Here is a 57671-nt window from a genome sequence, read left to right on the forward strand (position 1 = left end):
AGCAGGCCAACCAGGCGTTCGACGAGATCACGTATTCGAAGGGCGAATCCGTGATCCGCATGCTGGAAGCGTATGTGGGCGAAAACGCGTGGAAAAACGGCGTGCGCGCGTACATGAAGGCCAATGCGTACGGCAACACGGTGTCGGACGACCTGTGGAAGCAGATCGAAAAGGCGGCCGGCAAGCCCGTGACCGCGATCGCCCACGATTTCACGCTGCAGCCCGGCGTCCCGCTGATCAAGGTCGGCGAACCGGTGTGCCGCAACGGAATGACGACCGTGCCGCTGACGCAGGCGGAATTCACGCGCGATCGCGCGGACAAGACGCCGCTCGCCTGGCGCGTGCCCGTCATCGCGCAAATCGCCGGCAACGGTAAGCAGGCGGCGACGCTCGTCAGCGGCGGCAAGGGCGCGATCACGGTGCCGGGGTGCGGCGCCGTCATCGTCAACGCGGGCCAGAGCGGCTACTACCGCACGCTGTACACGTCGGCCGATTTCGCGCAACTGGCCGAGCGCTTCGCCAGCCTGGCGCCGATCGACCAGACCGGCCTGCTGGCCGACAGCAGCGCGCTGGGCCAGGCCGGCCTGCAACCGGCGTCGGACGTGCTCGACCTCGTGAAAGCGACGCCGGCCGGCGCCGATCCGGCCGTGTGGTCGCGCATTGCCGGCATGCTCGACGGCTTGCACTCACGCTATCGCGAACAGGCGGCCGGCGGCGATACGACGCGCCAGCGCCGCTTCGACGCGTTCGCGATCGCGCGCCTGGCGCCGCTGATGGCGCAGGTCGGCTGGACGGCGCGGCCGGGTGAACCGTCGGCCGTGGCGAATCTGCGCGAACGCCTGGTCGTCACGCTGAGCGACCTGGGCGACCCGACCGTCATCGCCGAAGCGCGCCGCCGCTACGCCGCGTTGGCGACCGATGCTGCCGCCGTGCCGGGCCCGCTGCGCAAGACCGTCATGGGCGTCGTCGCCCAGCACGCGGACGCGGCCACCTGGGACCAGTTGCACGCGGCCGCGCGCAGCGAGACGACCCCGCTCGTGCGCGACCAGCGCTACACCTTGCTCGCGACGGCGGAAGACCGCGCCCTCGCCATGCGCGCCCTGCAGCTGGCCCTCACGGACGAGCCGGGCCTGACGGTCAGCGCGTCGATGATCTCGGAAGTGGCGACGCGCTATCCGGACCTGGCGTTCGACTTCGCCGTCGCCAACCTCGCGAAGATCAACGAACGCGTGGACGCCAGCTCGCGCAGCCGCTACGTGGCGCGCCTTGCGATGGGGTCGTCGGATCCGGCGATGGTCGGCAAACTGTCCGCCTACGCGCAGGCGAACCTGGCGCCGACCTCGCGCGGCGACGTCGAGGCGGCCATCGCGGCCATCAAGGACCGCATCCAGGTGAACACGGCGCGCTTGCCGGAGATCGATGCCTGGCTCGCCAGGAACGCGCAGTGATGCGTTCGATCACGACACCGTGACCGGGCCGCGGCGCCGCGCGGCCAGCCAGGCATCGAGGCGCTGGGCCGCGCCCGGCGCCACGTGCAGGCCCAGTTTCGTGCGGCGCCACAGGATGTCGTCGGCGCACGTGGCCCATTCCTGGCGCACGAGGAAGTCCGCCTCGACCTCGTAGAGGCCGGCCACGATTTCCACGCCCAGGTCCGCGCGCGAACGGCAATGCGCGAGCAGCGTGGACAGCCGCGTGCCGTAGCTGCGGGCGTAGCGGACCAGCAGCGCTTCCGGCAGCCAGGAAAATTGCTGGCGGCGCGTGCGCACCCACGCGTCGTATTCGAGCACCGCGCGCGCGATCGGCACCTTGCCGTAGACATCGCCGCCGGGCAGGCAGGCATGTGCGGTCCAGGCCGGCAACTGGCGGCCGAGCACGGGGCCGATCCAGTCGACGGCCTGCTCGGCCAGCTTGCGGAACGTGGTGACCTTGCCGCCGAACACGGACAGCAGCGGCGCGCCGCCTGCCGTGTCGTGCTCGAACCGATAATCGCGGCTGGCGGACGACGCGCTGCCACCGCCGTCGTCGATCAGCGGACGCACGCCCGCATAACTCCACACCACCTCCTCCGGCTCGATGCGGCGTTCGAAGCAGCGGTTCACGGCCTCGCACAGGTAGGCCGTCTCGGCCGGGCTGATGGCGACGCGGTCCAGGTCGTGCGCATCGTAGTCGACGTCCGTCGTGCCGACCAGCGTGAACACGCCTTCGTACGGCAGCGCGAACACGATACGGCCGTCGGGCTGCTGCAGCAGGTAGGCGTGGTCGCCGTCGAACAGGCGCGGCACGACGATGTGGCTGCCTTTTACCAGGCGCATCGTTCGCGCCGGACCGGCGCCCGTCGCCTGCAGGAAGCTGGCCGCCCACGGCCCCGCCGCGTTCACGAGACAGCGGGCGTGCACGTGGACATGGGCCTCCGGCCCGTGCAGCTCGACATCCCAGCGCTTCCCCTCGCGCCGCACCCGCGCGCAGCGCGTGCGCGTGAGGACGGTGGCGCCCCGCTCGCGCGCATCGAGCGCCGCCAGCACGACGAGGCGCGCGTCGTCGACCCACGCGTCGGAATAGGCGAACGCCCGCGTGAAATGAGGCTGCAGGGCGGCACCGGCCGGGCTCGTGCGCAACGACACGGTACTCGACGCCGGCAGGAAGTCGCGCGGCGCCAGGTGATCGTAGAGAAACAGGCCCGCGCGGATCATCCAGCCCGGACGCTGCCCAGGCGCACCGGCCGCGTGCGGCATCAGGAAGCGCAGCGGCCGGATGATGTGCGGCGCGCTCTTGAGCAACACTTCGCGCTCGGCCAGTGCCTTGCGCACGAGCCCGAAGTGAAATTGCTCGAGATAGCGCAGGCCGCCGTGGATCAGCTTGCTGGACGCGGACGAGGTGTGCTGGGCCAGGTCGTCCTTTTCGCACAGGACGACGCGCAGGCCGCGGCCCGCCGCGTCGCGCGCGATGCCGGCGCCGTTGATGCCGCCGCCCACGACGAGGACGTCGCAATCGATACGTTTGGCAATATCTCCCATCTTCGCTGCGCTCCGGTTCGCCCGGGCCCCCGCCCGGCCGCAGCCTACTATAAACCGCGAACGTGGGCATGTGTTCGTTCACGTCAATCCGGCCGGGGTCGGCCGGCGGCCCCGTGTAAAATCGGCCCATGGCCATCATCCAAAACATGCGCGCCTGGGTCCGCATGCCGTCCGGCAAACGGCTCGACCTGTTGAATCCGACCCCGTTCGACTGGGACGACAGCGACCTCGCGCTCGGCCTCGCGCGCACCTACCGCTGGGGCGGGCACTCGGCGTGGCCGTTGCCGCTGTCCGTGGCCCAGCACTCGATCGCCGTCATGCTGCTGCGCCGCGCCGCGTCGCCGACGCCGCTGGCCCCCGTCGTGGAATTGCGCGAACTGCTGCACGATGCGGAAGAAGGCCTGCTCGGCTTCGACGCCGTCGCGCCCATCAAACCGTTCCTCGGCGAAGGTTTCCGCGCGCTCACTCGGCGGCTGGAACAGGCCGTGTTCCTGCGCTACCGCCTGCCCGCGTGGACGCCCGTCGACCATCAACTGCACAAGCGCGCCGACCGCCTGGCCGCCGCCGGCGAAGCCGTGCACGTGGCCGGCTGGTCGGAACAGGAAGTGCGCACGACGCTCAAGATCCGCTCGCCGGTGCTCGACGAGGATCCATTGGTCGCCGTCTACGGCTGCGCGCCGTGGGAGCCCTGGGCCCCGGGCGTGGCTGCGGAACGCTTCCTGAGCGAACTGGAATACCTGCAACGCCGCATCGATGAAGGCGACGCCGCGTGAATCCGGACGCCGCCGCCGTGCTCGCGAAGGCCGCCGCGCTGGTGCGTGACGCGGACGGGCTGTTGATCGGCGCCGGCGCCGGCATGGGCGTCGATTCCGGCCTGCCCGACTTCCGCGGCGACCACGGCTTCTGGCGCGCCTATCCGCCGCTGGCGGCGCTCGGCATCCGCTTCGTCGAGATCGCGAATCCGCACAGCTTCGCGACGCACCCCGAACTGGCCTGGGGCTTTTATGGCCACCGCCTCGCGCTGTATCGCGCCACGGTTCCACATGCGGGCTTCGCGGTCCTGCGCGAGATCGGCGCCCGCCTGCCGCACGGCGCCTTCGTCTTCACGAGCAATGTCGATGGCCAGTTCCAGCGCGCCGGCTTCGACGATGACCGGCTCGTCGAATGCCACGGCTCCATCCACCATCTGCAATGCACGCGCCCATGCAGCGACGCGATCTGGCCGGCCGACGCCGTCGATCCCGTCATCGACCCGGCATCGTGCCTGATGGCGGCGCCGCTGCCCCGCTGTCCACGCTGTGGCGCGTTGGCGCGGCCGAATATCCTGATGTTCGGCGACGGCCGCTGGCTGGAGGCGCGCACGGAAGATCAGTACGCCCGTTTCGACCGCTGGCGCGCGCGCGTCGCGAACCTCGCCATCATCGAACTCGGTGCCGGCACGGACGTGCCTTCCGTCCGGCGCATGTGCGAGGTCCAGGGCGCGCCGCTCATCCGCATCAATCCGCGCGAGCCGCATGTCGCGCCCGGTCGCGGGGTCGGCATCGGCCTGGGTGCGCTCGATGCCCTGCTTGGCCTGGGAACATTGTTGAGTTGATCAGGAAATACTCGACGCCGTATCAAGTACACGGTCTAAAGTATTGATTTGGCGGGATTAATTTTAATATCCACAAGAAATGTGGATAACTGTGTGGACAAGCGCCTCTTGACAAGCCGGAAGCGCAGTATTGATGCGGGTTTCAACAAACTGCCCATTGAACAGGCAAAAATCAAACCTTTTAAAATCAAATACTTACCGGTGCTCGCGTTTTAGGCAAGATGTGGAAGCTAGGAAAAATCCTACAAATCGGCCACGCCGGGGATAACTTTTGGCGAGCTGTTCCGTATCTACCCACTTTTCCCGTCATCGTGCTGTCATTTTCGCGGTTTGGATTCGTAAAAGCTTTCCCAGGAGGGTCGTAAAGCCTGCCCTGGAAATTCGTCACTGCCTGCCCGGAGGCTGGTAAAAGCTGCCGCGGAAACTCGTAAAACCTGCCCCGGAGGCTCGTAAAAGCTTCCCGCAGGCTCGTAAAAGCCTCCCCCGGAGGTTCGTAAAAGCCTCCCCCGGAGGCTTTTACTTCCATGCGTTGCGGGCCCTTTCGCGCACCATCATCCGGACACTGTCCGGCATCGGCTTGCGGACCTGCAAAGTCTCCGCGTTCGTCCACGCGCACTCCTCGAAATGCTTGAGCATGGCGGGCGTCACGAAGCGCGTGCGTTGCGCGTACACGTGGCGGTCGCCCATCTGCGCCTGCTGCTTGATGAAGAAGCGGTTCGGGACGATGAGGTGCAAGTGCTCCTTGGCGCGCGTCATGGCGACATACAGCAGGCGGCGCTCTTCCTCGATGTCCTCGGCACTGCCCGTCGCCATGTCGGACGGGATGCAGCCGTCGACGACGTTCAGGACGTGCACGGCCTTCCATTCCTGTCCCTTGGCCGAGTGGATGGTGGACAGGATCAGATAATCCTCGTCCAGCAGCGGCGGGCCGGCGCGGTCGCTCGTCGCTTCCGGCGGATCGAGCGTCAATTCGGTCAGGAAGTTATCGCGCGAGCCATAGCCGGCGGCCAGCGCCACCAGCTGGTCGAGGTCGGCGGCACGCACCGGCGCGTCGTCGTGCAGGCGTTCCAGGTGCGGCAGATACCAGTCGCGGACGAGCTCCACTTCCAGCGGCCAGCGCAGGCCGGTCGTGCGCAGGGTGCGGAACAGGGCCTTGAATTGATCCCACTCCCCTTGCGCGCGCGGCGGCGCGGGAAACGCTTCGACGGCCGCGACGGGATCCGCCGCCTCCGCCACCGCGTCCAGCAAGCGGGCCGCCGTCGCCGGCCCGATGCCGGGAATCAGCTGGACGACGCGAAAAGCCGCGACGCGCCCCGCCGGATTCGAGGCGAAGCGCAGCATGGCGAGCACGTCCTTGATGTGCGCGGCCTCCAGGAATTTCAGGCCGCCGAATTTGACGAACGGGATATTGCGTCGCACCAGCTCCAGCTCCAGCGCCGCGCTGTGGCTGGCGGCGCGGAACAGCACGGCCTGCTGCGTCAGCTTGATGCCCGCCTCGCGCTGTTCCAGCACGCGGTTGCAGACCCAGCGCGCCTGCTCGGCCTCGTCCGGGATCAGCACGAGCTGCGGCTTGCCGCTGGCGGCTTTGTCCGTCCATAACGTCTTGGCGTGACGCTCCAGCGCGGCGGCGATGACGGCATTGGACGCGTCCAGGATGGGCTGCGTGGACCGGTAATTGCGGTCCAGCGTGATGATGCGGGCCGGCTCTCCGAACTGCTGCGGGAAATCGAGGATGTTGCGCACCGTCGCGCCGCGGAACGAATAAATCGATTGCGCATCGTCGCCGACGACCATCACGCCGCGCCCGTCCGGCTTCATGCCTTGCAGGATCGCGGCCTGCAGGCGGTTCGTGTCCTGGTATTCGTCGACGAGCACGTGATCGAACAGCGCGCCCAGTTCCGGCCCGAGTTCCGGATCAGACGCCATCTCGGCCCAGAACAGCAGCAGGTCGTCGTAGTCGAGCACGTTCTGTTCCTGCTTGGCGTCGACGTAAGCGCCGAACAGGCGCTTGAGCTGTTCTTCCCATTCGCTGCACCATGGGAAGGTCGATTGCAGCACGTCGGCGAGCGGCTCGCGGCTGTTGACGACGCGCGAATAGATCGCGAGACAGGTGCCCTTGAGCGGAAAACGCTTCTGGCCGACCGAGGCACCCAGGCCGACGTCCTGGCGCACCAAGCCCATCAGGTCTTCGGAATCCGCGCGGTCGTGGATCGTGAACGACGCTTCCAGGCCGATCCGCCCCGCGTACTCTCGCAGCAGGCGCGCGCCGATACTGTGGAACGTACCGGCCCACGGCAGGCTGCCGACGACCGACGACGTGCCCAGCACGCGCTGCAGCACCCCGGCGGCGCGCTGGCCCATCTCGCCCGCGGCGCGGCGCGAAAAGGTCAGCAGCAGGATGCGCTGCGGGTCGCCACCGGCCAGGATCAGCCTGGCGACGCGGTGCGCCAGCGTATTCGTCTTGCCCGAACCGGCGCCCGCCACGACGAGCAATGGCCTCACCATGGCGGCGCCCACGTCGTGCTCGACGGCGGCCAGTTGTTCTGGATTCAGGCCGGCGAACGGATCGGCGGGCGCGGACGGCTTGGAAACGGGGATGGCGGCGACGGACATGGCGGTTGAGCGTTGATGCTCAACTGTACATTTGTCCAGCATCTAAACGCAAGGGCAACGATGTCGATGTAGCCAAACCACGTCAATCCGGCGTCGGCGGGCGCGGCGGTTCGCCGACCGCGTCCGCCCCCATGCCTATTTGACAAGGGTTGCCCAGATATCCACAAAAACTGTGCATAAGGTTGTGGAAAAACACCCTATTGACATGTCAAAACCGAGCAGGAATGCGGGTTTCAACAAATTGCCCGTTGTTCGGGCAAAACTCAACCTTCACAAAATCAATGGTTTACGAGCATGAGCGCAACACAAGTCGATAAATTATGCAAGATGAAAACGAGCAATAATGTGCATAAGTGCCGCGCTCTTTAGCCCTTACCTGCACCACGAGCGCCTGCGGCCCGGCTCCGTCAACACGCGCTCGATGACGTCGTTGCCGACATTCTGCGAACGCAGGTATTCCACGGCCGACATCGTATTGCTGCGCTGCTGGAGCGCAATACCCAGGTCGACGATATCTTTCTGCTGAGAATCGCGCCGCTGGTACGGGACAGTCGTCTGACCGTCTTCGAGCTCGAGGGTGTCTTGGTTCATCGCAGTTCCTGACTTTGATGGATTGAAAGGGATTGCCGCCTAACGAGTATTTCCCAGGTTTAGCCAAAGTCAAGCTTATTTTCAATTTTGCTTGACTCCCGCGCCGTGCGCCACCCGCTTTAGGCTGCGCCTAGAATGACCCCATCATCCAACCAATACGAGGAATCCATGAGCGCCCTGCCCGATCCCGACCTGAAACCCGGCGACGAAGCCGAACCCGGCACACCCGGTGCCGGCGAAGACCTGTGCGAAACCTGCGGCGGCAGCGGCAAGCTGGCCGACGGCAAGATCTGTCCCGAGTGCGAAGGCACGGGACGCGTGATGCGGGGCATCGGCGGCGGCTGATGCACGCGCGATCGCGCCGGCCGGCGCCGGTTCCACATGGACAGGCCCCGGCGGCGGCGCGATAATCGGGGGATGAACGCCCCGCCCCGCACCGACAACACCCCCCGCACCGACAGCGCCGCCCCACCCGACCGTCCCCGCCCCCGCTCCCTCTCCGACCTGTTCGTTTCCTTTACCCTGCTGGCCCTGCAAGGCTTCGGCGGTGTGCTGGCCATCGTCCAGCGCGAAGTGGTCGACCGCAAGGGCTGGCTGACCCAGGACGAATTCATCGAAGACTGGGCCGTCGCCCAGATCATGCCCGGGCCGAACGTCGTCAACCTGTCCTTGATGATCGGCGGCCGCTACTTCGGCTTTGCCGGCGCGATGGCCGCGCTGGCCGGCCTGCTGACCGTGCCCCTCATGCTCGTCCTCGCACTCGTCGTGCTGCACGACCGCTTCGCCGACAGTGCCGCCGTCGCCGGTGCGCTGCACGGCATGGCCGCCGTCTGCGCCGGCCTGATCGGCGCGGCCGGCCTGCGCCTCGTCAACGCCTTCAAAAAGAGCCCGATGCCCTTGTCCTGGTGCGTGGCCATCAGCGCGGCCGGCTTCATCCTCGTGGCGTTCCTCAAGTGTCCGCTCGCCTGGGTGCTGTCCGGCCTCGGCGGCCTGGGCTGCATCCTCACCTACCGGCGCCTGAAAGCATGACCGCGCCCCTGCACCTCACCCTGGACTGGGCCGACTGGCTCAACCTGTTCGGCCACTTCCTCACCCTGTCGATGATGTCGGTGGGCGGGGCCATCTCGACGACGTCCGAGATGCACCGCTTCCTCGTCGATCAGCACCACTGGCTCACCCAGGACCAGTTCAACCAGTCGATCGCGCTGGCGCAAGCCGCCCCCGGGCCGAACGTCCTGTTCGTCGCCCTGATGGGCTGGCACGTCGGCATGAACGCCGGCAGCACGGCCGCCGCCTTGTTCGGCGTGCTCGTGACCATGGTCGGCATCATGACGCCCTCCACCATCATCACGTACACGGCGGCCCGCTGGGGCCATCGCAACCGCGAGCTGCGCGCCGTCCGCGCCTTCAAGCAGGGCATGGCGCCCATCGTCATCGCGCTGCTGCTGTCGACGGCCTGGATCATGGCCAGTTCGGCCGCCGCCGGTACCGGCACCGTGCGCGACGTGCTGGCGCATTGGCCCCTGTGGCTCACGGTCGTCGTCAGCGGGCTGGTCATCTGGCGCACGCGCATCCACCTGCTGTGGCTGCTCGCCGCGGGTGCCGTACTGGGGGCGCTGGGCCTGATCTGAAGCGTGGTGGCACCCGGCCCCGGGACCGGGCATACTTGCGTTTTTGACCACCCAACCTTCCAACGGAACACTCCATGCCCGAACTCCTCAGCGAACACGCTTGTTTCGACGGTGTCCAGCGCTTCTACCAATACGACTCCGCCGCCATCGGATTGACTATGCGTTTTTCCGTGTACCTCCCTCCCGGTGCGCAAAGCAAGCGCCTGCCCGTGCTGTTCTACCTCGCCGGCCTGACCTGCACCGAAGAGACCTTCATGATCAAGGCCGGCGCCCAGCGCGTGGCGGCACAGGAAGGCCTGATCCTGGTCGCTCCGGACACGAGCCCGCGCGGCGCCGGCGTGCCGGGCGAGACGGACAGCTGGGACTTCGGCGCGGGCGCCGGCTTCTACGTGGACGCCACGCGCGCGCCGTGGTCCACTCACTACCGCATGTACAGCCACATCCTCGAACTGCGCGAACTGGTGCTGGCCCATCTGCCGGCCGATCCGGCGCGCGTGGGCATCTTCGGCCACTCGATGGGCGGCCACGGCGCGCTGATGCTGGCGCTGCGCAACCCTGACCTGTTCCGCTCCGTGTCGGCCTTCGCGCCCATCGCCGCCCCGTCCCGCTGCCCGTGGGGCGAGAAGGCGTTCGGCGGCTACCTCGGTGCCGATCGCGACGCGTGGCGCGCCTACGATGCGACCGAGCTGATGGCGTGCGCCGACGCCCCGCCCTTCCCGAAAGGGATCCTGATCGACCAGGGCCTGGCGGACAAGTTCCTGGCCGAGCAGCTGTACCCCGATGCCTTCGAGGACGCCTGCCGCGCCGTCGGCCAGCCGCTCGAACTGCGCCGCCATCCGGGCTACGACCACGGCTATTACTTCATCTCGACGTTCGTCGAAGACCACCTGCGCTTCCACCGCCGCAACCTCGGCTGATGCCGCGCACGCCCACGCTTTTCGCGTCGTGCGAAACGTCGTGGGCACGCAGTCATAGACCCGGGCGGGTCCGTAAAATTCCGCGTTGTCGTGCGCGCACTGGCCGGGATCAAACGTCCCGGCCGGCTCCCCGCGCACGTTTCGTGCGCCCCTTGCAAACCGCGTTTGCAGGCCCTATAAATGGGATGCAGTTCCCTATAAATGGGATGCAGTTCTATTCAAGGGAGGTCTATCATGAACCTGATCAGAAGAGGCACGACACCACTTTCCACCTACCGTCCCGGCGCCATGGAAGACCAGTTCGGGCGCATCGTCGAGAACATGTTCCAGGACTTCTTCGCCCCGCTCGCCCAGGGCCGCTGGGCCGGCGACGACGTCGGCATGCCGCGCCTGGACGTCAGCGAGACGGACAAAACCTTCGAGGTGAAAGCCGAGCTGCCGGGCGTCAAGAAGGACGACGTGCACGTGTCGATCGACGGCCAGCGCGTCACGATCGAGGGTGAATGCCAGCAGGCAAACGAACAGCGCCAGGGCGAGCAGGTGGTGTATTCTGAACGCTCCGCGCGCAAGTACCAGCGCAGCTTCACGCTGCCCGCCGAGGTCGACGATGCCAATGCCCAGGCCCGGCTCGAGGATGGCGTCCTGATGCTGTCGCTGCCCAAGAAACAGGGCGGCACCGCGCGCCAGCTGACGATCCAGTAAGCCGCCCCGCGCGGCGTCGAGCGGTCGAGCGGCCAACCGGCCGCCCGGCCGCGCTCGTGCCGCGGAAACGGCAGACACTTCAGGAACCGTGCGCATCATGGCCGACAGTCTTCATTTCAAGAACCGCACCGAGGCGGGCCGGCTGCTGGCGAAGCGGCTCGGCGCCTATGCCGCGGAGCCCGATGCCATCGTGCTGGCGCTGCCGCGCGGCGGCGTTCCGGTGGGGTTCGCCATCGCACAACGGCTCGGGATCGCCCTCGACATCCTCATCGTGCGCAAGCTCGGCATGCCGGGCCACGAGGAGTTCGCGATGGGCGCCGTGGGCAGCGGCGGCGTGCGCGTGCTCCAGCCCGGCGTGCCCGGCCTGATGGGCGTCAGCATGCAGGACGTGGACGCCGTCACGGCGCGCGAGCTGGCCGAGCTGCAGCGGCGCGAACGCGCGTACCGCGGCGGCCGCCCGCCGCTCGACCTCGCGGGACGCAGCGCGATCCTCGTCGACGACGGTGTCGCCACGGGCTCCACGATGCTGGCCGCGATCGAGGTGGCGCGCAAGCTCGGGCCGCGCACGCTGGCGCTGGCCGTCCCCGTCGCGCCGCCGGACACGGCGGCGACGCTCGCGGCGCGCGTCGACGACCTCGTCTGCCTGTCCACCCCGCTGCAATTCCGCTCGGTAGGCCAGTGGTACGACGCATTCGAACAGACCAGCGACGAGGAAGTGCAGGATTTGCTGGCCACCGCCTGGCACGACGAGGCGGCGGCCGGGGCCAGACCAACCGGAGGAGCGAATCATGAGAGACACAACGGACACAGGCTATGAAATCGCGAAATGGCTGGGCGGTGCCGCCGCCGGCGCCCTGCTGATGTATATGCTCGACCCCGACCGCGGCGGCGCGCGGCGCGCGCAATCGGCCGCGGCCGTGCGCAATGCGGGCGCGCGCACGTCGAGTGCGCTGGGCAATGTCTGGCGCGGTACCGGCGCGCGCATCGGGGCCGCGGCCGACGGGTTGCGCGACAGCGCGGCCGGCATGGCGGACGACCTGCGCACGGATGGCGCGGCCGCGAAGGCCGGCTCGGCACTGGAGCGCGTGGGACGCGCCGCGAGCGAGGCGCTCGACGCCGGCCTCGACAAGGCGAGAAACACGCTGGACCGCGCCAGCGAGGCGGTCGGGTCCGGCGTGGACAAGGCCAAGAGCGCGCTGAGCCGGACTGGCGACGGCATGGACAAGGCCGCCGACGCGCTGACCGGTTCGTATGCCGCGGGCGGCCTGCGCACGCGCATGCGCGACGCCCTGCAGACGGGGCCGAACGGCGAATGGACGCCCACCGCGCGCAATTCGGCACTGGCCGGCGGCGGCCTGCTGGCGCTGTACGCGCTGACGCGGCGCTCGCCCCTGGCGCTCGTGCTCGGCCTGGCCGGGGCCGCGCTGCTGGCGCGGGGCGCCACCAACCAATCCCTGACGGGCATGCTGCGCGGCCGCGGCCTCGGCATGGACCAGACCATCGACTTCAGCAAATCCATCCACATCGACGCCGCGCCCGACGACGTATACGACGTGTGGACCAATTACGAGAACTTCCCGCACTTCATGTCCCACGTCGCCGAGGTGCGCGACCTCGGGCGCGGGCGCTCGCACTGGGTCGTGCGCGGCCCGGGCGGCAGCGAGTACGCATGGAATTCCGTGCTCACCGAGCAGTCGCGGCCGCACCGCCTGGCCTGGCGCAGCGAAGCCGGCGCCGAGATCCCGCAGAGCGGCTCGGTCCAGTTCGAACCGCACCGCGGCGGCACCCTCGTCACCGTGCGCATGTCGTACTCGCCGCCGGTGGGCGTTCTCGGTCACGGGCTCGCGACCTTGCTCGGGTCGGATCCGAAGGCCCAGATGGACGACGACCTGGCGCGCATGAAAGCGTTCATCGAACGGGGCGCCGTGCCGCGCGACGCCGCGCGGTCGCGTTCCGGCAGCCGCTGGCTGCATTGAGACGGTCATGGCGACCCCGCAAGCCGTCTCCGCGATCCGCTCCGCCGCCCGCCCGCTGACGGGCGGCAAGCGCGATTACGACGCCCTGCTCGACCTCGTCGGCGACGCGCGCTTCGTCCTGCTGGGCGAAGCGACGCATGGCACCCACGAATTCTACGAGGAACGCGCGCGCATCACGCAGCGCCTGATCGAGGACAAGGGGTTTCACGCCGTGGCCGTCGAGGCCGACTGGCCGGACGCCTACCGCGTCAACCGCTACGTACGCGGCCGCGGTGACGACCGCGACGCCAACGAGGCCCTGTCCGGCTTCAAGCGCTTCCCGAACTGGATGTGGCGGAACACCGACGTCGCCTCCTTCGTCGACTGGCTACGCCACCACAACGAGGGAACGTCCGGCCCGCAGGTCGGCTTCTATGGACTCGACCTGTACAGCATGTTCACGTCGATCGAGGAAGTGCTGCGCTACCTCGACCAGGTCGACCCGAACGCGGCGCGCCAGGCGCGCGAGCGCTATGCCTGCTTCGACCATTACCACGAGGACAGCCAGCACTACGGCTACACGGCGAGCCTCGACCTGTCCGCCTCGTGCGAGGAAGGCGTCCTGGAACAGTTGCGGCACCTGCAGCAACGCGCTTCCGACTATATGTACCGGAACGGCGACGAGGAAGCGTTTTTCTACGCGGAGCAGAACGCGCGCCTCGTCAAGAACGCCGAGGAATACTACCGGACGATGTTCCGGGGTCGCGTGTCATCCTGGAACCTGCGCGACAGTCACATGGCGGAGACGCTGGACGCGCTCGCCACGCACCTGTCGAAGGATGGTGAGCCGGCCAAGATCGTCGTCTGGGAACACAATTCCCACATCGGCGACGCGCGCGCGACGGAAATGGGCGAGATGGGCGAGTGGAATGTCGGCGAACTGGCGCGCAAGGAATACGACGGGCAGACGCGGCTGATCGGCTTTTCCACGTACGACGGCTACGTCACGGCCGCGTCGGAATGGGACGCGCCGGCCGAGCACAAGCGCGTCAGGCCGGGCATGCCGGGCAGCTACGAGGAATTGCTGCACGCGACAGGCATCCCCCGCTTCCTGCTGCCGCTGCGCGACGGCGACAAGCAGGCCCGCGACGCCATGCTGGAACGTAAGCTGGAACGGGCCATCGGTGTGATTTACCTGCCGTGCACGGAACGCCACAGCCATTATTTTGCGGCGGAAATGGCGCGCCAGTTCGATGCCGTCATCCACATCGACCATACGACGGCCGTACAACCGCTCGACCCGGGCGGCGGCTGGCATGCGGAGGAACCACCGGAGACTTATCCGACCGGCATCTGAAGCGCAGACCAGCCTGCTGATCGCGGACGTCCGCTCCGGTATCCAGGTCGCCGCGGAAGAAGCCGTCGCCACGAAAACCGACTTCGGCATCTCGGGCTGGAGCTGGGGCGGCGGCGATTATACGCGCCTGGGCGGTTACACGAATACGCCGGAAGGCAAGATGGTCGCGGCCAGCCTGCTCGACAACTACAACCGCATCGTGCTCAAGACCCGCAACGAGCCGAGCCTGGTGCGCACGAGCAGCGCGGCCGGCAAGGTGAATGCGCATGCGTCCACGCGCGAAGGCGTACCGGTGTCGGCCGGCGCCAGCGTGTACGCCCGCCTGGCGAGCGTCAAGCTGTACACCGAGCCGCGCGCCGGCAGCAAGGTGATGGGCGTGTTGAAACGCGCGGAAGAAGCGATCGCCACCGGCGAAGAGCGCGACGGCTTCGTCAAGATCGACGGCGAGAACGTCTCGGGCGGCTGGGTGCAGCGCACGCTGGTGGCCACGCAGTCGGCACCGCAGTAATCAGTGCGGCGACGCGGCCGCCGGCACATCCTCCCCGACCCGTACCACGCAGCGGTTGCGCCCGTCGTGCTTGGCCGCATACAGCGCCGTATCGGCCCAGCCCAGCACCTGGTCCTGCGAGGGCAGCGGGCCGTCGGTGCCATGGACGAGCGCGATGCCCACGCTGGCCGTCACGGCCAGTTCGCCCGCCCCCGTCGCGAACGGCCGCCGGATGGCGTCCACGATCTTCGCGCCGATCCGCTCCGCTTCCTCCACGCCCTTGACGTCTTCCAGCAGGACGACGAATTCGTCGCCGGCCAGGCGCGCCGGCGTGTCGGTCACGCGCACGCAACCGGTCAGGCGCTGGGCGAATTCCTTGAGGACCTCGTCGCCCACGCCATGGCCCCATGTGTCGTTGATGGCTTTGAAATGGTCGACGTCCAGATAGGCCAGGCCCAGCACCTGGCGCTGGCGGCGCACGCGCTCCAGGGCCTGGCCCAGCATCTCGCCGAACAGGCGGCGGTTGGCGATGCCGGTCAGGCTGTCGAAGCGCGCCATCTGCACGAGCCGGCTTTCCGCTTCCTTCACCCGCGTCATGTCGTGCGCGAGCGCATACACGCCCGCGACGGCGACCGCCACGCGGCCCTGCGCCTGCACGTCCGGGACGAACGTCCATTCCAGGATGCGGTGCCGGCCCAGCGCCTGCAGCGGCATCTCGAACGTGGCGCCGACGCCTTCGAACGCCTGCCTGAGGCGCGGGCGGGCCGCGTCGTAGGCGGGTTTGCCGAGGACCTCGGCCAGATGCATGCCCGGCAAACGGACGGGTTCCAGGCCCAGCCAGGCCTGGAACGTCGCGTTGCCGAAGCCCATGCGGTGATTGCGGTCGATGTAGCAGATCAACACGGGCAGGTTGTCGGCGATGAGGCGCAGGCGCTGCTCGCTCGCGGCCTGGGCCAGTTCCGCTTCCTTGCGCTCGCTGATGTCCATGGCCAGCACGTAAAAGCCGGCCACGCGGCCGTCCTGGTCGATGTCCGGGATGGTGTCGATCATCTGGTGACGCTTCGCGTCGTCGCTGCGCACATCTTCCACATGTCCGCGCTCGCCGCGCAGGGCGGCGCGGATCTGCGGCTCCAGCCGGGTGTAGCCGGCCTCGCCCAGCACCTCGCGCACGGTGCGCCCGAGCGCCCAGCCCGGCGGCGTGCCGATCATGCGGTCGAAACCGGCGTTCGTGAACTCGAAGCGCTCGTTGCGGTCGACGTGGGCGATCACGGCCGGGACATTGTCGGCGATCGCGCGCATCTGCGCGGCCGCGCGCTCGCGCGCGAGCACGAGGTCGTGGAAGGCGCGGCCGAGCTCGCCGACCTCGTCGTGCCGGGCGAGCGCCAGCACGTCGATGTCGGCGCCCTCGTGACGGACGGCTGCCACGTTGCGGCGCAACGCATCCAGCGGCTGCAGGCCGCGCCGCACGATCCACCACGACAGCAGGCCCGCCACCAGGGCGAGAATGCCGGCCACGACGAGCACCGTGCGGCGCACGCGCGCCAGCGGCGCGAACGCCTCGGCCTCGGGATAGCGCGCGCCGAGGATCCAGCCCGTCGTCGCCAGGCGCCGGTAGGTGACGATGGCGGGGCCCTCATGATCGCGGCCGTACAGCCAACCCTCGAAGCCGTGCAGCGCACGCTCCAGGCCGGGCTGGGCGCCGGGCCCCTCGTCGAAGCGCTCCATGGTGCGCGTCCTGGACGGGGAGTCGATCGGCACGCCGTCGGCCGACAGCAGGAACAGATAGCCCGTGCTGCCCGGCCGCAGGGCGTCGATCTGGCGCAGGAAACGGGCGTGCTGCAGGTCGATGCGGCCGGCCAGCACGTAGACGATCTCGCCGTGGTCGTCAAACACCGGCGCCGTCACCGCCACCATCTTCGCGCCGGACAGCCGGCTCTGGAACGGATCGGAGATAATGCCGCGCCCGCGCAGCAGGGTTTCTTCGAAATACGCGCGGCCGTGGGCCGTCAGCGGCTGCGCGCTGGGCGTCAATGCGCCCGCCGCCACCAACTCGCCGTTGCGCGCGAACGCGGCGATGTTGACGACGTCGTCGCCCGCGTCGGCCGTGCGTTCGGCCAGCCAGGCCTGCAGGCGGCGCGGGTCGGCCCTGGCGTCCGCCGGTATCGCCGCGGCCAGCGCGGCCATCCGGCGCAGGCGCGCTTCGAGCAGGTCGTCGAAGAAGGCGGCGGCGCCCGACAGCATCGCGTACTGCTGCCCGCCCAGGACGGCGCGCAGATCGTGTTCGGCCACGTCCACGGCCAGCGGGCCGGCCAGCAGCGTGGCGCCGAGCACCAGCACGCCGACGGCACCGGCCAGGCGGCTGCGCAGGGTGGTCGGAAATGAGATCGGTCGTCGCATCATGGGTGGGCGGTGCCGCTACGCATCGGGCCGCACCAGTATGTCATACCGCTCGAATTTCTACATATACAAAGCAAAACATCGCAAAACATCGATTCCCTTGGTTTTGATGGGGCGGTTTGGTTTACGATTGCACAGTTTAGGTCAGGCAACGCGAAAACCACTGCACGAGAAGATGAATAAATACACATTGCATGTCAACGGCAAGGCCCAGGCCGTCGACGTCGAGGCGGATACGCCGCTGCTGTGGGCACTGCGCGATACCCTCGGTCTCGTCGGTACGAAATACGGTTGCGGCGTGGGCGCCTGCGGGGCCTGCACCGTGCATGTGGACGGCCAGCCCGCGCGCGCCTGCCAGTTGCCGGTAAGTAGCATCGGCAAGCGCCGCATCACCACCATCGAGGGCCTGGACGAACACGCGATGCATCCGCTGCAGCAGGCATGGACCGAATTGGACGTGCCGCAGTGCGGCTATTGCCAGGCCGGCCAGATCATGACCGCGTGCGCCCTGCTGAAACAGCATCCGCGTCCGACCGACGCGCAGATCGACGACGCGATGGCCGGCAATCTGTGCCGCTGCGCGACCTATGTGCGCATCCGTGCCGGCATCCACCGCGCGGCGGAGATCGCGGGCACCGGAAAGGACAAGGCATGAGCCGCCCCGCCTCCCCCTCGCGCCGCCGCTTCCTCGGCCGGTCGGCCGGTGCCGGCGTGGCGCTGCTGCTCGGCGTGCAGGCCGGCGGCGCGATCGCCGCGCTGTCCGACAACGGCCAGCTTGACCCCGCCGGCGACTTCGTCCCGAACGCCTTCATCCGCATCGGCACGGACGGCCGCGTCACGCTCGTCTCCAAGCAGCCGGAAATCGGCCAGGGCATCAAGACGTCGCTGCCGATGGTGCTCGCGGAAGAACTCGAGGTCGACTGGAAGACGGTCCACGTGATACAGGGCGACCTGAACCCGATCTATGGTTCCCAGGGCGCGGGCGGATCGACGTCGACGCCGACCAACTACGACAACTTCCTGCGCCTGGGCGCCACCGCGCGCACGATGCTCGTGCGGGCCGCGGCCCGGACGTGGAACGTGCCGGCGGCCGAATGCCGCGCGGAGAACGGCGCCGTCGTGCACGGCGCCAGCGGCCGCAAACTGGGATACGGGGCGCTCGTGCGCGCGGCGTCCGCGCTGCCCGTGCCGCCTGCCGCGGACGTGGTGCTGAAGAAGCCGGCCGCGTACCGCCTGCTCGGCACGCGCGTGGGCGGCGTCGACAACGCGCTCGTCGTCAGCGGCCAGCCGCTGTTCGGCATCGACACGCGCCTGCCGGACATGCTGTACGCGACCTATGTGAAGTGTCCCGTGCTTGGCGGCCGCCCCGTCGACGCCAACCTGGCCGCCATCCGGGCCATGCCAGGCGTGAAGGCGGCGTTCATGGTCGAGGGCACGGAAAACCTGAACGGCCTGCGGCCCGGCGTCGCCATCGTCGCCGACTCGACGTGGAACGCGTTCCGCGCCCGTAAAAAACTGCAGGTGGCATGGGACGAAGGCGAAGGCGCGCGTCACAGCTGGTCGGGCTTCCTCGCCCAGGCGCAGGCCGCGAGCGGCCAGCCAGGGGCCGCCGTCATGCGCAAGGATGGCGACGTCGATGCCGCCCTCGCCGGCGCCGCGCGTACCGTCGAGGCGAACTACGTCTATCCGTTCATCTCGCACGCGAGCATGGAGCCGCAGAACTGCACGGCGTGGTTCAAGCCGGCGGACGGCTCGCTCGAACTGTGGGCGCCCACGCAGAATCCGGGCGCGGGCCAGGCGCTCGTGTCCACGACCTTCAACATCCCGAAAGATAAAATCACGCTGCATATCACGCGCAGCGGCGGCGGCTTCGGGCGGCGGCTGTCGTCCGACTTCATCGTCGAAGCGGCCGCCATCGCGCAAAAAGTGAGAGCGCCCGTCAAGCTGACGTGGATGCGCGAGGACGACCTGCAGCACGACCACTTCCGCGCCGGCGGCTTCCACTTCCTGCGCGGCGGCGTGGACGAACAGGGCAAGGTCGTCGCCTGGCACGACCACTTCGTCACGTTCGCCAACCGCGTCGAGAGGAAGGAAAACGACGGCGGCTCGGCGAGCGTGCTGCAGCCGGGCAGCGGCGCCAATCTGTCCGGCGACGAATTCCCCGGCCGCTGGCTCGCCAACTGCCTGATCGAACAGACGCCGCTCGAATGCCGCATCCCGATGGGCCCCTGGCGCGCACCGGGCAGCAATGTGTTCGCGTGGGTGTTCCACAGCTTCATAGACGAACTGGCCCAGGCGGCCGGGCGCGACCCGATCGCGTTCCGCCTCGACCTGCTGGGCGACAAGGACCTGGTGGCCGGCACGGGCGAGCGCGGCGTGCCGTACAACGTCGGCCGCATGCGCAACGTGTTGACAGCCGTGGCGGAGAAATCCGGCTGGGGCAAGCGCAAATTCGCGCGCGGGCAAGGGGCAGGCGTCGCGTTCCACTTCAGCCACCGCGGCTACGTGGCCGAAGTGGCCGAGGTCACCGTGTCGAAGGAAGGCCGGCTGCGCGTGGACCGCGTCGTCGTCGTCGCCGACATCGGCGCGCAGATCGTGAACCTCTCCGGCGCCGAGAATCAGGTGCAGGGCGCCGTGATCGACGGCCTGTCGACGTTGATGTACCCGGCGCTCGACATCGACAAAGGCCGTATCGTGCAGAGCAACTTCCACGACTACCCGCTGCTGCGCATGCCGGACACGCCGGCCAGGATCGAAGCCCACTTCCTCAAGACCGACTATCCCGTCACGGGCCTGGGCGAGCCCGTGTTCCCGCCGCTCGCGCCGGCCGTCTGCAACGCGATCTTCGCCGCCACGGGCAAGCGCGTGCGCGAACTGCCGCTCGCGAAGGCGGATTTGTCCTGGAGCTGAGCGCGCGATGAAGGACGACGTGTCCGACCTGCTGGGCCAGGCCGTCAGACTGCACCAGCAGGGCCGGCTCGAGGAGGCGCAGGCCTTGTACCGGTGCGTGCTGGAGGTCGACCCGCGCCGGTTCGACGCGCTGCACCTGCTGGGCGTGATCGAGCGCCAGCGCGGCCATCCCGCGCGCGCCGTCGATCTCATCGAAGAAGCGCTGCGCCTGGAACCGCAGCAGGCGCGCGCTCACTGCAATCTGGGCGCGGCGCTGCAGGACCTGGGCCGGGTCGACGCCGCGCTGGCCAGCTACGAGGCCGCGCTGCGCCTCGACTCGGGCTATGCGCTCGCTTGGGACAACCGCGGCAACACGCTGCGCCGCCTCGGCCGCCTGCACGAGGCCCTGGACAGCTACGAGCGCGCCCTCGGCATCAACCCCGGGATGGCGGAAGCGTGGTGCCACCGGGCCATCGTGCTGCACGACCTGGGCCGCCACGCCGATGCGGCCGCGAGCGCCGAACAGGCCCTGGCGACGCGGCCCGCGTATGCCGACGCCTTCGTCGCGCTGGGCCATGCGCTGCAGGCGCTGGACCACCACGCGGCCGGCATCGAGGCCTACGACCGCGCGCTCGCACTGGCGCCGCACCCGGAGACCTGGTGCGCGCGCGGCACGGCCCTGAAGAAATCGGGCGACCTCGCGGGCGCGCTTTACGACTACGATCAGGCGCTCGCCGTCCGTCCCGATTACGCCCTGGCCGCGCACTACCGCGCGAACACGCTGCGCGCGCTGGGCCAGCGCGATGCGGCGGTGGAGGCGTACCGGCGCGCCCTCGCGCTGGGCGCGAACGCGCACGAGATCCGCTTCGCGCTGGCCGCGCTGGGCGAAGGGGACCAGCCGGCCGCCGCGCCGGCGGATTACGTGAAAAGCCTGTTCGACCAGTATGCCGGCCGCTTCGACCGCCACCTCGTCGACGTCCTCGGCTACCGCACGCCCGCTTTGCTGGATGCCCTGCTGCGTCCGCACCTGGCGGCGGCGCCGGTGCAGGCGGCGCTCGACCTCGGCTGCGGCACGGGACTGTGCGCGCCGTTCCTGCGCCCGCTGGCGCGGCACGTCACCGGTGTCGACCTGTCGCAGCGCATGCTGGACAAGGCTTTGGCGCTGGGCCTGTACGACGACCTGGTGTGCGGCGACATCGTCGACTGGCTGGCGGAACGCGCGGCATGCTGCGACCTGGCCGTCGCGGCCGACGTGCTAGTGTACATCGGCGACCTGGCGCCGCTGTTCGCGCGCGTACGGCACGCGCTGCGCGCGGGCGGGCTGTTCGCGTTGTCGTGCGAGGCGCTGGACGACGCAGATGCCGGTCGTGGCTATGCGATCCTGCCGTCGAACCGGTTTGCGCATGCGCTGGATTATGTGACGCGGACGGCGCGCGCGGCCGGATTCGACGTCATCGGCACGGAGCGCGCCGTACTGCGCAAGGACCACGGCCGCGATGTTGCGGGCTTTCTGATATTGCTGTCGTAGGGCGGGCACCCTGTGCTCACGCGGACGTTCGCGGCGCGTTGGCGCCCGCGTGGGCTCGGGGAGCCCACCTACGCGTGGTCACGCCGCGCGCATGCGCGCCGCCTCTTCCTGCTTCTGCGTCGTCACGTCCTGCGACGCCCCGATCATCGTGGCCGCGTTGCCGTGTTCGTCGAGCGTCACCTCGCCCTCTTCGCGGATATGCCTGCGGCTGCCGTCCGGCAGCACGATGTCGTATTCGACGCGGTACGGCTGCCCGTCGACGATCGCGGCGTGCATGGCCGCCTGCACGCGTGGGCGGTCTTCCTCGACGATCGACGCGAGGAAGCGCTCGATCGTCACCTTGAACGCCTGCGGCGCCCAGCCGAAGATGCGGTAGGCCTCGTCCGTCCACGTGCAGTCGTCGGTCTGGATGTTCCAGAACCACGCGCCCAGGTGGGCGATTTCCTGCGCCTTGGCCAGCAGCGCCTCGTTCTGGCGCAGCGCCGCCTCGGCGCGGCGGCGCTCCGTGATGTCCAGGCACACGCCGATCATCTTGGCCGGCCGCCGCTCGAGATCGCGGACCAGGGTCGCGCGCGACGACACCCAGCGCACGGTGTCGCCGTCGAGGACGCGGAATTCCCACTCGTGCATCTCGTTCGCGTCGATCGTGCGCCGCATGACGTCGCGCAGGCGCGCCGCGTCGGCCGGGTGCACGCAGGCCCAGAAGTCGTCCATCGAGCGGATGTGGCGTCCGAACAAGGCCGCGTCGTTCGATGAATACTGCAGGTGGTCCGTCATCACGTTCCACTCCCACGTGACGATGCCGGACACTTCCTGCGCCAGCTTCATGCGCGCCTCGCTCTCCATGATCTCGGCCAGGTGCTTCTTGCGCAGCTCGCGGATGTGCGGGTCGGCGGCGGTACTCGCTTCCAGTTCCGCGATCGCCTGCTCGCCGTAGCGCAGCCACAGCCAGTTCACGCCGAGGAAGCGCGCCAGTTCCAGCAGGCGCGGATACTCGATTTCGCCGCCGCGCGTCCATTTGTGCACGGCCGACGGCGACACGTTCAGCGCCTCGGCCACCTGCTTGAGCATGATCTTTTTTTCTTCCAGCACGCCCTTGAAGCGGGCTCCGAACGTTTCTTCCATTTTCAAATTAACCGTTGGTGAATTCCGTACCTGCGAGGATACACCATTTCGAACCGCTTGACGCCGCTCGAGAAAGGAGCCTACACTCGACTCACATAAACGTCAGTGAATTAATTAACCAACGGTGAATTAAAAATAAAAGGAGACAAGATGCACCAAGAAAAGACCTTCGGGCGTCCGTATGCGCCACAATCGCCAACAGGAATACCAGCATGATCAAGACCCAGCTCTACATCGACGGCCAGTGGCAGTCCTCCATCGACAACGCGACCCGCGACATCGTCAACCCGGCCGACGAAGCCGTCATCGCCCAGGCGGCCGAAGGCACCCGGCTTGACGCCCGCCGCGCCATCGCCGCCGCCCGCGCCGCGTTCGACGGCCCGTGGCGCCAGACGACGATCCGCGACCGCGCCAAATTACTGAACAAGATCGCCGACCTCGTCGACCGCGATACCGCCGAACTGGCGCGCCTGGAATCGCTCAACACGGGCAAGACCGTCACCGAAAGCCGCACGGACATGGGCGACATCGCCGCCACGTTCCGCTATTTCGCGGCCCTGGTGGCGGCAGAATCTGGCGCCGTCAACGAGGCGCCGCACCACGTCATCAGCCGCACCTTGCGCGAACCCGTGGGCGTGTGCGGCCTGATCACCCCGTGGAACTACCCGCTGCTGCAGGCCGCGTGGAAGATCGCGCCCGCACTCGGCGCCGGCAACACGGTGATCGTCAAGCCCAGCAACCTGACGCCGCTGACGACGCACCATTTCACGCGCCTGATCGCGGAACTGGACCTGCCGCCGGGCGTGTTCAACCTCGTCACGGGCGGCGCGGAAGTGGGCGCGGAGCTGGCGGAAAGCCGCGACGTCGACCTCGTGTCGTTCACCGGCGGCGCCATCGCCGGCGAAAGCATCATGAAAGCGGCGACGGGCAACTTCAAGCGCATCGGCCTGGAACTGGGCGGCAAGAACCCGAACATCGTGTTTGCCGACGCCGACCTCGACGCCGCCGTCGACTACGCGCTGAACGCCGCGTTCTTCCACGCGGGCCAGGTGTGCTCGGCCGGCTCGCGCCTGATGATCGAGGACGGCATCTACGACGAGTTCGTGGCGCGTCTGGCCGCGCGCCTGCCCCGCATCGTCATCGGCAACGGTTTTCATGCCGAGACGCAGATGGGCCCCGTGCAATCGGCCCACCAGCACGAGAAGATCCTCGGCATGGTGCAGGCCGGGATCGCGGAAGGCGCGCGCCTCGTCCACGGCGGCAAGCGTCCCGCGGGCGACGTGTACGCGCGCGGCTTCTGGCTGGAGCCGACGCTGCTCGCCGACGTGCGCGCCGACATGCGCATCGCCAAAGAAGAGATCTTCGGCCCCGTCATCACGGCCGAGCGCTTCGACTCCGAAGCACAGGCGCTGCGCGCCGCGAACGACACGCCATACGGCCTGGCCGCCGCCGTCTGGACGCGCGACCTGGACAAGGCCAACCGCATGTCGCGCCTGCTGCGTTTCGGGACCGTGTGGGTCAACGACTTCCATCCGTACTTCCCGGAAGCGCCGTGGGGCGGCTACAAGGCCAGCGGCATCGGGCGCGAACTGGCGCGCGTCGGCCTGGACGAATACACGGAGCTCAAGCACAGCTACATCAACCTCGCACCGAAAGCGATGGGCTGGTTCGGCGCTTAAGCCAGACAACGGAGGAGACAATGGACGCAATCCAGGAATACGACTACATCATCGTCGGCGCCGGATCGGCCGGCTGCGTGCTGGCGTCCCGGCTCACGGAGGACGCTCATGTGACGGTGCTGCTGCTGGAAGCGGGCGGCCCGGACTGGCGGCTGGACTGGCGCACGCAGATGCCGGCCGCGCTGGCGTATCCGCTGCAGGGCACGACCTATAACTGGGCCTACGTGACGGAGCCGGAGCCGCACATGAACGGCCGCCGCATGTCGCAGGGCCGCGGCAAAGGGCTGGGCGGTTCGTCGCTGATCAACGGCATGTGCTACATCCGCGGCAATGCGATGGACTACGACGGCTGGGCGCAGGAGAAATCGCTCGAACACTGGAGCTACGCCGACTGCCTGCCCTACTTCCGCAAGGCGGAGACGTACGACAAGGGCCCCAACGACTACCACGGCGGCGACGGTCCGCTGCACGTGACGACGCCCACCGACGACTGCAACCCGCTGTTCAAGGCCTTCATCCGCGCGGGCGAGCAGGCCGGCTATGCGGCGACGGACGACTTGAACGGCTACCGCCAGGAAGGCTTCGGCCCGATGGACCGGACGACGACGGCGCGCGGCCGCCGCTGCAGCACGTCCCTCGCCTACCTGGACGAAGCGCGCCAACGCGCCAACCTCACCGTGCACACCCGGGCGCTGGCCGATCGCATCGTGTTCGAGCGCCAGCGCGCCGTCGGCGTCGCGTACGTGCAAGGCGATACCCCGCGCCAGGCGCGTGCACGGCGCGAAGTCATCGTCAGCAATGGCGCGATCGCGTCGCCGCAGCTGCTGCTGCGCTCCGGCGTGGGCAATGCGGACGAGCTGCGCGCGCTGGGCATCGCGCCGGTGCTGAACCTGCCCGGCGTGGGCGAGAACCTGCAGGACCACCTGGAGATGTACCTGCAATACGAGTGCACGCAACCGGTGTCGCTGTATCCCGCCCTGAAATGGTGGAACAAGCCGGCGATCGGCATCGAGTGGTATCTGCGCGGCACGGGCATCGCGGCGTCCAACCATTTCGAGGCCGGAGGCTTCATCCGCAGCAGCGACGACTTCGCGTGGCCCAACCTGCAATACCACTTCATCCCGCTGGCGATGAACTACGACGGCAGCAATCCCGTCGAGATGCACGGCTTCCAGTGCCACGTCGGTTCGATGCGCTCGCCCAGCACGGGTTACGTGAAACTGGCCAGCCGCGACCCGCGCGTCAAACCGCGCATCCTGTTCAACTACATGGCGCACGACGTCGACCGGCGCGAGTTCCGCGCGGGCGTGCGCCTGACGCGCGAGATCATCGCGCAGCAGGCGATGGACGAATTCCGCGGCCGCGAGATCAAGCCCGGCATGATGGTCCAGACGGATGCCGAGATCGACGCCTTCGTGCGCGCGCATGCGGAGACGGCGCTGCACCCGTCGTGCACCTGCAAGATGGGTGACGCCTCGGACCCGATGGCCGTCGTCGACCACGAGGGCCGCGTGCATGGCGCGCAGGGCCTGCGCGTGGTGGACGCGTCGATCATGCCGAAGATCGTCACGGGCAACCTGAACGCGCCGACGATCATGCTGGCCGAGAAGCTGGCCGACGCGATCCGCGGCCGCCAACCCCTGCAGCGTTCCAACGCCCCCTATTACAAAGCAACCACGGCACGCGGCGGCAACGCGCCCGCACGCGGCCTGCACACGGCCGTTCCGGCCTGACGAGGAGACACCCATGATGCACATCCGTTTCATCCTGCCCGCCCTGCTGCTCGCCGGCGCCGGCGCCGGCGCCCACGCGCAGACCACCGACGCACCGGCCGCGCCGGCGCTGACCGCCAACGTGGCGCTGACGTCGCAATACGTGTCGCGCGGCTTCCGCCAGACCTGGGGCCAGCCCGCGATCCAGGGCGGCATCGATTACGCGCATCCCAGCGGCTGGTCGGCCGGCACGTGGATGTCGTCCGTCAGCGACAAGTTCATCGAGGGCGGCACCATCGAGTGGGACCTGTACGGCGGGTACGCCGGCGCCGTCGGCGACGTGAGCTACGGCGCGCAAGTCTATTACTACCGCTATCCCGGCGCGAAACTGCAGGCCACGCACACGAGCTACGACTACGGCGAGCTCGTCGCCTCGCTCGGCTACAAATGGATCAGCGCGAAGTACTGGCTGACGTACACGCCGGACTACTTCGGCTTCAACAGCAGCTCGCTCGGCATCGGCGCCGGCCTGCACAGCCGCGGCTCGGGCTATGCGGAAGTCAACGGCACGTTCGACGTGGCCGAGGGTACGCAGCTGCTCGTGCACTACGGCCAGGAGCGCGTGCGCAACTTCGCCGCCTACAGCTTCCGCGATGCCCGCGTCGCATTGTCCAAGTCGTTCGCGGGCGGCTGGACGGTCACGGGCGCGTGCACGCGCGGCTGGGGCCGGACCGACGCCTACGACCGCTACACGACCGGCGCCCTCGATTCCGCGGGCAGGCCGGCCATCTCCGACCCGCTGCGCGGCACGGTCCTGGTCTCGCTGGCCAGGACCTTCTGACGCGGGTCGGCTTTTCGACTCAACTGTTTTATTCCGATTCAAACCGTTTACATCAGCATATGACTTCCCTGAGCCTTACCGACGCCACCGGACTCGTTGGCGTTGCCGCCTACGTCGCCGCCCATTTCGCCGTGCAACTGCTGCACGCTTCGCCCACCGGCCGGCTGGCCGTCGCCCTCAACGTGATCGGGCCGGCCTGCATCCTCGTCTCGCTGCTGGGGGCCTTCAACCTGGCGTCGTTCCTGACCCAGGTGTTCTGGCTGGGACTGACGGTGGCGGGCTGGTGGCGCCGCCGGCGCGCGACGCAGGTGACGCGCGTGGAAGGACGGATCGCGTTCAATCACGACTGAGGCGCGATATCAGGAGGAGACACCCGCCACGAGCGGGCCATGACAGACCGTGAACGGCAGACTGCGAAGCAGCACCTTCAACACAAGACGGCTAACATGACAAAGGAGACATCGTGCAAACACCTAACGACGGACTGGCGGCGGGCGTGCTCGCGCCTAGCGAGCAGGTCCATGACCGGCAGGAACATCATGAACTCAAGCGTACCCTGACCTGGAAGGACGCCTTCTGGGTCACGAGCGGCGTGCCCGCGGGCGTGCTGTTCACCATCGGCGGCGTATCGTCCACGATCGGCACGCCGGCGTGGATCATCTGGATCGCCGCGATCCTCATCGGCTTCATCCAGAGCTTCGTGTACGCGGAGATCTCGACCCTGTACCCGCACAAATCGGGCGGCGCCTCCGTGTACGGCGCGCTGGGGTGGGTCCGCTACAGCAAGATGGTGGCGCCCGTCTCCGTGTGGTGCAACTGGCTCGCGTGGTCGCCGATGCTGGCGATGGGCACGAGCCTTGCCGCGGGCTATATGCTGAGCAGCCTGTTCCCGCCCGACTCCGTCATCAACACGTGGCATTGGACGCTGCTCGACCTTGGCGCCGTCGCCAAGGGGCTCACGCTGCGCGTGAACTCGACGTTCGTCCTCGCCATGGCGTTCCTGCTCATGACGTTCAAGCTGCAGCACAGCGGCGCCAGCGCGGCGGCGACGACGCAGCGCATCCTCGGCATCGCGTCGCTGACGCCCCTCGTCGTCATCGCCCTCGTCCCGCTGATCACGGGCGACATGCCGTCGACGAACTTCCTGCCGCTGCTGCCGCTGACCCACGACGCGGCAGGCGCCGCGGTGCTGGGCGGCTGGAACGCGGCCGGCATCTCCACGGCGATGGGCGCGATGTTCCTCGCCTGCTGGTCCACGTTCGGCTTCGAGACGGCCGTGTGCTACACCCGCGAATTCAAGGACCCGCAGAAGGACGTGTTCAAGGCCATCTTCTGGTCGGGCGTGCTGTGCCTGTTCATGTTCATCGCCGTGCCGATCGCGTTCCAGGGTTCGCTGGGTCTGGCCGGCATGCTGAAACCGGACATCATCGACGGTTCCGGCGTGGGCGCCGCGATGGCGCACTTCGTCGGCGGCGGCAAGCTGATGTTCAACGTGGTCGTCGTGATGCTGGTGCTGGCCATCCTGTTGATCGTGATGACGTCGATGATGGGTTCCTCGCGCACGCTGTACCAGGCGTCCGTCGACGGCTGGCTGCCCCGCTACCTGTCGCACGTGAACGAGCACGGCGCCCCGACCCGCGCCATGTGGACGGACCTCGGCTTCAACCTGATCCTGCTGCTCATGTCGGACTACATGGCGATCCTGTCGGTGTCGAACGTGTGCTACATGATTTTCGTGTTCCTGAACCTGCAGTCCGGCTGGATCCACCGCCTCGACCGCGCCGACTGGCCGCGCGCCTACCGGTGCAAGAACTGGCTGCTGGCGCTCGGCGCGCTGTGCGGCTATGTGGACCTCGTGTTCGTCGGCGCCGGCGCGAACTTCCAGGGCGAGCACACGCTGCGCAACGGTCTCCTGACCATGCTGCTGATCGTGCCCGTGTTCGTGTACCGCCACTATGTCCAGGACAAGGGCCGCTTCCCGGCATCGATGGCGCGCGACATGGCGCTGCCCCATGCCCGCGCCGGCATCCTGCCGTGGGTGGCGCTGGCCGGGGCCGTCCTCGTCATCTGGCTGTCCGCCCGCCTCACGGTGATCACCTGATCCGTCAGGCGACGGACAGCGCCACCATGCCGAACTGGCCGAGCCGCACCGGCACGGCCCCGCGCGCGACCATGCGGTCGAGGGCGCGGCGGCCGTCGCCCGGCTGCACGTCCACGGCGCGCATGGCTTCCGGCACGACCAGCGTCGTGAAGCCTTCTTCCAGCGCATCGGTGACGGTGTTCAGCACGCAGTAATCGGTGGCGAGACCGACCACGGTCACGCGCTCCACGCCCCGCGCGCGCAGCTGCGCGACCAGGTCGGTGCCGGCGAATGCGGAATAGGCGTCGATCGCCTTTGTCGCCGCTTTCGAGATGACGATGGCGTCGTCCGGCAGGGCCAGTTCGGCCGCGAACTCGGCGCCGGGCGTCCCGGCCACGCAGTGCGGCGGCCACGGTCCGCCCTGCGCCTGGAACGAGCAATGGTCGTGCAGGTGCCAGTCGCGCGATGCGAAGATGGGCAGGCCCTGCACGCGATACAGCTCGATCAGGTGGTTGATGGGCGCCACGACTTCATGGCCGCCGGCCACGCCCAGCGCGCCGCCGGGCAGGAAGTCGACCTGCATGTCGATCACGAGCAAGGCGTCGCGCTCGTCGAGGTGGATCGCACTCATACGTATTCTCCAAAAGGCGGCGGCAGGCCGCGACGCCCCTATTGTCGCGCAAACTCAGTGGCGCGTCTGCCGCGCGGCGATGGCGGCGGCATGCGCCGGATCGGGGTCGTGCCCGCCGTGCCGGTCGAGGATGGCGGCGGCCCGCTCGGCCAGCGCGGCGTCGGCCGGGCTCACCGTCACCTGGCAATCGTGCACGTCTTCCTGCGCCACCGGCGCGTAGGTGTGCGAGTAAGCCGTCTTGCCCGTCACCGCGGGCGAATCGCCGACCGTGAAATTGCCTTGCACGGGGCCGGATTCGTCGACGCGGATGTCGATCGCGACGTCATCGGCCGCGATGCCGGCGGCCAGCAATTCGACGCGCGCCTGCTCGGCGGCCGTCACGTGCTTGAAGGTACGTACGATGGGTTGCTGCATGATGTCCTCCCGCATGGATTCAGTTGCAACCACCGTACCAGAATCCCGCGCCGCGCGGCGCGCTTCGCCAGCCATGAATTTCCCTCGCACAATTTTCCACCCGTGCGGCATCATTTCACAATTTTAGTACAATCAGGCAACATCCATCCGTAGCACCGTGCAGCATGACTTTTCAATAACATTTATCCCTAGAGAAAAACAAATGAAAATTTCAGCCCGGATCGCTTCATCCCGTCCCCTCGCCACCACCGCGATGCACGGCCGCGTGGAAACGCTGCGCAGCGAGGGCCATTCCGTGATCGACTTCTCGATCGCGATCTCGCACTTCCCCGCCCCCCGCCCCGTGCTGGACGCGGTGGCCGCCGCCATCGAGCACCAGCGCATCATGCCCTACACGAGCGTCGTCGGCGCCCTCGACGTGCGCGCGCGGCTGGCCGCCAAGCTGAAGGCGGAAAACGGCATCGAGGCGCATCCCGACGAGATCATCGTCACCAACGGCGCCAAGCAGGGACTGTACGAGGCGTTGTATACGATGAGCGATCCGGGCGATACCGTCCTCGTGTTCAAGCCGCATTGGCCGGCTTATGTTGCTACGTCACAACTACTCGGCCTGCGCCCGATCCTGGTCGATCTGCCCGACGAAATCACCCCGGCGCTGCTGGAGGGCCTGGGCACGCCCGACATCGTCATCATCAATAACCCGCACAATCCCACCGGCAAGGTGTACACTCGCCGGGAACTGGAACACCTTCGTGCTTGGGTGGAGCGCATCGGGGCCCGGGTGATCGTGGACGAAAGCTACGAACACCTGATCTTCGATGGCGGACACGTCAGCCTGGCGGCATTGTGCGACTGGCGGAAAACGGGCGTGGTAACGCTGTTTTCGGCATCGCAGAGTTATGCCATGATGGGCTGGCGCGTCGGCTTCGCGCTGGCGCCCGCCGAAGTGGTCGATGCGATGCAGACGCTGCAAGGCCCCATCACGGCCGCCGCTGGGCATTTGTCGCAAGTCGCTCTCGAGGTCGCATTCGCGACCGGCGCGCCACGTGCGATGATGGCGGACTACCGTGAGCGGCGCGATCTGGCGGTGCGGCTGTTTGCCGAGGTCCCCTGGATCGTCATGCATGCGCCGGCCTCCGGTCCGTACCTGTGGGGAGACGTGCGCAGCCTGACGCTGGACACGGTCGCCTTTGCCGAAGCGCTGCTTGAGGAACAGAGAGTGGCCGTCATGCCTGGTGAAGCGCTGGGCGTGCCGGGCTATATCCGACTCGGCTATATTTCGGACGACGTGGCGACCCTGCGCGAAGGCATCCGCAGGATAATCGAATTTGGTGATGCGTTTGCTGCCCACAATGCGGCAGATAGAAGATAGATAAGATGACATCTGGCTTGAGCCGCTTCCGGCTGAACAGCCTGCGCAGCCGGCTCATGTTGCTGGTTGCGCTGGCGATCACACCGCTGGCGGTAATGACGATCCTGTCCGGGATCCGCGAACGTGAACATGCCATCAAGGCATCGGAAGAAAACCTGCGCCGCCTGACGGGCATGGCGGCCGCCAACGAAGCCCAGTCGATCGAGGGCGCGCGCCAGATCCTCGTCGACCTGGCCAGCGTCCCCGACCTGATGGGCGACACCGCCAAGTGCACGTCGCTGCTGTCCGACGTCCTCGACCGCAACGAGGGTTTCGTCAACTTCGGCCTCATCCAGCTCAACGGCGACGTCACCTGCAGCGCCGTGCCGCTGCTACATCCCGTCAACCTGGGCGACCGCAGCCACTTCCGCCGCGCCATCTCGGAACGCCGCTTCATCGCCGGCGACTACGTGTTCGGCCGCGTCATCAAGAAGCACACGATCAACCTCACCTACCCCGTCATCGACCGCAGCGGGAAAGTCCTGGCCGTCGTGTTCGCGGCGATGGACCTGGAAGGCCTGGACACCTTCATCAACGACATCAACCTGCCGCCCGGCTCCGTGCTGGCGACGACGGACGCGCGTGGCACCATCATCTCGCGCCGCCCCGATCCCGAACGGTTCTTCGGCACCAAGATGTCACCCGCCATGCTCGACGCGATGAACACGGCCGGCCAGCGCGCCGTGACGATCCGCGGCGACGACGGCATCGAGCGCCTGCACACGTTCGCCCGCGTGGGCGCGCCCGCGCTGACCGACTACACGGTCACCATCGGCATTCCCACCGAGACGATCCTGTCGGCCGCGCGCCACGACCAGATCATGTCGCTGCTCGGCCTCGCGGCGACCACCTTGCTTGCGATGCTGGCCGCATGGCTCGTCGGCGACGTCCTGATCGTCCAGCGCGTGCGCAAGCTGATGGGCACCGCCGAGCGCATCGCCGCCGGCGACCTGGAAGCGCGCTCCGGCATCGCCTACGGCCACGAAGAGATCGGCAACCTGGCGCAGGCCCTCGACCGCATGGCCGCCGCGCTGCAGAAGAAGGAGACGGCCCGCTCGCTGGCCGAACGCGAACTGCGCGCCGCCGACCAGAGGAAGGACGAATTCCTGGCGATGCTCGCGCACGAGCTGCGCAACCCGCTGGCGCCGATCAGCACCGGCGCCCACCTGCTCAAGCTCCTGCACTCCGATAACGCCCAGATCACGCAGACCTGTTCCATCATCGTGCGCCAGGTCGACCACATGACGAGCCTCGTCGACGACCTGCTGGACGTGTCGCGCGTGACGCGCGGCCTCGTCTCGCTGTCGACCCAGGTGCTGGACTTCAAGCGCGTCGTCGACGACGCGGCCGAGCAGATCCGCCCGCTGATCGCGGCGCGCCGCCACCGCGTGGTGATCGAGCTGCCGCCCCTGCCCGCTTACGTCAAGGGCGACCACAAGCGGCTCGTGCAGGTGTGCGCGAACCTGCTCAACAACGCCACCAAGTACACGCCGGAAGGCGGCACCATCCAGCTGCGCCTGGACGCCGACGGCGACGACTACGTGCTGACGGTCGCCGACGACGGCATCGGCATGGAGCCGACCCTCGTCGAGCGCGTGTTCGACCTGTTCACCCAGGCCGAGCGCACGCCGGACCGCTCGCAGGGCGGCCTCGGTCTCGGCCTGGCGCTCGTGAAGAGCCTCGTCGAACTGCATGGCGGACAAGTGAAGGCGTACAGCCCGGGCCTCGGCAAGGGCTCGACGTTCACCGTGCGCCTGCCCCGCTACACGCAGGACGTCGTGCTGGCGCCGGCGCCCGTCGTCGGCGAACAGGAGGAGGGCGATGGCGGCGTGCCGCTGCGCATCCTGCTCGTGGACGACAACGTCGACGCCGTGCACACGCTGCAGCTGTTCCTGCGCTCCGGCGGCCACCGCGTGGAAGTCGCCTACTCCGCCACCGACGCGCTGGAACTGGCGAAGAGCTTCGTGCCGGAAGTCTGCCTGCTCGACATCGGCCTGCCCGACTTCGACGGCAACGAACTGGCGCGCCGCCTGCGCCTGCTGCCGCAGGCCACCGGCTCCACGCTGATCGCGATGACCGGCTACGGTCGCCAGCAGGACCGCGACGCGTCGATGGCGGCCGGATTCGACCACTATCTCGTCAAGCCGGTGAACACGACGCAATTGGCGGATATCCTGGCCGCCGCCGCGGAAGCGAACATCCGGCGCTGAGCGTTCAACCGACTGTCGATCCTCTTGGGCATACGCCCGGGCCGTGCATCCTACCGTGCCTCATGCCGTTTTAACCACGCGCGCTGCGCTTGCCCGATCCGGTCCGCCTCCGCGCGCGTGCCGCGCTCGATGCCGTCGATGACGGGATCCTTGAACGCGACGGCGGACAGGCGCGTCCACTTCGACGGATCGGCGCCATCCAGCACCGCCAGCGCCGCGCAGTTGAACAGGTCCGCGCGCTCGCGCATCTCGCGCGCGCCGAACGCGCTGCTTGCCTGGCGCGGCGAGCCGATATAGCCCTGCCAGCCGGGCGCGCCCGCGATGCGCGCGGCATCAAGCGGCGTATCGGCCGTGTTGGGCTTTGCCGCCGCGTACGCGGGCGCGACGAGGTCGGGGCGCAGGAACAGGATGCGGCTGGTCTCCGACATCCCCGCATGCACTTCGAACTGCCCCTCTTCCTTCATGGTCGCCGCGGGCCGCGCCTTCGACGCCGCCGTATCGCCCAGCAGGAGGCCGGGCAGGTTGAGCATCGTGCCACCGTACGTGTCGTGAAAATAATCGCCGGCCTGGTCCAGCATCAGGTTGTGCAGCGGCGAGCCGTGGTTGTGCATCACGAAGACCCAGCGGAAGCCCTGCTCGCCCAGCGCGCTCGCGAGATCCATGAAGACGTCCCGCTCCGTTTCGGGACGCACGGTGTACGAGCCCGGGAACACGTGGCGTCCGCCCAGCACATTGGCGCCGGACGTGCCGACCGGAATGGTCGGGAACAGCAGCACCTTCCAGCCGGGCCGCGCGACGATCGCCTCCGCGAGCGACTGCGTCCACCACTCGTTCATCAGCGTGTCGGTGCCGGCCGGCAGCAGCGGCCCGTGCTCTTCGAGGATGCCGCCGGTCAGGATGACGGCCGTGTGCGCGCGGTCCAGCGCCGCGATCTGGGCCGAGTTCATGTCGGCCACGCGGTAGACCTGCGCGGCGGCGGCGGTGGACAGGGCCGCCAGCGCGGCCGTCAGCAGCATGCGTAAGGTGCGATTCACGGCGTCCCCCTCGGCGTCAATACGCGCAAGCATACCGTACCTCGCTCATCCGGTACATCGCCTATCATCGGCCCTGACAAAGGAGATAGGCATGGAGACCGTCGAAGTCGTCCTGGCGATGCTCGTCGCCGTGATCGCCAGCGGCTACGTGGCGCGCGTGCTGCCCGTCGCGCTGCCGCTGCCGCTGATCCAGATCGTGCTGGGGGCCGTGATCGCGGGCGTCTTCCGCCATGGCGTCGCGCTCGACCCGGACATTTTCTTCCTGCTGTTCCTGCCCCCGCTGCTGTTCGTGGACGGCTGGCGCATCCCCAAGATCGGGCTGTTCCGCGACAAGGCCACGATCCTGGAACTGGCCCTCGGGCTGGTCGTGTTCACCGTCGTCGGCGCCGGATATCTGCTGCACTGGATGATTCCTGCCATGCCGCTGGCCGTCGCCTTCGCGCTGGCGGCCATCGTGGCGCCGACCGACCCGGTCGCCGTGTCCTCGATCACGGCGCGGGTGCCCATGCCGCCGCGCCTTTCGCACATCATCGAGGGCGAGAGCCTGCTCAACGATGCGAGCGGCCTGGTCTGCTTCCGCTTCGCCGTCGCGGCGGCCATGACCGGACACTTCTCGCTGGCGCAGGCGGGCCTGTCGTTCCTGTGGATCGCGCTGGGCGGCATCGCGGCCGGCGCGGCGATCACGTTCGCCATCACGCGCGCGCACGGCATCCTGCAGCGCCGCTTCGGCGAAGAGGATGGCGTGCCCGTGCTGATCAACCTCCTGACGCCGTTCGGCGCCTATCTCGCGGCCGAGCGGCTGCACGCGTCCGGCATCCTGGCGGCCGTCGTGGCGGGCGTCACGATGAGCTATCTGGAACTGTCCGGCGCCGCGTCGCCGGGCACGCGCATCCGCCGCAACGTCGTCTGGGACGCCCTGCAGTTCACGTTGAACGGCACCATGTTCGTGCTGCTGGGCGAGCAGTTGCCGGACATCGCGCGCGGCGCCCTGCACCCGGACGGCGGCCAGCCGTTCGACCCGTGGTGGCTGGCGAGCCGCGCCCTCGCGCTCAGCCTGGGCCTCGTGCTGCTGCGCCTGATCTGGGTGTGGATCTCGCTGCAGTTGACGCTGTTGAACCGGAAACGTCCCGGGCACCAGGGCTTCACGCCGCGCCTGCGCGTGATGCTGGCCACGTCCGTGTCCGGCGTGCGCGGCGCGCTGACGATGGCCGGCGTGATGACCTTGCCGCTGGCCCTGCCGGGCGGCGCGCCGTTCCCCGCCCGCCACCTGGCGATCTTCCTCGCCGCCAGCGTGATCGTATTCTCCCTGCTGCTGGCCAGCGCAGCCCTGCCCGCCCTGCTGCGCGGTCTCCGGATGCCGGACGAACCGGAAGCGAAGTGCAGCGAGATCGACGCCCGCCACGCGGCCACGCTGGCCGCCATCGCCGCGCTGGAAAAGGCGCGGCGGGCCGGCGGCGGCGCCGACCCGGCGCTGCAAGACCAGGCCGTCGCCCACGTGCTCCGGCTGTACAGGCACCGCCTGGACGCGACCGACGCCGCGGGCGGCCATGGCGATCCGCAGGCACTGCAACGCGCTGAACTCAGGTACCGGCTGCTCGCGCTGAACGCCGAACGCGACACCGTGTTGCGCCTCGCGCGCCGGATGGACGTGTCGGACGAGACGGCGCGCAAGCTGCTGCGCCAGATCGACCTGCTGGAGGCGCGCTATCAGCAGGATTGAGCGCCGCGGCTGCTGCGCAGCCAGTCCCGGCCCCGCGCGTCGAGCGCGGCGGCGATGACCTCGGGCGGCAGGCTGTATACCGTCGCCCACGTCGCGCGCCCGTCCGGGGCGTTCGAGGGGAAGCTCGTCGTTTCGACGGGCCAGTGATATTTACGCTTGAGCGCACGCACGATGGCCGCCAGGGTCACGCGGCCGCGCAGGGGTTCGGCACCCGCCTGGTCGGCATTCGACAGCAGGACGGCGAGCACGAGGCCGCGCGCGGTGCGCGGGCCGGGGAAAATGGGAGATTGTTTGGGCATGCACGCATTCTAGCGGTCCGCGCGCCGGTCGCCGCCTACGTTAGTTCCCGAACGGTGCGCGCCGGATGCCGGCGTACACTGGGTCCACCCAGCGAACGACGAGCCCCCCGATGAAGAGCGAAGACGCGCTACCCTCGACCCCGGTGCCGAACACCGATCCGCCCGCTGCCGCGAAGGCCGCGGGCCTGCGCTACGTCCACGACGACCGCCCCGGCATCCGCCGCGAGCCGGCCGGCGAGGGAGAAGCCGCCACAGGCGGGTTCCGTTACCTCGACGCGAAGGGCGAACCCGTCGACGACGAGGCGACGCTCAAGCGCATCAAGTCGCTCGCGATCCCGCCCGCGTGGACGGATGTCTGGATCTGCCCGCAGGCCAACGGCCACCTGCAGGCCACGGGCCGCGACGCGCGCGGTCGCAAGCAATACCGCTACCACCCGAAATGGCGCGAGGCGCGCGACGAGGTGAAGTACGAACGCATGATCAACTTCGGCAAGGCCTTGCCGAAGATCCGCAAGGAAGTCGACCGCGCCTTGTCCCTGCCCGGCCTGCCGCGCGAAAAAGTCCTCGCGACGATCGTCTACCTGCTGGAGGCGACGATGATGCGCATCGGTAACGACGAATACGCCCGCGAGAACAAATCGTACGGCCTGACCACGCTGCGCAACCGCCACGTCAAGATCGACGGCAGCGAAGTCGAGTTCCGCTTCCGCGGCAAGAGCGGCGTATACCACGACGTCAAGGTGCACGACCGGCGCCTCGCGCGCATCATCCAGCGCACGCGCGACCTGCCCGGCCAGGACCTGTTCCAGTACCTCGACGAGGACGGCGAAACGCACACCGTCGGGTCGAGCGACGTGAACGACTACCTGCGCACGATCACTGGGGAGGATTACACGGCGAAGGATTTCCGCACGTGGTCCGGCACGGTGCTGGCGGCGATGGCGCTGCAGGAATTCGAGGCCGTCGATTCGGACGCCCAGGCCAAGAAGAACGTCGTGCGCGCCATCGAATCGGTGGCGGAACGGCTCGGCAACACGCCGTCCGTCTGCCGCAAATGCTATGTGCACCCGGCCGTGCTGGACGCCTACCTCGACGGCACGATGCTGGAAGGCCTGCGTGCACGCGCCGAGGAAAGCCTCGTCGAGGACTTGAAGGACCTGCAGCCCGAGGAAGCCGCCGTGCTGGCGATGCTCGAGCGGCGCCTCGCGCAGGAGACGGCGGACAGCGACCTGGCCGTCAAGCGGCGCGCCGCCTGACGCCAACGCGCGGCGGAAGACCGCCCCTCGCCGTCGTTCCCGCTTGCGCGAGGACGACGTACTTAGGTTTCGGGTACCTCTTCCGCGAGCCCGAACGCGGCGGGCCGCAGCCACCCGCGCACGATCCGGAACCTCCACACACGCTCCACGGGCGGCACGCGGCTTGGCTCCGCGGCCGTCCAGTCGACGTCCACGACACCCTGCAGCTGCAGCACGTCGCCCGTCGCCACGTCGGCCAGCACGATCGCCGCACGCGGCTCCGCGACGAAGTTGCCGATGGTGTTGAAGTAGCGGTTGCCCGGGTAGTCCGGCACGGACAGCACGGCGCCGGCCAGCCGCGCGAAACCGGCCGGGCCGCCGCGGTGCGAGATGTCGAGGCCCGCCGCCGCACCCTGCGCGTCGGCGCCGCTGGCGCTCGCCACGAACAGCGTCGTCGCCGTTGCGAGCAGCGCGCGCGCGCGGGCCGGCACGTCGGCGCCGAAGGCCGTCACCGGTCCCGGCGTGCGGTCCACCGGCACCAGCGAGCGCACGTGGATGTAGCGCGGGCAGTTGCCGAACGATTGCACGACATCGACGGCGAATCCGGCCTCGCCCACCCGCGCGAGCACGCCATTGACCCGGTTGCGCCGGCGCGTGCCCAGGTCGATGCCCAGCATGCCGACCGGCGCCCCGGCCGCGAGCCGTGACCGCACCGGATCGTCGCCGGACGGCAGCGCGGCGACGTCGAGCCGCGCCGGATCGGGCGAGCTGGCGAAGCCGGGCGGGCCTTGCACGAGCGTCGCGAGCGGCCAGCCGTCGGCATCCGCCACGGCCACGCACACGAACGGCAGCAGCGGGAAGAACGTCCGGTGCTGGTCCGGCATGCGGTTGCGGATCGGCGCGTTGAACGGTTCGACGCCGGCCATGGCCTGCGCCTGCAACTCGCCGGCATGGAACGGCATGGGAATACGGTCGCCATCCATGATCGCCTCACGCTTCGGGCATCGGAACGAAACCCGGCAGCGCCTGCACGCGGCCGACCCACGCTTGCACGCGCGGATATGGCTCGAGCGCAATGCCGCCTTCCGGCGCGTGCGCGACATAGCTGTAGCACGCGATGTCGGCGATGGTGGGCGTCGCGCCCACGAGCCAGTCGCGCGCGGCCAGCTCGCCTTCCATCAGGCCCAGCACACGGGCGGCCAGCGTCTGCGACAGCGCCGCCGGCACGCCCGTGTCGTAGAACCGCGCGCAGACGCGTGCCGAGGCCGGGCCGAACATGATTTCTCCCGCCGCCTGCGACAGCCAGCGCTGCACGCGCGCCGCCCCGACCGGATCTTCCGGCAGCCACGCCGTGCCCGCCGCGTAGCGCTTCGCGAGATAAACGAGGATGGCGTTGCTGTCGGCCAGCACGACGTCGCCGTCCTGCAGCACGGGAATCTGGCCCAGCGGATTGAGTGCCCGGAACGCCGGCGAGCGGCGCACGTCGGCCGGGCTGTCGGCGAAATCGTAAGGCAGGTCGAGCAGGTGCAGGAACAGCATCGCGCGGTGCGTGTGGCCGGACAGGCGGGTGCCGTGGAGGATGCGGGTCTGGGGCATGGTCGTCTCGCTGTGGGTTGGGAATGCGACCATCGTAGCGCCCCGTCATTCACACCGGAATCCGGCATAATGGCAATTCAGCATTGCGTTTTCCGAAATAATGAAATCATCATGGACCGACTCGACGAACTGCATGTGTTCATCGCCATCCTCGACGCGGGCAGCATGGCGTCCGCCGCGCGCAAGCTGGGGCGCTCGCCGGCGGCCGTCACGCGCATCCTCGGCCAGCTCGAAACCCGCGCCGGCGCGCGCCTGTTCGAACGCAGCACGCGCCGCCTGACGCCGACGGAAACGGGCCTCCGGCTGGCGGAACAGGCGCGCCGCCTGCTGGCCGATTACGACGCCGCCCTGCAACCGCCGGGCGCCGGCGCGCCGCGCGGCCTGCTGCGCATCACCGCCCCGACCGTGTTCGGCCGCCGCCACGTGGCCCCCGTCGTCACGCGCTTCCTGCAACTTCATCCGGACATCCAGGTCGACCTGGCGCTGTCCGACCGCAACGTCGACCTGATCGAAGACGGCATCGACGCGGGCTTCCGCATCGGGACGCTGTCGAACATGAGTCTCGTGGCGCGCCGGCTGGGCGAAGTCGGGCGCGTGACGGTCGCGAGCCCGTCCTACCTCGACCGCCGCGGCACGCCGGCGCTGCCTGCGGACCTGGCGGCGCACGAACTGATCATGTCGACGGCCGTGCGCAGCGTGGCCGAGTGGCGCTTCCGCGGAGACGGCCGCGAGCACGTCGTGCGCTACAGCCCGCGCCTGCGCATGAACGACGTGGAAGCCGTGCTGGCGGCCGCGCGCGACGGCTTCGGCATCGCCCGCGCGCTGTCGTACCAGGTCGAACCGGATTTCCAGACGGGCGCGCTGCGCCGGCTGCTCGTCGACTACGAACCGGAGCCGGCGCCGGTCCACCTCGTCCTGCCCAGCAGCCGGCACATGGCGCCGCGGCTGCGCGCGTTCGTCGACTTCGCCGTGCGTGAATTCGCGGCGCTGGCGGTGATCCGCTGAGCGGCCGAACCGCGGTCTGGCTATACTGGACGGCTCGACATCGACAGGAGGCGCGCATGACGCAGAAGGTCATCGGTATGCTGGGCGGCATGAGCTGGAAAAGCTCGGCCGAATACTATCGTCTCATCAACGAGGGCGTGCGCGACCGTCTTGGCGGCCTGCATTCGGCGCGCTGTCTCATGTGGTCGTTCGATTTCGACGACATCGCCGTCCTGCAGTGCGAAGACCGCTGGGACGACGCGGCCGCGCTGATGGTCGAGGCGGCGCAGCGGCTCGAACGGGGCGGCGCCGACTTCCTCATCATCTGCACGAACACGATGCACAAGGCCTACGCGCAGGTCCGCGCCGCCGTGGACCTGCCGCTGCTGCACATCGCCGACCCGACGGCGGCGCGCATCCGGACGGCCGGTTTCAAGCGCGTCGGCCTGCTCGGCACGGCGTTCACGATGGAGCAGGATTTCTACAAGGGCCGGTTGATCGACCGCCACGGCCTCGACGTGATCGTGCCCGATGCCGGGGACCGCGCCACGGTCCACCGCATCATCTACGAGGAACTCGTGCAGGGCAAAGTGGAAACGGCGTCGCGCGCCGCCTACCGCGGCGTGATCCGGCGCCTCGTCGACGCCGGCGCCGAGGCGATCATCCTCGGCTGCACCGAGATCATGCTGCTCGTCGGCCCGGACGACAGCCCCGTGCCGCTGTACGGCACGACGGGCCTGCACGCGGCGGCGGCGGTCGACCTGGCCCTCGGCTGACGCCGGTCCGCCCGAGGCGATGGACCGCAGGGTGGGCATTCGAGTCCGGGGCCTCAAATGAAATGTGACCACGCGTAACGCCAACACATCGCGGACGTTCGCGTGGGCACAGGGTCTCCACCCGACATGCTCAACCGGCCGGCGCGATGTTGTGGTTGAAGCGGAACAGGTTGTCCGGATCGTAGCGCTGCTTGACCTGCACGAGGCGGTCCCAGTTCGTCCCGTACGCCTCGCGGATGCGCGACACCTCGTCCTGCGTGAGGAAGTTGATGTACACGCTGCCCGCCGCGTACGGGGCCACGGCCGCGAAGAATTCGCGCGCCCAGGCCACGCAGCGGGCATCGTCGGCCGGGTCGTTCCAGCGTCCGTGCACGTTCATCGCATACGTCACGTTGCGGTGCGGGTAGGCCGTCGCGTCCACCGGCGGCTCGTTCGCGCGGCCGCCGATGAGGCCCATGAAGATTTCGCACTGCGGCGTCGGCACGCTGCCGGCGTAATGCAGCACGACGTCGACCGCGTCGTCGGACAGGGTCGTGAAGTTGTGCGATTTCCAGTAATTGCGCGCGCCCGGCGCCAGCAGCGGATCGAAGGTCTGCTGCCAGGCCGCATACGGCACCGTCCCGACGTGTTCTCCCAGCACGGCGCCGAACGAGCGCACCGGCGCGACCGCGGGCAGCGCGTCCTCCAGCGCGCGCGGCGAGAACACGGCCAGCGCGACGATGTCCTGGCCGTGCACGTCCGGCGGCATGAACGGCAGCGGCGGCGCGCGGCGCAGCACGGCCCAGATCGAGACATCGTTCGGCAAGGTGTCCACATAGTCGCGGTAGCGGCGCAGCACGTCCCTGCCCTGCGCGGCCGGAAAGACGATCAGCCCGGCCGTGACGGCCGGGCCGACGGCGTTCAGTGCGAACTCGAAGCGCGTGACGACGCCGAAGTTGCCGCCGCCGCCGCGGATGGCCCAGAACAGGTCCGGTTCCTGGCGCGGCCCGATGTGGCGGCGGCGCGCGTCCGCCGTGACGATCTCCGCGCCGACGAGGCTGTCCACCGTCAGGCCCAGCATGCGCGACAGCCAGCCGAAGCCGCCGCCCAGCGTGAGACCGGCCGCGCCGGTCGTCGAGTTGATGCCGAGGGGGACGGCCAGGCCGCAGGCCTGCGTCTCGTGGTCGACGTCGGCCAGCAGCGCGCCGCCGTCGACGTACGCGAGGCGCGCGTCCGGATCGACGTGGACGCCGCGCATACCGGACAGGTCGATCACGAGCCCGTCGTCGCACATGGCGTTGCCGGCGATGTTGTGGCCGCCGCCGCGCACGGCCAGCGGCAGGCCGTGGTCGCGCGCGAACGCGACGGCCGTGCACACGTCGGCCGTGCCCGCGCAGCGGACGATGAGGGCCGGCCGGCGGTCGATCATCGCGTTCCAGATCTGCCGCGCGCCATCGTAGTCCGGGTCGCCCGGCCGCAGCACGGGGCCCCGCAGGGCGGCCCTGAGACCGTCCAGCACTTCAGGTTTCATCTGCGTCATCGCGCACTCCACCCGGCGTACCCGGCGGGTGGCGGCCGCCATCCCGCCCGCGCCCTCTTGCAGCATAGGCGCTCGCGCGCGATGTGCAAGCGACGACGGCCGTCCGGCCGGCCTGTACCGCCCGTATAATGACTCCCTTTGTATTCCGGGATATCCCATGCGCGCTCACCGCGGGCCCACGTTGTCGCTTCGCCATCTCTTGACCCTGCTGACGGCGATCGGCCTGCTGCCGCTCGCCGTGCTGGGCGCGTGGAGCGTGCACCTGGCCGCGGAATACCACCAGAGCCAACAGCAACGCGCGCTGCTGGACCTGGCCAGAGCGCTGTCGAGCGCCGTCGACGCGGAACTGGACGGCACCGTCGCCACCCTCGCCAGCATGGCGCGCACGCCCGCGCTCGACAACGGCGACGTGCGCGGCTTCTACCCCATCGCCCGCGACCAGGCCCTGGCGCAACCGGAATGGCTGGCCGTGACCCTGGCCGACGCGGACGGCCGCATGCTGTTCCGCACGACGGCGCCGTTCGGCGCGCCGCCGCAGCCGATCGCCGATCCCGCCAGTCTGCGCCAGGCGCTGCAGCTGCGCCGTCCCGTCATCGGCCACGTCGCGCGCGGCAAGGGCGGGCGTCCGGCCGTGCCGGTGCGCTATCCGGTGAGCGACGCGGCCGGGCATGCGTACGTGCTGACGGCCGTCGTGCAGCCCGACCGCATCGTGCGCGTGATCGAGCGCCAGCAGGTGCCGCCGGGTTCCGTGATCACGGTGCTGGACAGCGACGGCACGATCGTCGCCCGATCGAGCGGCCAGCAGGACCGCATTGGCACCTTGCCCAGCCCGACCCTGGCGCGGCTGATACGGCTGAACGGCCCGGAAGGCGTCGGCCGCACGTTCGCGCTCGAAGGCGACGCGCTGACGACGGCTTACACGCGGCTGTCGCGCTACGGCTGGACGGTGGCCGTCGGCGCGCCGCCCGCGGGCTGGGCCGGCGGTCCGACGCAAGGCTTCGTGTGGTACGGCGCCGGCATCGCGCTGTCGCTCGCGCTGAGCATCGGCCTCGCCTCCGTGCTGGCGCAACGCATCGTGCGCCGCATCGGCACGCTGGAGACGGGCTTTACCGCCCTCGGCACCGGCGCCGACATGGCCGTGCCGCGTTCGCGCATCCGCGAGATCGACGCGATGGGCGCGGCGCTGCGGGCGGCCGGGGCGCAGCGCGCCCTGCATGAAGAGGAACGGAGCCGGCTGATGGACACGCTGGCCCAGGTCCTCGCCAAACGCGAGGAAGCGCTGGAACAGGCGCGCCAGGCCGGCCGCGCCAAGGACGAATTCCTCGCCGTGCTGGGGCACGAGCTGCGCAATCCGCTGGCCCCCATCGCCGGCGCGCTCGACCTGATGGACTTGCGCAACGACGAAGGCAGCCTGCGCGAACGCGGCATCATGCGGCGCCAGGTCGCGCATTTGAAACACCTCGTCGACGACCTGCTCGACGTAGCGCGCATCGCGTCCGGCAAACTGCGCATCGTGACGGCGCCGGTCGACCTGGCGGCCGTCGCGCGCCACGCCGTCGCCGCCCTGCCCGACCAGCCGATCCGCCTGGACGCGCCCGACGCGCTGTGGGTCACTGGCGACGAGCACCGCCTGACCCAGGTGCTGGGCAACCTGCTGTCGAACGCCGCGCGCTTCGGCAGCACGGACACGCACGTCGTCCTCGCCCGTGCCGGCTTCGAGGCGCACCTCGTCGTGAGCGACAACGGCGTCGGCATGGACGCCGCCCTGGCGGAGCGCGTGTTCGAGCCGTTCTATCAGGCGCCGCAGCCGCTCGTGCGCCACACCGGACTGGGGCTCGGGCTCGCGATCGTACGCCGCATCATCGAGCTGCACGGCGGCCGCGTGAGCGCGCACAGCGATGGTCCCGGCCGGGGCAGCCGCTTCAAGATCCGGCTGCCGCTGGGCACGCCCGCGTCGAGTGCCGCGCCGGAAGCCGTCGCGGCGGACACGCAGCCGCTCAAGGTATTGATCGTGGACGACAACGAGGACGCCGCCGCGCTCACGGCCGCCGTGCTGCGCCGGCTGGGCCACGACGTGCGGACGGCGCACACGGCGACGGCCGCGCTGGCCGTGCAGGCCGCGTGGCCGCCGGACGTGGCGATCCTGGACATCGGCCTGCCCGACATGGACGGCTACGCCCTCGCCGCGGCCATGCGCCGCGCGGCCACCGGCCCGCTGCGGCTGACGGCGCTCACCGGCTACGGACGCCAGGCCGGTGTGGCGGCGCACTCGCCTGACGATGCGGCCGCGTTCGACCTGCATCTGACCAAGCCGGCCACCGTGGACGATTTGCGGCGGGCGCTGGGAGCGGTGGACACGAACGGGTCCCCGGGATTGCCGGGCACGGCACCGGCCTGACACGCCGCCGCCTGCCGCCGGGCCCTGCCCGCCGCGGGTTCGCCTCGCTCATCGCCGGTTAGTTGCAAAATATTGAAAGACATGCCGTCGGTCGATAACGGCACCGGCGACGCGTTGACTCAAATGTGCTGGTCGAACACCTGGCGCAGATAGGCGATGAACGTCTCGTCCGTGGAAAAGCCCTTGCCGGGACTGTCGGACAGCTTGGCCACGGGCTGGCCGTTGCAGCGCGTGAGCTTCATGACGATGTTCAGCGGCTCGAACTGCGTGTCGTTCGTCAGCTTGGTGCCGATGCCGAAGCCCGTCATCACGCGGTCGGCGAAGTGCCGGTAGAGACTCAGCGCCTTGGGCACGGTGAGCGCATCGGAAAACACGAGGCGCTTCGTGCGCGCGTCGATACGCAGCTTGGCGTAGTGCGCGATGGCCTTCTCGCCCCACTCCACCGGATCGCCGGAATCGTGGCGCAGGCCGTCGAACAGCTTGGCGAAATACAGGTCGAAGTCGCGCAGGAAGGCGTCCATGCCGACGACGTCCGTCAGCGCCGTGCCCAGGTCGCCGCGGTATTCCTGCACCCAGTCTTCCAGCGCCTTCTTCTGGAAATCGCGCAGGCGCACGTCGAACGACTGGAACGCCTGCATGTACTCGTGCGCCATCGTGCCGATCGGGACCAGGTTGAATTTCTTCGCCAGGTAGACGTTCGACGTGCCCTTGAAGAATTGCGGCAGCTCGCGCGCCAAGGTGGCGACGACTTCCTCGTGCCAGTCGCCCGAGAAGCGGCGGCGCACACCGAAATCGAAGAACTCGAACGGATTGGCGCGCTTCGGTTCCTCGTCGAAGGCACGGAATTCGGCGATCTTCTGCGCCAGGCGCCGGCGCGCCTCGTCGATGGCCGCCTGCTGGTCGAAGCGGCGGAAATACAGCTCGTTGACAATGTACAGCACGAAGATCTCGAAACCCATCACGTGCACGATCGGCCCGGTCGCGCGGATGCGCAGATGCGGTCCGTCCGTTTCCACGTGGATGAATTTGCGCTGGAAACGGAACAGCGTGAGGAAGTCGGCGAAGTCGCTTTTGATGAAGCGCAGAGACCTCATGTACTCGACCTCTTCCTCGCTGAACATCAGCGTGCACAGATGGTCCAACTCGCGTTCGACTTCCTCTTTCAGTTCGGCCAGCGGATAGGCCGGCGTGTTGCGGCACTTGAACTCGTACTCGCCGATGGCGTTCGGGTGCATGTGCAGCAGGGCCTGCCACATGGTGAATTTATAGAGGTCGGTTTCGAGCAGGCTTTGGACGACGGGTTTCATCGGCTTTCGGTGGTTCCTGTTGTTCGTGTCATGGTCGCAGGTTGCCTCAGGTCGTGGCGCCGGCGGTCTTGCGGCCGCGCTTCTTCGGCGCCAGCATCGTGCCCGTGCACGCCGGGGTGCCACAGCGGCAGGCGAACAGGCGCTTCAAGGCCGGCGTGTGGCGCTCGTCGTAGATGAGCGCGTAGTTGTAGTTCAGTTCCTCGCCTTCCTCGATGTCGCGCAGCGCGTGGATGTACACGCGGCCGTCTTCTTCGTAGGCTTCGCAGTTGGGTTCGCAGGCGTGGTTGATCCAGCGGGCATCGTTGCCGCGCCGGCCGCCGTCGATCACGTTGCCGTCAGCCAGGCTGAAATAAAACGTGTGATTGACCGGACCACCGCGCTCGGCAGCGCGGCTCGTCGCTTCGTCCCACGTGATGCGCTCGCCGCGGTATTCGATGATGCGTTCACCGGCCGGAATCGGGCGCAGCGCGAACACGCCGTTGCCGTGCACGGGCGATTTGCGGACCTCGTAAATGGCCGGCTTGGGCGACTTGGGCAACTTGGCCGGCTTCGCGGTCTGGCTGGCAGTCTGTTTCGACGTGGACGGTCGGGCGGAGGGGCTCATTGGATCGGCGTTCGGTTGGATGGACACGGACTATTATTGATCGGATCGTGGCATGTCTGCCGCACGCCACTATCCTAGCTCAGTTGACGGGTTCGTGTCGGCACCGCCCGCCGCGTCAGCCGCCGAGATCCTGTTCCCGGAACTCCGTGCCCGCGTGGCCGCCCGTCGCCTCGGCCTTGCGCAGCTCCACGCGGCGGATCTTGCCGGAGATGGTCTTCGGCAGTTCCGTGAACGCGATGCGGCGGATGCGCTGGTAAGGCGCGAGCCGCTCGCGCGCGAACGCGAAGATGGCGGCGGCCAGTTCGGCCGTCGGCTCCACGCCCGGACGCAGGGCGATGAAGGCTTTCGGCACCGCCAGACGCACCGGGTCCGGGCTCGGGACGATGGCCGCTTCCAGCACGTCCGGATGCTCGATCAGCACGCTCTCCAGTTCGAAGGGGCTGATGCGGTAGTCGGACGACTTGAACACGTCGTCGTTGCGGCCCACGTAAAAGTAATAGCCGTCGTCGTCCACGCGCGCCGTGTCGCCCGTGTGATAGTGGCCGCCCCGCATCACCTCGAGCGTCTTCGCCTCGTCGTTTTCGTAGCACAGCATGAGGCCCAGCGGCGCCGGGTCGAGGCGCAGCGCAATCTCGCCCTCTTGCGCCGGCTGGTCGTCGATGTCGAGCAGCGCGACGCGGTAGCCGGGCAGCGGCCGCCCCATCGACCCCGGCTTGACGGGCTGGCCCGGCGGATTGCCGATCTGGCAGGTGGTCTCGGACTGGCCGAAGCCGTCGCGGATGCGGATGCCCCACGCGCGCTCGACCTGCTCGATGACTTCGGGATTCAGCGGCTCGCCCGCCCCGACCAGTTCGCGCAGCGGCGGCCGCCATTGCGCGAGGTCTTCCTTGATCATCATGCGCCACACGGTCGGCGGCGCGCACAGCGACGTCACGCCGCAGCGCACGATCGTGTCCAGGCATGCGCGCGCGGAAAAGCGCTCGTAGTTATAGACGAACACGGTGGCGCCCGCGTTCCACGGCGCGAAGAAGCAGCTCCACGCGTGCTTGGCCCAGCCGGGCGAACTGATGTTCCAGTGCACGTCGCCGGGCCGCAGGCCGATCCAGTACATCGTCGACAGATGGCCCACCGGATAGCTCTGGTGGCTGTGCAGCACGAGCTTCGGCTTCGCGGTCGTGCCGGACGTGAAGTACAGCAGCAGCGGATCGGTGGCGTGCGTGACGCCGTCCGGCACGAACTCCGTGGCGGCCGCCGCGCTGTCCGCATAATCGCGCCAGCCGGCGACGCCGGCGCCCACGCTGATCCGCGTGTAGTCGCCGGCGAGGTCCGCGAACTTGTGCGTCTCCGACGCCTGGGCGATCACGTGGCGCACGCGGCCCCGCTGCAGGCGGTCCTGCAAATCGTTGCTGGACACGAGCATCGTCGTGGGCACGAGCACGGCGCCCAGCTTGATCCCCGCGAGCATGATCTCCCACAGCTCGACGCGGTTCGGCAGCATCAGCAGCACGCGGTCGCCGCGCCGCACGCCGGCGGCACGCAGCCAGTTCGCGACCTGGCTGGAACGCGCCGCCATGTCGGCGAAGCTGATCTTGCGCTCGCTGCCGTCTTCTTCCACGACCCACAACGCGGGCGTCGCGTTACCGCGCGCCTGCGTGTCGAAATAGTCGAGGGCCCAGTTGAACTCGTCGAGCTCGGGCTGTTCGTAGTCGCGGTACGCCGTCGCGTAGTCGGTGCGATGCCGTTGCAGGAAGTCGCGCGCGCGGATGAAGCGCTCGTACGGGGATGCCATTCGTCGTCTCCTTGAGTGATGCGGCGCGGGCGCCTCGTGAGCGCCCGTGCCGGTGTCGTGATGCCGCCCGCGACCATTCTGCCACGAGCGCGAAGGAAACGGATGACGCGCCGTCAGCGCCGGCGCAGCTCGTGCGCCTGGTGAATGGTCTGCTCGTCGGCAGGCGTCATCATGTCGATCACGCGGCAGTCGCCGCACATGCGCATGCGGTCCAGATGGCCCGCGAAGGCCGGATGGCCGGCCAGGCGCGCCAGCATGCTCTCGACCATGCGCACCGTGCCGAACGGCTTGTTGCAGCGGATGCAGTGGAACGGTTGCGTTTCGTTCAGCACGACGGGCTGCTTGCGCGTGTCGCGGAACGACAGCCGGGGCACCAGCCGGATCGCATCTTCCGGGCAGGTGGCTTCGCAGAGCCCGCACTGCACGCAGTTCTTTTCGATGAAGCGCAACTGCGGCACGTTCTGGCCGTCCTGCAGCGCGGACGCTGGACACGCGCCCACGCACGCCATGCACAGGCTGCACCTGGCCGCGTCGACGTCCAACGCGCCGAACGGACTGCCGGCCGGCAGGGCGATCTCCTCGACCTGCTGCGGCGCCTCGCGCAGCAGGTGCTCCAGCGCGTAGTCGAGCGTGTTGCGCTTGTCCGCCGCGACGTTGAAGCCGGCCCGCCGCGCCGGCACCTGGCCGCGCGGCGCGTGCTGCAGCGCGAGCGCCAGGTCGTCCGCGCCGGCCACGCGCAGCAACTGCACGTGCTGCCCGCCATAACCGAGGCCCGTCATGATGGTCTGCGCGATGGCCATCTGTTCGTCGAGCGCGGCCGCATACTGCGGCGCCTCCGCATCCGTCATCAGGACGGTGACGCCTGCGGCGCCCCATGCCAGCGCCGCGAGCCAGAGGTCGATGCCCGTCGACGCCGTGTGGTGCACGCCCAGCGGCAGCACGCGGCCCGGCAGCGCGCTCGCGGCATCCAGCAGCGCCGCCCCTTCCGCAGCGTGGACGAGCAGCACCGGATCGCGCCCGCCCGCCTGCGTGTAAGCGTTCAGCAGCGCCTTGATGCGCATGCCGGTGTGCGCCGCGCCCGGGTACGCATAGCCCAGCGCTCCCGTCGGGCAGACGGTCGTGCACGCGCCGCAGCCGGCGCACAGGTACGGGTTCACGGCGATCAGGTCGCCCGCGCCCGCGATGGCGCCGGCCGAGCAGATGTCGATGCACGCCGTGCAGCCGCTCTTGCGGTTGCGGCCGTGCGCGCACAGGCGTTCCTTGTAGGCGAAGTATTTCGGCTTCTCGAAGTCGCCGACCAGGTCGACGAGCGCCTCGGCGGCGGCCGCCCGCGCCGCGGCGTCGAGCCCCGGCGCGTAATAGCCGTGCGGAGGCTGGTGCGTGGCGATCTGCGGCGCCGCGCCCAGGTCGAGCACGAGGTCGAAGCGCGCGTGTTCCGGGGCGGTGCCGGGCGCCTGCCACGTCGCGTCGAACGCGCCGAGCCAGCCCGTCAGGACGAGCGAGCGCGCGGTGAACACGGGAAACAGGCGCGGCGCCTTGCCGGCGCCGTCGTCGTCGTCCGTCAGCAGCACGGTCACGGACAGCAGAGCCGCGAGGCGCTCGGCCCACGGCAGCGCGTCGGCGCGGGCACCGATGACGAGCGTGCGGCCGGCCGACCGGTAGCCGACCGTGTCCAGCGGCTCGGGGGACGGGATGTCTGCCAGCGCACCCTGCGCGGCGCGGCGGGCGGCGCGGTCGCGTTCGTCCTGGACGGGGTCGAACGGGATGCCCTGCCCTTCGATCAAGCGGATATTCATCGTGTCTCGGTTTCAGGTGGTGTTATCGGTGTCAAGCGGCGGGTCTTCCTCGGCCGGGAGCGCATCGACCGCGTCGGCCGCACGCCGCAACGCGTGCTTCGCATGCTCCAGCGACGCGAGCATCGCTTCGGACACGGGACTCGGCTTCGTGTAATCGTCGATGTAGACGTCCAGCCGGTCCATCGTATTGAAGTGCGGATCGGCGAACAGTTTTTTGAGCGCCGTGCGGCGCACGGCCGCGTCGACGCCGCGCGCGACGAAGGCCGAGAAATCGGAGTCGCTCGTCAGCTGTGCGACGTCGTCCATCGTTGGCAGGGGCACGGGCGCCGCTTCTTCGATCGGTGCCGGCACGGCGGTGGGCGCATCAAAGGCAGGCGCGGGCCGCGGCGCGGCGCCCGACTGGACTTCGGTCTTGCGGCGCGCCCAGCGGCGCAGGAAGCCTTCGTCCGGCATGGCGCGCTCCGTCATCCGTGCTGGCGGCCGCGGCGCGGCTTCGGCTGGTAATGCTCGCGGAGGTAGCCCGCGAGCCAGGCATAGATCTCGGCCGGCATCGTGACGCCGTCCGCGTTCTCGCCCGAGTCGAACATGCGCGTGCCCTCGACATAGCTGACCGATGCGCGCACGGGCATCGCGCGGCCGTCCTGCATGCGCCACAGGACGAACACCTTCGATTCGGGCGCCACGCAGTTCTCGTAATAGCCCTCGTTCTCGTCCGGATAGAGTTCCAGTTCGAGACCGGAGACGAGGTAGTAGTCGCGCTCCGGCGACTGGCTCAGCACCTGCACCGGCGGCAGGTCGCCGCGGTCGGGCACGACGCCGACGGCTTCCCAGGCCTCATCGGCCCAGCGATGCTTGACGGATCGCCGCTGCATCAGCACGGCGATCGGCATGGATCCCATCTTCATCGGTTGTGCACCTTCGGCGTGCCTTTCTGGACGGTCGGGGGCGTGCCCGCCGGTTCGGCCTTCGTGGGGCCGGCCTTGACGTCCGTGCTGGGCGGCGCCGTGCCCAGCTTCTCGCTCTTGATCGGGGCCGCGGTGTCCGCGGGCGTCAGCTTGCCGTCCGGCTGACCGGCCGGGGCGGCAGCGGCGGCCGGCGCGCCGGCCGCGGGGCCGGCCGCGGCGATCGCGATCGGGGCATGCGTCTTCCAGCCCTGCGCGGCCGCGCGGCCACGCCAGCGGACCGTGATGGCGTCCATCGATGCCGCAAGCGCCTGCTTGTCCTTCGCCGCCTGCGCGTCGGCCGCCGCTTTCTTGGCGGCGGCGGCCTGCTGCTGCGCCGGTGTCGGCGCCGGCAGCGCGGCGTGGGCCGCCGCGGCGGCCAGCGCCAGCGCCAGTGCGAGTACGACGCTGCTGTTCATGTGGTTCATCGTGTTCCCCTCATCGTCCCGGCGCCGCCGAATGGCTGGGATCGCGGTTGACGGCGCCCGGCTGCGGCCCCGTTTCGGCCGGCGTCGGCGCGGCCGGCTTGCCGTTGTCCCCTGGCTGCGTCTGCGTCGTGCCCTGCGTGCCGGCGCCGCCGGGCGGGGTCACGCCCTGACTGGGGCCCTGCCCCGTCTCGCGCACGGCCCCGCCCGTGGCCGCGCCGCCCGTATTGCCGCCGCTGCCGCCCGCGATGCCCGGTGTGCCGCCCGCGTAGCCGGCGTCCGTCTTGGGCCCGCCGTGTGCGGCCATCACCTGGCCGCTCGTGCCGCCGTCGGCCGTCACCATGCCGGGGAATTTCGTCTTGCGCTGGGCGTTGTCGCCATGCTGCTTGCAGCCGGCGATGGCCGCCAGCACCAGCAACGCCATGATCGTCGTCTTCATCGCCGGCTCCTCAATGCGCCGGCCGTGGCGGCGGATTGGCCGTGGGCGGACGCTGGTCGGGCGGCACGCGGTCGTCGAAGGTGCCGGGCGCCACGCCCGCCTTGACTTCCTCGTACCACAGCGCGTGGTGCGCCTTCGCCCACGATTCGTCGACGGTCCCGTGGCGCATCGCCTCGTACGCGCCCGGCGTGCCCCACGTGCCGATGTAGATATGGCCCATCGCGGCGGCGATGTAGAACGTGGCGCCGGCGATGTGCAGGTAGTTCGCGATCTGCAGGACGTAGCGCGTCTGGCCGAACGTGACGAAGTCCAGTATCAGGCCGCTGATCGACATCACGAGGCCCAGCAGAGTCACCCCCAGCCAGAACCACGACTTTTCACCGGCGTTGAAGAAGCCGGCCGGCACGTGCTTGTGCGAGACGAGCCCTCCGCCCTGCTTGATCCATTGCCAGTCGATGCGGCGGAAAACATTCCGGTGCAGGAAGGTGAAGAACATCAGCACGGAGCACACGATGAACAGCGGGCCCACGAAGTTGTGCAGGTATTTGAAGACGTAGGCGATGCCCGCGAACACGTCGTGGCCGACGAGCGGCAGCAGGATCTTCTTGCCGAACATGATGACGAGCCCCGTCACCGCGAGGATGATGAAGCTGATCGCCGTCGCCCAGTGCACGCTGCGCTCCCAGCTCGTGAAGCGGCGGATGCGCCGGCCCGTCTCCGGTTCTTCCACGCGTGCCGGTCCGACGGCGTTGTAGAACAGGAAAATCGCCACGAGCGCGACGACGAGGATCACGCCCATGGCGGTCGCGATCGGCCCGTTGCGCCACGTGCGCCACAGGTTCCCGCCGCGCTGGACGATCACCGTGCCTTCCGACTTGCCGTACTGGCCGAGATAGTGGCGGTCGACGTGGACGCGGCCGGAGGCCTTCGAATCCAGCCCCGGCTCGGGCGTGCGCGAATCGTGCTCGGCCTGCAGGATCGTCTGTTCCTCGGCGTACGCCGGTTCGGCGCGGTTGTTCGGCACGGCCGCGTGGGCCGCGCCGATGAGCCACAGCGACAGGAAGAGTCCCAGCAAGGTCCGCGACGACGGAAGTGTGAATGACATGGTCGGCTCCTGCTACGGGTTGGCCCGGTTGTATTCGTTCTGGTTCATGTTGCGATTGTTGATCGCGCCCCACCACGACAGCTTGTCGTTGTGGAAGTGCCGCAAGAACGGCCGGTCGTCCTTCTTCCCGGCATACATGCCGTGCACCCAGTTCGGGTGCTGGTCGACTTCCAGGCAGCCGGCGAGCAGGGCCAGCGGCAGGCAGAGGATAAGGATGCGCTTCATGTCGGCAGCCTCCCCTCGTCGTTCTGCGAATCCTTGAGGTTCTGGTTCTCGCGCGGGCCGTCGCCCTTGGCCTTGATCTCGCCGCCCCGTTTCGGCTTGCCGTACGCGATCTTCCAGCCCCACAGTTCCGGACCGTAGCCGCGCGTCTCGACGCGCTGGCGGTAGATGTCGGCGATGACGGTCGCGTCGCCGCCGATCAACGCCTTCGTGCCGCACATCTCCGCGCACGCGGGCAGCTTGCCTTCGGCGATGCGGTTGCGGCCATACTTCTTGAATTCGGCCTCGGACGTGTCGGGTTCCGGACCGCCGGAGCAAAACGTGCACTTGTCCATCTTGCCGCGGTGGTTGAACAGGCCTGTCGACGGGAATTGCGGCGCGCCGAACGGGCACGCGTAATAACAGTAGCCGCAACCGATGCACTGGTCCTTGTCGTGCAGGACGATGCCGTCTTCCGTGTGGTAGATGCAGTTGACGGGGCAGACGGCCAGGCACGGCGCGTCGCTGCAATGCATGCACGCGACGGAGATCGAGCGTTCGCCCGGCACGCCGTCGTTGATGGTGACGACGCGGCGGCGGTTCACGCCCCACGGGGTCTCGTTCTCGTTCTTGCACGCGGTCACGCAGCCGTTGCAGTCGATGCAGCGCTCCGTGTCGCAGATGAACTTCATTCTGGCCATTTCATTCTCCCTCGTCGTTCCCGCGCAGGCGGGAACCCATGCTGGGCAACCGAAGTCGCCACATTCTCATCCGCCGCGTAACGTCCAAAAGCCCGATTCCTGAGCTTCAGTATGGGTCCCCGCTTGCGCGAGGACGACGGTGTTTAGCCGTCCACTAAGCCCGCACCAGCCTGCACAGCGACACCTTCGTCTCCTGCATCATCGTCACGGCGTCGTACCCGTACGTCCAGCCCGTGTTCACGGCCTCGCCGCGCACCGCGGGCGCCCCGCCCTCGGGATAATGCTTTTCCAGGTCCTCGCCCATCCACCAGCCGCCGAAGTGGAACGGCATCCACACGAGGCCCACGGGCACGCGCGGCGTCACCATCGCCATCAGTTTCAGGCGCGCGCCGGTCGGCGTCTCGACCCACATGAATTCGCCCAGCTTCACGCCGATCTGCGCCGCGTCTTCCGGGTTCACTTCGCAGAACATGTTTTGCTGCAGCTCGGCCAGCCACGGGTTCGAGCGCGTCTCCTCGCCGCCGCCCTCGTATTCGACGAGACGGCCCGACGTCATGATCAGCGGGTAGTCCTTCGAGAAATCGACGTCCTGTACCGACTTGTACAACGTCGGCAGGCGCCAGAACGCGGCCTTGTCGTCGTAGGTCGGGTATTTCGCGACGAGGTCGCGGCGCGGCGTGACGAGCGGTTCGCGGTGCGTCGGCACCGGGTCGGGGAAGTTCCACACATTGCAGCGGGCGCGCGCGTTGCCGAACGGCGCGCAGCCGTGGGATATCACCACGCGGATGATCCCGCCCGACAGGTCCGTCTTCCAGTTCTTGCCCTCGGCCTGCGCCTGCTCCTCCGGGGTGAGCTCGGACCACCAGCCCAGCTTTTTCAGGAACACGTGGTCGAATTCCGGATAGCCCGTATCGATCTCGCTGTCCTTGGTAAACGAGCCGTCGGCTGCCAGCAGAGGCTCGCCGTTGTGCTCGACGCCCCAGTTGGCGCGGAACGGCAGGCCGCCCTCCGCCACCGATTTATGCAGGTCGTACAGGATCGGCGTGCCCGGATGCTTCATCTCCGGCGTGCCCCAGCACGGCCACGGCAGGCCGTAGTAGTCGCCCTTGCATGGGCCGGATTCTGCGCGCATCGTCGTCGGATTGAAGTCGCGCTTGTGCTCCATGTGGAGTTTCAGGCGCTCGGGCGAGCAGCCCGTGTAGCCGATGGTCCAGCAGGAGCGGTTGATCTCGCGGAGGATGTCTTCGATGACCGGTTCGTTGTTGACGACCTTGATGTTCTTGACGAGCTGCTCGCCGAAGCCCAGCTTGCGGGCGAACAGGTACATGATCTCGTGGTCCGTCTTGCATTCGAACAGCGGCTGGATCACGCGCTCGCGCCATTGGATCGACCGGTTCGATGCCGTCACGGAGCCCTGCGTCTCGAACTGCGACGCGGCCGGCAGCAGGTAGACGCCGTCCGTCCGCCCGTGCATCGCCGCCGTCATGCTCGGGTAGGGATCGATGACGACCATGAAGTCGAGCTTCTGCATCGCCGCCTTCATGTCCGGCAAGCGCGTCTGGCTGTTCGGCGCGTGGCCCCAATAAAACACGGCGCGCAGGTTGGTGGGCTGGTCGACGTACTGGTTGTCTTCAAGGACCGCGTCGAACCAGCGCGACACCGTGATGCCCGGCTTTTCCATCAGCTCTTTCGAGCCGAAGCGCGACTTGATCCAGTCGTAATCGACGCCCCACACGCTGGCGAAGTGCTTCCACGCGCCTTCCGCGATGCCGTAGTAGCCGGGCAGCGAATCGCCGTTCGGGCCGACGTCGGTCGCGCCCTGCACGTTGTCGTGGCCGCGGTAGATGTTGGCGCCGCCGCCCTGCACGCCGATATTCCCGAGCGCGAGCTGCAGGATCGACAGCGCGCGCACGTTCGCCGTGCCGACGTGGTGCTGGGTGATGCCCATGCACCAGACGACGGACGACGGCCGGTTCGTCGCCAGCATCTCGGCCGCCATGCGCACCGACACTTCCGGCACGCCCGTCACGTCGCTGACCTTATCGGGCGTCCACTTCGCCACTTCCTTGCGCACGTCGTCCATGCCGAACGTGCGCGCGGCGATGTATTCCTTGTCTTCCCAGCCGTTGTTGAAGATGTGCCACAGCAGGCCCCACACGAACGCGATATCCGTGCCGGGGCGGATGCGCACGTAGTGATGGGCGAAGCGCGCCGTGCGCGTAAAACGCGGGTCGACGACGATCATCTTCGCGCCCAGTTCCTTCGCATGCAGGAAGTGCAGCATCGAGATCGGGTGCGCCTCGGCCGGGTTGGAGCCGATGAACAGCACGGCCTTGCTGTAATGGAGATCGTTGAACGAGTTCGTCATCGCGCCATAGCCGTAGGTCTGGGCGACGCCGGCCACCGTCGTCGAGTGGCAGATGCGGGCCTGGTGATCGCAGTTATTGCTGCCCCACAGCGACGCCCATTTGCGCAGCAGGTAGGACTGCTCGTTGTTGTGCTTCGAGCTGCCGATCACCATCAGCGCATCCGGCCCGGACTGCTCGCGCAGCTTCAGCAGGCGGTCGCCGATCTCGTTGATGGCCTGGTCCCACGTGATGCGTTCGTACTTGCCGTTCACGAGCTTCATCGGATAGCGCAGGCGGTGTTCGCCGAAGCCGTGTTCGCGCACGGACGCGCCCTTCGCGCAGTGGGCGCCCATATTGATCGGCGAATCGAACGCGGCTTCCTGGCGGATCCACACGCCGTTGCTGACGACCGCCTCCACCGAGCAGCCCACCGAACAATGGCTGCACACGGTGTGCTTGACTTCCACGTTCGGCTTGGCCGGCACGGGGTCCGCCGCGGTCGCGGGCCGGATCACGTTCAGCGGCAGATGGCGCGCGAGGGCGCCGGCACCCGCCGTCACGCCCGCGCCGACGAGGAAGCGGCGCCGTTTGAGTCCGCTGTCGCGCGTTGTTCTCACCAGGGTCATGCCGTTCTCCTCTCGTCTACCAGTAGGCCGCGGTGCGGTAATAGCGCCGG

52 protein-coding genes (2 of these 52 cut by a window edge) are annotated in these 57671 nt (G+C 68.7%); 27 read left to right on the top strand and 25 right to left on the bottom strand.

Annotation, left to right across the window (positions count from 1 at the left end; all coding sequences use genetic code 11):
• A protein-coding gene (locus tag BVG12_RS08880; protein WP_075792075.1) for a M1 family metallopeptidase crosses the window boundary here: on the top strand, positions 1-1448 show its 3' portion. It extends 1231 nt beyond the left edge of the window; only the last 1448 of its 2679 coding nucleotides appear in the window; its start codon lies beyond the left edge, outside the window; the stop codon is at positions 1446-1448.
• A 9-nt stretch (positions 1449-1457) separates the two neighbouring features.
• On the opposite strand, the gene glpD is transcribed toward BVG12_RS08880, so the two are convergent.
• Positions 1458-3014, bottom strand: coding sequence for a glycerol-3-phosphate dehydrogenase (glpD, locus tag BVG12_RS08885; protein ID WP_075792076.1), 1557 nt, complete (start codon positions 3012-3014; stop codon positions 1458-1460).
• A 128-nt stretch (positions 3015-3142) separates the two neighbouring features.
• Between glpD and BVG12_RS08890 the strand changes: the two genes are divergently transcribed.
• Together BVG12_RS08890 and BVG12_RS08895 are read left to right on the top strand one after the other, a co-directional pair.
• On the top strand, positions 3143-3787 hold the full coding sequence (locus tag BVG12_RS08890) for a phosphohydrolase (protein WP_075792077.1): 645 nt from the start codon (positions 3143-3145) through the stop codon (positions 3785-3787).
• Positions 3784-4608, top strand: coding sequence for an SIR2 family NAD-dependent protein deacylase (locus BVG12_RS08895; RefSeq protein WP_229503841.1), 825 nt, complete (start codon positions 3784-3786; stop codon positions 4606-4608). The genes BVG12_RS08890 and BVG12_RS08895 overlap by 4 nt, the downstream gene beginning before the upstream one ends.
• Positions 4609-5124: 516 nt before the next feature.
• On the opposite strand, the gene BVG12_RS08900 is transcribed toward BVG12_RS08895, so the two are convergent.
• Positions 5125-7221: an ATP-dependent helicase gene (locus BVG12_RS08900; protein ID WP_075792078.1), complete on the bottom strand. Its 2097-nt coding sequence runs from the start codon at positions 7219-7221 to the stop codon at positions 5125-5127.
• Between the two features lie 372 nt (positions 7222-7593).
• Positions 7594-7812: a hypothetical protein gene (locus tag BVG12_RS08905; protein ID WP_075792079.1), complete on the bottom strand. Its 219-nt coding sequence runs from the start codon at positions 7810-7812 to the stop codon at positions 7594-7596.
• 168 nt (positions 7813-7980) lie between these two features.
• Here BVG12_RS08905 and BVG12_RS34525 point away from each other — a divergent pair, with 168 nt between their 5' ends.
• From BVG12_RS34525 to BVG12_RS08945, 9 genes are all read left to right on the top strand, one after another.
• Positions 7981-8157: a hypothetical protein gene (locus BVG12_RS34525; protein ID WP_169926802.1), complete on the top strand. Its 177-nt coding sequence runs from the start codon at positions 7981-7983 to the stop codon at positions 8155-8157.
• A 72-nt stretch (positions 8158-8229) separates the two neighbouring features.
• On the top strand, positions 8230-8841 hold the full coding sequence (locus BVG12_RS08910; protein ID WP_075792080.1) for a chromate transporter: 612 nt from the start codon (positions 8230-8232) through the stop codon (positions 8839-8841).
• Positions 8838-9443 carry a chromate transporter gene (locus BVG12_RS08915; protein WP_075792081.1) on the top strand — a complete coding sequence of 202 codons (606 nt, stop codon included), beginning with the start codon at positions 8838-8840 and terminating at the stop codon, positions 9441-9443. Before BVG12_RS08910 ends, BVG12_RS08915 begins: the two co-directional genes overlap by 4 nt.
• Positions 9444-9517: 74 nt before the next feature.
• A complete protein-coding gene (fghA, locus tag BVG12_RS08920; protein WP_075792082.1) occupies positions 9518-10360 on the top strand; it encodes an S-formylglutathione hydrolase in 843 nt (280 codons plus the stop codon).
• 234 nt (positions 10361-10594) lie between these two features.
• Entirely contained in the window at positions 10595-11062 is a 468-nt protein-coding gene (locus BVG12_RS08925; protein WP_083684796.1) for an Hsp20/alpha crystallin family protein, read from the top strand.
• 97 nt (positions 11063-11159) lie between these two features.
• Positions 11160-11879 (top strand): phosphoribosyltransferase, encoded by a 720-nt coding sequence (locus BVG12_RS08930; RefSeq protein WP_075792084.1) that lies wholly within the window; start codon positions 11160-11162, stop codon positions 11877-11879.
• Positions 11851-13038, top strand: a complete 1188-nt coding sequence (locus BVG12_RS08935; protein WP_075792085.1) for an SRPBCC family protein — start codon at positions 11851-11853, stop codon at positions 13036-13038. The genes BVG12_RS08930 and BVG12_RS08935 overlap by 29 nt, the downstream gene beginning before the upstream one ends.
• Positions 13039-13045: 7 nt before the next feature.
• Positions 13046-14374, top strand: a complete 1329-nt coding sequence (locus tag BVG12_RS08940) for an erythromycin esterase family protein (protein WP_075792086.1) — start codon at positions 13046-13048, stop codon at positions 14372-14374.
• Positions 14334-14882, top strand: a complete 549-nt coding sequence (locus BVG12_RS08945) for an SH3 domain-containing protein (RefSeq protein ID WP_075792087.1) — start codon at positions 14334-14336, stop codon at positions 14880-14882. The genes BVG12_RS08940 and BVG12_RS08945 overlap by 41 nt, the downstream gene beginning before the upstream one ends.
• Here BVG12_RS08945 and BVG12_RS08950 read toward each other — a convergent pair whose 3' ends face one another.
• Positions 14883-17261, bottom strand: coding sequence for a diguanylate cyclase domain-containing protein (locus BVG12_RS08950; RefSeq protein WP_083684799.1), 2379 nt, complete (start codon positions 17259-17261; stop codon positions 14883-14885).
• 172 nt (positions 17262-17433) lie between these two features.
• Here BVG12_RS08950 and BVG12_RS08955 point away from each other — a divergent pair, with 172 nt between their 5' ends.
• Genes BVG12_RS08955 through BVG12_RS08965 form a run of 3 tightly spaced genes read left to right on the top strand, consistent with a single transcriptional unit; the run spans position 17434 to position 21675 of the window.
• Positions 17434-17913 (top strand): (2Fe-2S)-binding protein, encoded by a 480-nt coding sequence (locus tag BVG12_RS08955; protein WP_075792088.1) that lies wholly within the window; start codon positions 17434-17436, stop codon positions 17911-17913.
• Positions 17910-20168: a xanthine dehydrogenase family protein molybdopterin-binding subunit gene (locus BVG12_RS08960; RefSeq protein ID WP_075792089.1), complete on the top strand. Its 2259-nt coding sequence runs from the start codon at positions 17910-17912 to the stop codon at positions 20166-20168. The genes BVG12_RS08955 and BVG12_RS08960 overlap by 4 nt, the downstream gene beginning before the upstream one ends.
• Positions 20169-20175: 7 nt before the next feature.
• Positions 20176-21675 carry a tetratricopeptide repeat protein gene (locus tag BVG12_RS08965; protein WP_075792090.1) on the top strand — a complete coding sequence of 500 codons (1500 nt, stop codon included), beginning with the start codon at positions 20176-20178 and terminating at the stop codon, positions 21673-21675.
• A gap of 78 nt (positions 21676-21753) precedes the next feature.
• Here the strand turns inward: BVG12_RS08965 and BVG12_RS08970 are convergent, their stop codons facing one another.
• Positions 21754-22800, bottom strand: a complete 1047-nt coding sequence (locus BVG12_RS08970) for a helix-turn-helix domain-containing protein (RefSeq protein ID WP_075792091.1) — start codon at positions 22798-22800, stop codon at positions 21754-21756.
• Positions 22801-23012: 212 nt separating this feature from the next.
• On the opposite strand from BVG12_RS08970, the gene BVG12_RS08975 reads away from it, so the two are divergent.
• The 5 genes from BVG12_RS08975 to BVG12_RS08995 all read left to right on the top strand — a co-directional run bounded on the left by BVG12_RS08975 (position 23013) and on the right by BVG12_RS08995 (position 29133).
• Positions 23013-24479, top strand: a complete 1467-nt coding sequence (locus BVG12_RS08975; RefSeq protein ID WP_075792092.1) for an aldehyde dehydrogenase family protein — start codon at positions 23013-23015, stop codon at positions 24477-24479.
• 20 nt (positions 24480-24499) lie between these two features.
• Positions 24500-26212, top strand: coding sequence for a choline dehydrogenase (gene betA, locus BVG12_RS08980; RefSeq protein ID WP_075792093.1), 1713 nt, complete (start codon positions 24500-24502; stop codon positions 26210-26212).
• A 13-nt stretch (positions 26213-26225) separates the two neighbouring features.
• Positions 26226-27032, top strand: a complete 807-nt coding sequence (locus BVG12_RS08985) for a TorF family putative porin (protein WP_075792094.1) — start codon at positions 26226-26228, stop codon at positions 27030-27032.
• Between the two features lie 59 nt (positions 27033-27091).
• Positions 27092-27382: a CBU_0592 family membrane protein gene (locus tag BVG12_RS08990; RefSeq protein ID WP_075792095.1), complete on the top strand. Its 291-nt coding sequence runs from the start codon at positions 27092-27094 to the stop codon at positions 27380-27382.
• 134 nt (positions 27383-27516) lie between these two features.
• Entirely contained in the window at positions 27517-29133 is a 1617-nt protein-coding gene (locus BVG12_RS08995; protein ID WP_075796269.1) for a trimethylamine N-oxide permease, read from the top strand.
• 4 nt (positions 29134-29137) lie between these two features.
• Here BVG12_RS08995 and BVG12_RS09000 read toward each other — a convergent pair whose 3' ends face one another.
• Positions 29138-29743, bottom strand: a complete 606-nt coding sequence (locus BVG12_RS09000; RefSeq protein ID WP_075792096.1) for an isochorismatase family protein — start codon at positions 29741-29743, stop codon at positions 29138-29140.
• Between the two features lie 54 nt (positions 29744-29797).
• Positions 29798-30157 (bottom strand): hypothetical protein, encoded by a 360-nt coding sequence (locus BVG12_RS09005; protein WP_075796270.1) that lies wholly within the window; start codon positions 30155-30157, stop codon positions 29798-29800.
• A gap of 202 nt (positions 30158-30359) precedes the next feature.
• Between BVG12_RS09005 and BVG12_RS09010 the strand changes: the two genes are divergently transcribed.
• Positions 30360-31529 carry a pyridoxal phosphate-dependent aminotransferase gene (locus BVG12_RS09010; RefSeq protein WP_075792097.1) on the top strand — a complete coding sequence of 390 codons (1170 nt, stop codon included), beginning with the start codon at positions 30360-30362 and terminating at the stop codon, positions 31527-31529.
• 5 nt (positions 31530-31534) lie between these two features.
• Entirely contained in the window at positions 31535-33778 is a 2244-nt protein-coding gene (locus tag BVG12_RS09015; protein ID WP_075792098.1) for a hybrid sensor histidine kinase/response regulator, read from the top strand.
• 50 nt (positions 33779-33828) lie between these two features.
• Here the strand turns inward: BVG12_RS09015 and BVG12_RS09020 are convergent, their stop codons facing one another.
• Positions 33829-34812 carry a creatininase family protein gene (locus BVG12_RS09020; RefSeq protein WP_169926803.1) on the bottom strand — a complete coding sequence of 328 codons (984 nt, stop codon included), beginning with the start codon at positions 34810-34812 and terminating at the stop codon, positions 33829-33831.
• Positions 34813-34903: 91 nt separating this feature from the next.
• On the opposite strand from BVG12_RS09020, the gene BVG12_RS09025 reads away from it, so the two are divergent.
• A complete protein-coding gene (locus BVG12_RS09025; RefSeq protein WP_075792100.1) occupies positions 34904-36532 on the top strand; it encodes a Na+/H+ antiporter in 1629 nt (542 codons plus the stop codon).
• Here the strand turns inward: BVG12_RS09025 and BVG12_RS09030 are convergent.
• Positions 36520-36831, bottom strand: coding sequence for a hypothetical protein (locus BVG12_RS09030; protein ID WP_075792101.1), 312 nt, complete (start codon positions 36829-36831; stop codon positions 36520-36522). The two genes, BVG12_RS09025 and BVG12_RS09030, sit on opposite strands and share 13 nt — an antisense overlap.
• Before the next feature lie 110 nt (positions 36832-36941).
• On the opposite strand from BVG12_RS09030, the gene BVG12_RS09035 reads away from it, so the two are divergent.
• Positions 36942-38087 (top strand): DNA topoisomerase IB, encoded by a 1146-nt coding sequence (locus BVG12_RS09035; protein ID WP_075792102.1) that lies wholly within the window; start codon positions 36942-36944, stop codon positions 38085-38087.
• 62 nt (positions 38088-38149) lie between these two features.
• Here BVG12_RS09035 and BVG12_RS09040 read toward each other — a convergent pair whose 3' ends face one another.
• Complete coding sequence (locus BVG12_RS09040) at positions 38150-39049, bottom strand: pyridoxamine 5'-phosphate oxidase family protein (protein ID WP_075792103.1); 900 nt, start codon at positions 39047-39049, stop codon at positions 38150-38152.
• 7 nt (positions 39050-39056) lie between these two features.
• Positions 39057-39662 (bottom strand): glutathione S-transferase family protein, encoded by a 606-nt coding sequence (locus BVG12_RS09045; protein WP_075796271.1) that lies wholly within the window; start codon positions 39660-39662, stop codon positions 39057-39059.
• 111 nt (positions 39663-39773) lie between these two features.
• Between BVG12_RS09045 and BVG12_RS09050 the strand changes: the two genes are divergently transcribed.
• Entirely contained in the window at positions 39774-40667 is an 894-nt protein-coding gene (locus BVG12_RS09050; RefSeq protein WP_075792104.1) for a LysR family transcriptional regulator, read from the top strand.
• Positions 40668-40723: 56 nt separating this feature from the next.
• Complete coding sequence (locus BVG12_RS09055) at positions 40724-41422, top strand: aspartate/glutamate racemase family protein (RefSeq protein ID WP_075792105.1); 699 nt, start codon at positions 40724-40726, stop codon at positions 41420-41422.
• A gap of 130 nt (positions 41423-41552) precedes the next feature.
• Here BVG12_RS09055 and BVG12_RS09060 read toward each other — a convergent pair whose 3' ends face one another.
• On the bottom strand, positions 41553-42941 hold the full coding sequence (locus BVG12_RS09060) for an FAD-binding oxidoreductase (protein ID WP_075792106.1): 1389 nt from the start codon (positions 42939-42941) through the stop codon (positions 41553-41555).
• Positions 42942-43098: 157 nt separating this feature from the next.
• Here BVG12_RS09060 and BVG12_RS09065 point away from each other — a divergent pair, with 157 nt between their 5' ends.
• Positions 43099-45339, top strand: a complete 2241-nt coding sequence (locus tag BVG12_RS09065) for an ATP-binding protein (RefSeq protein WP_075792107.1) — start codon at positions 43099-43101, stop codon at positions 45337-45339.
• A 119-nt stretch (positions 45340-45458) separates the two neighbouring features.
• Here the strand turns inward: BVG12_RS09065 and pncB are convergent, their stop codons facing one another.
• From pncB to BVG12_RS09130, 13 genes are all read right to left on the bottom strand, one after another.
• A complete protein-coding gene (gene pncB, locus BVG12_RS09070) occupies positions 45459-46646 on the bottom strand; it encodes a nicotinate phosphoribosyltransferase (protein WP_075792108.1) in 1188 nt (395 codons plus the stop codon).
• Between the two features lie 46 nt (positions 46647-46692).
• Complete coding sequence (locus BVG12_RS09075; protein WP_075792109.1) at positions 46693-47250, bottom strand: SET domain-containing protein; 558 nt, start codon at positions 47248-47250, stop codon at positions 46693-46695.
• 115 nt (positions 47251-47365) lie between these two features.
• Complete coding sequence (locus BVG12_RS09080; RefSeq protein ID WP_075792110.1) at positions 47366-49039, bottom strand: AMP-binding protein; 1674 nt, start codon at positions 49037-49039, stop codon at positions 47366-47368.
• A gap of 113 nt (positions 49040-49152) precedes the next feature.
• Complete coding sequence (locus tag BVG12_RS09085; RefSeq protein ID WP_075792111.1) at positions 49153-50835, bottom strand: 4Fe-4S binding protein; 1683 nt, start codon at positions 50833-50835, stop codon at positions 49153-49155.
• A gap of 12 nt (positions 50836-50847) precedes the next feature.
• Entirely contained in the window at positions 50848-51288 is a 441-nt protein-coding gene (locus BVG12_RS09090; protein WP_075792112.1) for a DUF3306 domain-containing protein, read from the bottom strand.
• 11 nt (positions 51289-51299) lie between these two features.
• Positions 51300-51740 carry a DUF3305 domain-containing protein gene (locus BVG12_RS09095; protein ID WP_083684811.1) on the bottom strand — a complete coding sequence of 147 codons (441 nt, stop codon included), beginning with the start codon at positions 51738-51740 and terminating at the stop codon, positions 51300-51302.
• Positions 51737-52204 (bottom strand): hypothetical protein, encoded by a 468-nt coding sequence (locus tag BVG12_RS33960; protein ID WP_075792113.1) that lies wholly within the window; start codon positions 52202-52204, stop codon positions 51737-51739. Before BVG12_RS33960 ends, BVG12_RS09095 begins: the two co-directional genes overlap by 4 nt.
• A gap of 10 nt (positions 52205-52214) precedes the next feature.
• A complete protein-coding gene (locus BVG12_RS09105) occupies positions 52215-52640 on the bottom strand; it encodes a hypothetical protein (protein ID WP_075792114.1) in 426 nt (141 codons plus the stop codon).
• Between the two features lie 10 nt (positions 52641-52650).
• Positions 52651-53745, bottom strand: coding sequence for a formate dehydrogenase subunit gamma (locus tag BVG12_RS09110; RefSeq protein WP_075792115.1), 1095 nt, complete (start codon positions 53743-53745; stop codon positions 52651-52653).
• Between the two features lie 12 nt (positions 53746-53757).
• Complete coding sequence (locus BVG12_RS09115) at positions 53758-53970, bottom strand: hypothetical protein (protein WP_075792116.1); 213 nt, start codon at positions 53968-53970, stop codon at positions 53758-53760.
• The gene (fdh3B, locus tag BVG12_RS09120) at positions 53967-54647 is read right to left on the bottom strand and encodes a formate dehydrogenase FDH3 subunit beta (protein WP_075792117.1); all 681 of its coding nucleotides are present in this window, start codon (positions 54645-54647) and stop codon (positions 53967-53969) included. Before fdh3B ends, BVG12_RS09115 begins: the two co-directional genes overlap by 4 nt.
• 154 nt (positions 54648-54801) lie before the next feature.
• Entirely contained in the window at positions 54802-57621 is a 2820-nt protein-coding gene (locus tag BVG12_RS09125) for a formate dehydrogenase subunit alpha (RefSeq protein ID WP_075792118.1), read from the bottom strand.
• A gap of 16 nt (positions 57622-57637) precedes the next feature.
• A protein-coding gene (locus BVG12_RS09130; protein ID WP_075792119.1) for a formate dehydrogenase crosses the window boundary here: on the bottom strand, positions 57638-57671 show its 3' portion. Its footprint extends 173 nt past the window's final position; the window shows 34 of its 207 coding nt (coding positions 174-207); its start codon lies beyond the right edge, outside the window — the gene reads right to left on this strand; the stop codon is at positions 57638-57640.

Origin of the sequence: Massilia putida (genome assembly GCF_001941825.1) — a bacterium.
GTDB classification, from domain to species: Bacteria; Pseudomonadota; Gammaproteobacteria; order Burkholderiales; family Burkholderiaceae_D; genus Telluria; species Telluria putida.

Coding starts and splice junctions, on each gene's coding strand:
- glpD (WP_075792076.1), bottom strand. CDS start 3,014: ATGGGAGATATTGCCAAACGTATCGATTGCGACGTCCTCGTCGTGGGC.
- BVG12_RS08890 (WP_075792077.1), top strand. CDS start 3,143: ATGGCCATCATCCAAAACATGCGCGCCTGGGTCCGCATGCCGTCCGGC.
- BVG12_RS08900 (WP_075792078.1), bottom strand. CDS start 7,221: ATGTCCGTCGCCGCCATCCCCGTTTCCAAGCCGTCCGCGCCCGCCGAT.
- BVG12_RS08905 (WP_075792079.1), bottom strand. CDS start 7,812: ATGAACCAAGACACCCTCGAGCTCGAAGACGGTCAGACGACTGTCCCG.
- BVG12_RS34525 (WP_169926802.1), top strand. CDS start 7,981: ATGAGCGCCCTGCCCGATCCCGACCTGAAACCCGGCGACGAAGCCGAA.
- BVG12_RS08910 (WP_075792080.1), top strand. CDS start 8,230: ATGAACGCCCCGCCCCGCACCGACAACACCCCCCGCACCGACAGCGCC.
- BVG12_RS08915 (WP_075792081.1), top strand. CDS start 8,838: ATGACCGCGCCCCTGCACCTCACCCTGGACTGGGCCGACTGGCTCAAC.
- fghA (WP_075792082.1), top strand. CDS start 9,518: ATGCCCGAACTCCTCAGCGAACACGCTTGTTTCGACGGTGTCCAGCGC.
- BVG12_RS08925 (WP_083684796.1), top strand. CDS start 10,595: ATGAACCTGATCAGAAGAGGCACGACACCACTTTCCACCTACCGTCCC.
- BVG12_RS08930 (WP_075792084.1), top strand. CDS start 11,160: ATGGCCGACAGTCTTCATTTCAAGAACCGCACCGAGGCGGGCCGGCTG.
- BVG12_RS08935 (WP_075792085.1), top strand. CDS start 11,851: ATGAGAGACACAACGGACACAGGCTATGAAATCGCGAAATGGCTGGGC.
- BVG12_RS08940 (WP_075792086.1), top strand. CDS start 13,046: ATGGCGACCCCGCAAGCCGTCTCCGCGATCCGCTCCGCCGCCCGCCCG.
- BVG12_RS08945 (WP_075792087.1), top strand. CDS start 14,334: ATGCGGAGGAACCACCGGAGACTTATCCGACCGGCATCTGAAGCGCAG.
- BVG12_RS08950 (WP_083684799.1), bottom strand. CDS start 17,261: ATGATGCGACGACCGATCTCATTTCCGACCACCCTGCGCAGCCGCCTG.
- BVG12_RS08955 (WP_075792088.1), top strand. CDS start 17,434: ATGAATAAATACACATTGCATGTCAACGGCAAGGCCCAGGCCGTCGAC.
- BVG12_RS08960 (WP_075792089.1), top strand. CDS start 17,910: ATGAGCCGCCCCGCCTCCCCCTCGCGCCGCCGCTTCCTCGGCCGGTCG.
- BVG12_RS08965 (WP_075792090.1), top strand. CDS start 20,176: ATGAAGGACGACGTGTCCGACCTGCTGGGCCAGGCCGTCAGACTGCAC.
- BVG12_RS08970 (WP_075792091.1), bottom strand. CDS start 22,800: ATGGAAGAAACGTTCGGAGCCCGCTTCAAGGGCGTGCTGGAAGAAAAA.
- BVG12_RS08975 (WP_075792092.1), top strand. CDS start 23,013: ATGATCAAGACCCAGCTCTACATCGACGGCCAGTGGCAGTCCTCCATC.
- betA (WP_075792093.1), top strand. CDS start 24,500: ATGGACGCAATCCAGGAATACGACTACATCATCGTCGGCGCCGGATCG.
- BVG12_RS08985 (WP_075792094.1), top strand. CDS start 26,226: ATGATGCACATCCGTTTCATCCTGCCCGCCCTGCTGCTCGCCGGCGCC.
- BVG12_RS08990 (WP_075792095.1), top strand. CDS start 27,092: ATGACTTCCCTGAGCCTTACCGACGCCACCGGACTCGTTGGCGTTGCC.
- BVG12_RS09000 (WP_075792096.1), bottom strand. CDS start 29,743: ATGAGTGCGATCCACCTCGACGAGCGCGACGCCTTGCTCGTGATCGAC.
- BVG12_RS09005 (WP_075796270.1), bottom strand. CDS start 30,157: ATGCAGCAACCCATCGTACGTACCTTCAAGCACGTGACGGCCGCCGAG.
- BVG12_RS09010 (WP_075792097.1), top strand. CDS start 30,360: ATGAAAATTTCAGCCCGGATCGCTTCATCCCGTCCCCTCGCCACCACC.
- BVG12_RS09015 (WP_075792098.1), top strand. CDS start 31,535: ATGACATCTGGCTTGAGCCGCTTCCGGCTGAACAGCCTGCGCAGCCGG.
- BVG12_RS09025 (WP_075792100.1), top strand. CDS start 34,904: ATGGAGACCGTCGAAGTCGTCCTGGCGATGCTCGTCGCCGTGATCGCC.
- BVG12_RS09030 (WP_075792101.1), bottom strand. CDS start 36,831: ATGCCCAAACAATCTCCCATTTTCCCCGGCCCGCGCACCGCGCGCGGC.
- BVG12_RS09035 (WP_075792102.1), top strand. CDS start 36,942: ATGAAGAGCGAAGACGCGCTACCCTCGACCCCGGTGCCGAACACCGAT.
- BVG12_RS09040 (WP_075792103.1), bottom strand. CDS start 39,049: ATGGATGGCGACCGTATTCCCATGCCGTTCCATGCCGGCGAGTTGCAG.
- BVG12_RS09045 (WP_075796271.1), bottom strand. CDS start 39,662: ATGCCCCAGACCCGCATCCTCCACGGCACCCGCCTGTCCGGCCACACG.
- BVG12_RS09050 (WP_075792104.1), top strand. CDS start 39,774: ATGGACCGACTCGACGAACTGCATGTGTTCATCGCCATCCTCGACGCG.
- BVG12_RS09055 (WP_075792105.1), top strand. CDS start 40,724: ATGACGCAGAAGGTCATCGGTATGCTGGGCGGCATGAGCTGGAAAAGC.
- BVG12_RS09060 (WP_075792106.1), bottom strand. CDS start 42,941: ATGACGCAGATGAAACCTGAAGTGCTGGACGGTCTCAGGGCCGCCCTG.
- BVG12_RS09065 (WP_075792107.1), top strand. CDS start 43,099: ATGCGCGCTCACCGCGGGCCCACGTTGTCGCTTCGCCATCTCTTGACC.
- pncB (WP_075792108.1), bottom strand. CDS start 46,646: ATGAAACCCGTCGTCCAAAGCCTGCTCGAAACCGACCTCTATAAATTC.
- BVG12_RS09075 (WP_075792109.1), bottom strand. CDS start 47,250: ATGAGCCCCTCCGCCCGACCGTCCACGTCGAAACAGACTGCCAGCCAG.
- BVG12_RS09080 (WP_075792110.1), bottom strand. CDS start 49,039: ATGGCATCCCCGTACGAGCGCTTCATCCGCGCGCGCGACTTCCTGCAA.
- BVG12_RS09085 (WP_075792111.1), bottom strand. CDS start 50,835: ATGAATATCCGCTTGATCGAAGGGCAGGGCATCCCGTTCGACCCCGTC.
- BVG12_RS09090 (WP_075792112.1), bottom strand. CDS start 51,288: ATGCCGGACGAAGGCTTCCTGCGCCGCTGGGCGCGCCGCAAGACCGAA.
- BVG12_RS09095 (WP_083684811.1), bottom strand. CDS start 51,740: ATGAAGATGGGATCCATGCCGATCGCCGTGCTGATGCAGCGGCGATCC.
- BVG12_RS33960 (WP_075792113.1), bottom strand. CDS start 52,204: ATGAACCACATGAACAGCAGCGTCGTACTCGCACTGGCGCTGGCGCTG.
- BVG12_RS09105 (WP_075792114.1), bottom strand. CDS start 52,640: ATGAAGACGACGATCATGGCGTTGCTGGTGCTGGCGGCCATCGCCGGC.
- BVG12_RS09110 (WP_075792115.1), bottom strand. CDS start 53,745: ATGTCATTCACACTTCCGTCGTCGCGGACCTTGCTGGGACTCTTCCTG.
- BVG12_RS09115 (WP_075792116.1), bottom strand. CDS start 53,970: ATGAAGCGCATCCTTATCCTCTGCCTGCCGCTGGCCCTGCTCGCCGGC.
- fdh3B (WP_075792117.1), bottom strand. CDS start 54,647: ATGGCCAGAATGAAGTTCATCTGCGACACGGAGCGCTGCATCGACTGC.
- BVG12_RS09125 (WP_075792118.1), bottom strand. CDS start 57,621: ATGACCCTGGTGAGAACAACGCGCGACAGCGGACTCAAACGGCGCCGC.